General features: G+C 35.4%; 31 protein-coding genes, 1 tRNA gene and 1 pseudogene (1 of these 33 only partly in view). 16 read left to right on the top strand and 17 right to left on the bottom strand.

The annotated features are described in order from the left end of the window. Positions 1-333 precede the first annotated feature (333 nt). Both ACNQGN_RS13755 and ACNQGN_RS13750 read right to left on the bottom strand, forming a co-directional pair. The gene (locus ACNQGN_RS13755) at positions 334-1,188 is read right to left on the bottom strand and encodes a DNA/RNA non-specific endonuclease (RefSeq protein ID WP_417988398.1); all 855 of its coding nucleotides are present in this window, start codon (positions 1,186-1,188) and stop codon (positions 334-336) included. Between the two features lie 129 nt (positions 1,189-1,317). Then, positions 1,318-3,597 (bottom strand): carboxy terminal-processing peptidase, encoded by a 2,280-nt coding sequence (locus tag ACNQGN_RS13750; RefSeq protein ID WP_417988397.1) that lies wholly within the window; start codon positions 3,595-3,597, stop codon positions 1,318-1,320. A 210-nt stretch (positions 3,598-3,807) separates the two neighbouring features. Between ACNQGN_RS13750 and surE the strand changes: the two genes are divergently transcribed. The 4 genes from surE (at position 3,808) to ACNQGN_RS13730 (ending at position 6,647) form a co-directional block, all read left to right on the top strand. Next, the gene (gene surE, locus ACNQGN_RS13745) at positions 3,808-4,590 is read left to right on the top strand and encodes a 5'/3'-nucleotidase SurE (protein ID WP_417988396.1); all 783 of its coding nucleotides are present in this window, start codon (positions 3,808-3,810) and stop codon (positions 4,588-4,590) included. Then, positions 4,583-4,855, top strand: coding sequence for a hypothetical protein (locus ACNQGN_RS13740; RefSeq protein WP_417988395.1), 273 nt, complete (start codon positions 4,583-4,585; stop codon positions 4,853-4,855). Before surE ends, ACNQGN_RS13740 begins: the two co-directional genes overlap by 8 nt. A 103-nt stretch (positions 4,856-4,958) precedes the next feature. Continuing rightward, on the top strand, positions 4,959-6,071 hold the full coding sequence (lpxB, locus tag ACNQGN_RS13735) for a lipid-A-disaccharide synthase (RefSeq protein ID WP_417988394.1): 1,113 nt from the start codon (positions 4,959-4,961) through the stop codon (positions 6,069-6,071). A 39-nt stretch (positions 6,072-6,110) separates the two neighbouring features. Further along, positions 6,111-6,647 (top strand): C40 family peptidase, encoded by a 537-nt coding sequence (locus ACNQGN_RS13730; RefSeq protein WP_417988393.1) that lies wholly within the window; start codon positions 6,111-6,113, stop codon positions 6,645-6,647. A 359-nt stretch (positions 6,648-7,006) separates the two neighbouring features. On the opposite strand, the gene ACNQGN_RS13725 is transcribed toward ACNQGN_RS13730, so the two are convergent. The 4 genes from ACNQGN_RS13725 to ACNQGN_RS13710 form a co-directional block, all read right to left on the bottom strand. Continuing rightward, entirely contained in the window at positions 7,007-7,468 is a 462-nt protein-coding gene (locus ACNQGN_RS13725; protein ID WP_417988392.1) for a thioredoxin family protein, read from the bottom strand. 45 nt (positions 7,469-7,513) lie between these two features. Further along, positions 7,514-9,319 (bottom strand): peptide MFS transporter, encoded by a 1,806-nt coding sequence (locus ACNQGN_RS13720; RefSeq protein WP_417988391.1) that lies wholly within the window; start codon positions 9,317-9,319, stop codon positions 7,514-7,516. Between the two features lie 3 nt (positions 9,320-9,322). Then, entirely contained in the window at positions 9,323-10,858 is a 1,536-nt protein-coding gene (locus tag ACNQGN_RS13715) for a peptide MFS transporter (protein ID WP_417988390.1), read from the bottom strand. Between the two features lie 112 nt (positions 10,859-10,970). After that, complete coding sequence (locus ACNQGN_RS13710; RefSeq protein WP_417988389.1) at positions 10,971-13,172, bottom strand: S9 family peptidase; 2,202 nt, start codon at positions 13,170-13,172, stop codon at positions 10,971-10,973. Positions 13,173-13,351: 179 nt separating this feature from the next. Between ACNQGN_RS13710 and ACNQGN_RS13705 the strand changes: the two genes are divergently transcribed. Both ACNQGN_RS13705 and ACNQGN_RS13700 read left to right on the top strand, forming a co-directional pair. After that, positions 13,352-14,671 (top strand): hydroxymethylglutaryl-CoA reductase, degradative, encoded by a 1,320-nt coding sequence (locus tag ACNQGN_RS13705; RefSeq protein WP_417988388.1) that lies wholly within the window; start codon positions 13,352-13,354, stop codon positions 14,669-14,671. A gap of 90 nt (positions 14,672-14,761) precedes the next feature. Continuing rightward, complete coding sequence (locus ACNQGN_RS13700) at positions 14,762-15,679, top strand: GYDIA family GHMP kinase (RefSeq protein ID WP_417988387.1); 918 nt, start codon at positions 14,762-14,764, stop codon at positions 15,677-15,679. A 107-nt stretch (positions 15,680-15,786) separates the two neighbouring features. Here the strand turns inward: ACNQGN_RS13700 and ACNQGN_RS13695 are convergent, their stop codons facing one another. The 7 genes and pseudogenes from ACNQGN_RS13695 to ACNQGN_RS13665 all read right to left on the bottom strand — a co-directional run bounded on the left by ACNQGN_RS13695 (position 15,787) and on the right by ACNQGN_RS13665 (position 22,049). Further along, positions 15,787-16,878 carry a peptidylprolyl isomerase gene (locus ACNQGN_RS13695; protein ID WP_470303651.1) on the bottom strand — a complete coding sequence of 364 codons (1,092 nt, stop codon included), beginning with the start codon at positions 16,876-16,878 and terminating at the stop codon, positions 15,787-15,789. A 555-nt stretch (positions 16,879-17,433) separates the two neighbouring features. Then, a pseudogene (locus ACNQGN_RS13690) lies at positions 17,434-17,883 on the bottom strand (SurA N-terminal domain-containing protein); the annotation flags it as partial. 109 nt (positions 17,884-17,992) lie between these two features. Then, positions 17,993-19,252 carry a hemolysin family protein gene (locus ACNQGN_RS13685; RefSeq protein WP_417988386.1) on the bottom strand — a complete coding sequence of 420 codons (1,260 nt, stop codon included), beginning with the start codon at positions 19,250-19,252 and terminating at the stop codon, positions 17,993-17,995. A 3-nt stretch (positions 19,253-19,255) separates the two neighbouring features. After that, positions 19,256-19,450 carry a hypothetical protein gene (locus ACNQGN_RS13680; protein WP_417988385.1) on the bottom strand — a complete coding sequence of 65 codons (195 nt, stop codon included), beginning with the start codon at positions 19,448-19,450 and terminating at the stop codon, positions 19,256-19,258. An 18-nt stretch (positions 19,451-19,468) separates the two neighbouring features. Further along, positions 19,469-20,023, bottom strand: coding sequence for an LPS export ABC transporter periplasmic protein LptC (gene lptC / locus ACNQGN_RS13675; protein ID WP_417988384.1), 555 nt, complete (start codon positions 20,021-20,023; stop codon positions 19,469-19,471). A gap of 47 nt (positions 20,024-20,070) precedes the next feature. Continuing rightward, positions 20,071-21,321, bottom strand: a complete 1,251-nt coding sequence (locus tag ACNQGN_RS13670) for a BamG family beta-barrel-assembly machinery protein (protein ID WP_417988383.1) — start codon at positions 21,319-21,321, stop codon at positions 20,071-20,073. Further along, complete coding sequence (locus tag ACNQGN_RS13665; RefSeq protein WP_417988382.1) at positions 21,318-22,049, bottom strand: type III pantothenate kinase; 732 nt, start codon at positions 22,047-22,049, stop codon at positions 21,318-21,320. The genes ACNQGN_RS13670 and ACNQGN_RS13665 overlap by 4 nt, the downstream gene beginning before the upstream one ends. Before the next feature lie 98 nt (positions 22,050-22,147). Between ACNQGN_RS13665 and ACNQGN_RS13660 the strand changes: the two genes are divergently transcribed. The 8 genes from ACNQGN_RS13660 (at position 22,148) to ACNQGN_RS13625 (ending at position 31,220) form a co-directional block, all read left to right on the top strand. Beyond that, positions 22,148-22,220, top strand: a tRNA-Phe gene (locus ACNQGN_RS13660). A 283-nt stretch (positions 22,221-22,503) separates the two neighbouring features. Beyond that, the gene (locus ACNQGN_RS13655) at positions 22,504-22,923 is read left to right on the top strand and encodes a transposase (RefSeq protein ID WP_417988381.1); all 420 of its coding nucleotides are present in this window, start codon (positions 22,504-22,506) and stop codon (positions 22,921-22,923) included. Between the two features lie 225 nt (positions 22,924-23,148). After that, a complete protein-coding gene (locus ACNQGN_RS13650; protein ID WP_417988380.1) occupies positions 23,149-24,684 on the top strand; it encodes an MFS transporter in 1,536 nt (511 codons plus the stop codon). 10 nt (positions 24,685-24,694) lie between these two features. Further along, the gene (locus tag ACNQGN_RS13645; protein ID WP_417988379.1) at positions 24,695-24,919 is read left to right on the top strand and encodes a DUF6814 family protein; all 225 of its coding nucleotides are present in this window, start codon (positions 24,695-24,697) and stop codon (positions 24,917-24,919) included. Between the two features lie 256 nt (positions 24,920-25,175). Continuing rightward, positions 25,176-27,881: an ATP-binding protein gene (locus ACNQGN_RS13640; protein WP_417988378.1), complete on the top strand. Its 2,706-nt coding sequence runs from the start codon at positions 25,176-25,178 to the stop codon at positions 27,879-27,881. Between the two features lie 2 nt (positions 27,882-27,883). Next, the gene (locus ACNQGN_RS13635) at positions 27,884-28,246 is read left to right on the top strand and encodes a response regulator transcription factor (RefSeq protein WP_417988377.1); all 363 of its coding nucleotides are present in this window, start codon (positions 27,884-27,886) and stop codon (positions 28,244-28,246) included. A 149-nt stretch (positions 28,247-28,395) separates the two neighbouring features. Beyond that, a complete protein-coding gene (acs, locus tag ACNQGN_RS13630) occupies positions 28,396-30,303 on the top strand; it encodes an acetate--CoA ligase (RefSeq protein WP_417988376.1) in 1,908 nt (635 codons plus the stop codon). Between the two features lie 371 nt (positions 30,304-30,674). Beyond that, positions 30,675-31,220, top strand: a complete 546-nt coding sequence (locus ACNQGN_RS13625) for a hypothetical protein (protein ID WP_417988375.1) — start codon at positions 30,675-30,677, stop codon at positions 31,218-31,220. 85 nt (positions 31,221-31,305) lie between these two features. Here the strand turns inward: ACNQGN_RS13625 and ACNQGN_RS13620 are convergent, their stop codons facing one another. The 4 genes from ACNQGN_RS13620 to ACNQGN_RS13605 form a co-directional block, all read right to left on the bottom strand. Further along, the gene (locus ACNQGN_RS13620) at positions 31,306-34,164 is read right to left on the bottom strand and encodes an alpha-amylase family glycosyl hydrolase (RefSeq protein WP_417988374.1); all 2,859 of its coding nucleotides are present in this window, start codon (positions 34,162-34,164) and stop codon (positions 31,306-31,308) included. 76 nt (positions 34,165-34,240) lie between these two features. Beyond that, on the bottom strand, positions 34,241-35,353 hold the full coding sequence (locus ACNQGN_RS13615) for a SusE domain-containing protein (RefSeq protein WP_417988373.1): 1,113 nt from the start codon (positions 35,351-35,353) through the stop codon (positions 34,241-34,243). Between the two features lie 22 nt (positions 35,354-35,375). Beyond that, positions 35,376-36,974 carry a RagB/SusD family nutrient uptake outer membrane protein gene (locus ACNQGN_RS13610; protein WP_417988372.1) on the bottom strand — a complete coding sequence of 533 codons (1,599 nt, stop codon included), beginning with the start codon at positions 36,972-36,974 and terminating at the stop codon, positions 35,376-35,378. A gap of 17 nt (positions 36,975-36,991) precedes the next feature. Continuing rightward, the gene (locus tag ACNQGN_RS13605) at positions 36,992-39,931 is read right to left on the bottom strand and encodes a SusC/RagA family TonB-linked outer membrane protein (RefSeq protein ID WP_417988371.1); all 2,940 of its coding nucleotides are present in this window, start codon (positions 39,929-39,931) and stop codon (positions 36,992-36,994) included. A gap of 238 nt (positions 39,932-40,169) precedes the next feature. Between ACNQGN_RS13605 and ACNQGN_RS13600 the strand changes: the two genes are divergently transcribed. Both ACNQGN_RS13600 and ACNQGN_RS13595 read left to right on the top strand, forming a co-directional pair. Continuing rightward, entirely contained in the window at positions 40,170-41,198 is a 1,029-nt protein-coding gene (locus ACNQGN_RS13600) for a LacI family DNA-binding transcriptional regulator (protein ID WP_417988370.1), read from the top strand. A gap of 188 nt (positions 41,199-41,386) precedes the next feature. Then, positions 41,387-42,134, top strand: partial view of an MFS transporter gene (locus ACNQGN_RS13595; RefSeq protein ID WP_417988369.1) — the 5' portion only. It continues 614 nt past the right edge of the window; only the first 748 of its 1,362 coding nucleotides appear in the window; the start codon lies at positions 41,387-41,389; its stop codon lies off the right edge, out of view.

The following is a 42,134-nucleotide window of genomic DNA, read 5'->3' as shown; positions in this document are numbered from 1 at the left end:
ATACCTTTCTACGGTATTTTGGACACCATATCAAATGATAGGCTATATTGTATGTAGCACTTCTGCTTTTCCTCCATCGCTTTTCCATTAAACAAATATATAAAAAAAAGTATTTAATTGTCACTTGTATATCTAAAATGATCAGAAGTATTTGCATTTTCAATTCATCCCCCGTCTAAAGACCCAAGTGTATGGGGGCTTTCTTGAAAAGTTATCGTAATTCTGCTATTCATTTCCGATTTTCGCCTTGTTATCGTTTTTAATTATTTTGTCAAGAGCTTCCGGCGGTTGCGTTTACAAAATAAAAACTGAACTAATTTCCATAAGGGTAACCTAATTAAAACTCCAGCTTTTGTAATCGCTACTTTTTTCCAATTGGCTTTCTGTTTTGTCATTCAATTTAGGAAAGAAATCAATTCCCGTCATCTTTTCGATACGATCAACAGAAACTACAAAACTGTACAATGGCGCAGTACTTTCCGAATTAGGAACCAGAAAAGCAATCATTTTAAAATTCCCTCCTGTATTGTCCAATAAAACTTTATAAAAATATTCAGGAACAGAAACCTTCTCTTTCCCAATTGTTTTGAGTGAGGATTCTAAGACACCCCCTGTAACAACGTAAATCCCGTCATACTTCGCTGCCCAATACCGTACTTTTTGTTCTAGTCTATTCCAAACTCCACTATTAAAGTCATGTAATTGAGGCGAAATATTGGAAGTGAGAAAAGTATCATTATAAGCCGCAATAATAAACTCCATATCTCCCGCAGGACAAAGATGCCCCTTGTCATAGCCCGATTTTTTGTAATTCCTCCAATCAGCCGAGCCCGTCTTAACTTTAGGGTCCTCGATAAAAAAAGGACGCTTAAAACTATTGTTTTTCAAATAGACTTTCTTGAGTTCATAAGCAACCCACTCCGCCTGCTCATATTTTTCATTATACGACAACGTATAATACTCATGTGACACAATCTGATTCGTTGTGGAAGATGGCAAAAAATCAAATGACTGAAGTATCGCCGCAGCATTGTTTCCAGCCTTCCCAGAATATTGCGGACCTTCCTGTAAAGCATATTGATCGTTCTGCTTATCGGAAGTCTTTACTACTGCCGCGTCCTTTCTGCACGAAGAAAAAAGACACACACTAAGCACCATAATTACATTAAAAAAAAGGCGAATCTTCATTTTTTACTATCTGTTTAAAATTGTAATTATTCTTTTTATCGAAAATGCAATAACCAAAAACGCCCCAGAAATTCTATTTAAATTTCTGGGACGCTATAGCAATCATTATTTATTCTTTCACTACAAACCTTATGATTTAGCTAATTTTCCTTTTTTCAATTTAGCAGGAATACTATTTTTTACAACAGTTTTAGTCTGTAAATCATCCAATACATTTAATGCTTCTTCCACATAAATATCCTTTGCTAAAGCTTCATGCCATCTGTCTCTTTTTTCTTTTAAGGCAACATCTTTAGATGCCTCATCTATTTCATATGGCAATGAAGTAAATTGAAGCGCATTTTTATAGTCAGAAAGCGGTTTGTATTTCTTAGCTTTTTCCTCAATTTCATTTTGAGCTAATTTGAATTTTTCAATATTCAAACTATAGGTGTTATCCTCACTTCTGCTATCAATCCATTTCGCATTCTCTTCTATTAACCGAAATTGTGCGCTTTGTAAAATTCTCTTTTTACTGTTTGCAATAGCCTGATTAAAATTAGCATTTTTATTCCAAAGAGAATATTCAGCCGGATCAATCTTATCCCAAGGCATTGCATTGTCGACATCACGCTCACCCATTTTTAAATAAGCATACCTGTCCGGCATAACAATATCACTGCTAACCCCTTCGAGTTGCGTAGACCCACCATTAATTCTATAGAATTTCTGTGTAGTTGTTTTAATGGCTCCCAAATCTCCTACAGTGCTACTACGCACAAACTGATTCAAATCAATCACATTTTGCACTGTTCCTTTACCATAGGTTTGTTTGCTACCAATGATTATTCCTCTTTTATAATCTTGGATTGCCGCAGCCAATATCTCTGAAGCAGATGCAGAAAAACTGTTAACCATGATTACCAATGGACCATCCCATTCAATTTTTTTATCTCTGTCAAATAACACTTCCTTCTTTCTGCCGGCAGATTTAATTTGAACAATTGGTCCTTGCTCAATAAACAATCCTGCAATATCAACTACTGTTGACAATGAACCTCCACCATCGTCACGAACATCCAATACGATACCATTTACACCTGCATTTTTCAAACGTTCTACTTCCTTAGCAATATCTTTTCCAGCATCTCTACCATCTTGATTTTCAAAATCGATGTAGAATTTCGGCAAATAAATAACTCCATATTTCAGTCCGTTCTTATTAACGATGCTTGATTTTGCATAGGTTTCTTCAATTTCAACAATGTCTCTGATTATAGAAATAACCTTAATAGTTCCATCTACTTTTTTAACGGTAAGACGAACTTCAGTTCCTTTTGGCCCTTTAATTTTCTTAACAACATCGTCAAGACGCATCCCTACAACATCTACTGCTTCTGCACTACCCTGAGCAACCTTCATAATCAAATCTCCTGCTTCAAGTTGCTTACCTCTCCAGGCGGGACCTCCAGAAATAAGTTCTGAAATTTCAGTAAAATCATTTTTCTTTTGAAGACGAGCTCCAATTCCTTCCAATTTCCCGCTGATGCTTACATCAAAACGCTCTTTTTCTTCCGGTGCAAAATAATTAGTATGTGGATCAAAACGTGCTGTAATTGAATTGATATATACAGAAAACCAATCGTTTCTGTCTAAATCTTGCATAAAACCAAAATATTCATCTAACGATTTCAAGGCGCTCTCTCGGGTTTCTTTTTCCAATTCTTCGAAAGTTTTAGACTTACCATCATCTGCAGCCTTTTCGCTTTTAGCACTATCTGCAGTAATAGGATCAACGGTTAACTTCTCCCCATCTCTCAACGGAACCGAAGTATCTTTCGCCTCTTTTTCTACAATTCCTTTACTCTTATTATCTTGCATTTTTAAACGATCCGTAAGAGAGGATAGCGTAGACAATTTGATTTGTTTGCGCCATCTATCGTTAAGTTCCTTACTATCTTTAGAATAAGGTGCTTTTTCATAGTCCGTATTGAAACTCTCCTCCGCTTTATAGTCGAAAGGCTGACTCAAAACCGATTTATAAATCTTTTTACTCTCTTCCATTCTTTTCATCAAACGATCGTACGTAAGGTTGAAAAACGTCAAATCTTTGTTCAACAACTGATCGTCTAATTCCGTTTCAAATTTTGAAAATTCATCAACATCTGACTGCAGAAAAAAACGCTTAGATGGATCTAAAGCTTCAATATAATCTTTGTAAATTCCTTTTGAAAATGTGTCATCTATATTTGCAGGATTATAATGCCCTTTCTGAATTACAATTGTTAATAGCTCCAACAGTAATTTGTCTTTCTCGGGATCGGTTTCTTTTGTCGCATTCATCTTAAATGCAAAGAGTGTTGCCGAAAGACATACAACAACAAGAAGTATTTTATAATTTCTTTTCATAAACTCAATTATAGTATTCATCAATTTTTAATCTAAATTACGGTAAAAACTATGCCAACAATGACAAGGGCTGCATAATTTTTTGTTAAAGATATAAAATTGTTTTTTTTCTTTCCGGTTTAATATTCAAGTTAATAAATTTTATTTTCTTTGTTAAAAAAATGCGGTTTTCTGTAACTACATTTACCATTTTAAATCTTTTAATTAGAAATCCTTTCTTTAAATCATAAAATGACAAAACACTCCAAACCTTTGATATTAGTTACAAATGACGATGGTATTTCAGCGCCAGGAATTAGGGCACTAATAGCCGTTATGGCAGAAATAGGAGAAGTCGTTGTTGTTGCCCCCGATGCTCCTCAGAGTGCCACTGGCCACGGAATTACAATAAACGATACGTTGTATTTAAATAAAATTTCAAAAGAAAACGACGTCATTACAGAATACAGCTGTTCCGGAACTCCTGTGGATTGCGTAAAATTTGCTGTCAGCGAAATTTTAAAAAGAAAACCAGACCTGTGCGTATCGGGCGTCAATCATGGCTCTAATTCTTCCATAAATGTCATCTACTCCGGTACCATGAGTGCTGCTGTTGAAGCTGGCATAGAAGGAATTCAAGCTATCGGATTTTCTTTGTTAGATTACGATTGGAATGCCAATTTTGAAGAAATAAAATCATTTATTCGAAAAATAACAATAGAAGTACTCGAAAACAAACTGCCAGAAGGAGTCGTTTTAAACGTAAATTTTCCGAAATTAAAAGAAAAAGACATTCGGGGAATCAAAATTTGCCGCCAGGCCAAAGCAGTTTGGGTCGAAAAATTCGACAAGCGCAAAACACCCCAAGGAAGAGATTACTACTGGCTTACCGGAGAATTTGTGAACCAGGACAACGGTGAAGACACTGATGAATGGGCACTGAAAAATGGATATATATCTGTAGTTCCGGTGCAATTTGATTTGACGGCACATCATGCCACACAACAACTTAATACCTGGAATTGGAATGAATAAAATAGATTTGTTAACTGGATTTACAATAGGAATATTAGCTTCGATATTGGGTAGTTATCTTTTTATAACTTTTTTCACAGACTTCGATTTTATCAAAGGAATAAATGCCATGAAATCAGAAGATAAACTTGGCAAAATAATCACACTTGGATCCATTCTTGATCTGGTAGCTTTTGCTATTTTACTTAAGCTAAACAAGGAACTCATGGCTCGTGGCGTTGTCTTAGCGGTAATTGTCATGACCCTTGTTTCTCTATTTATTTAAAAAGCAAAGTTCATACCTTTGTTACGCTTAAAAAGCTGACGATACGCTTTCTGAATTTGGCACCACGTATAGAAAATCTTTAAAAAGAAATAAAAAGAAAAAAATGAAATACTACATTATAGCTGGAGAAGCTTCGGGCGATTTACATGGCTCGAATTTGATGAAAGCACTTTATAAAGAAGATCCTAATGCCGATATCCGGTTTTGGGGTGGTGATTTGATGCAAAATACAGGAGGAACATTAGTAAAACATTATCGCGAATTGGCTTTCATGGGATTTATTGAAGTCATTTTCAATTTAAAAACGATTTTGAATAACATCAAAATATGCAAAAAAGACATACTGAATTTTCAACCGGATGTTCTGATCTTTATAGATTACCCAGGTTTTAATTTAAGAATTGCAAAATGGGCAAAAGAACTCGGCATGAAAACCCATTACTATATTTCACCACAAATATGGGCATGGAAGGAGAGTCGAATTACGGAAATCAAACGAGATATAGATAAAATGTATGTCATTTTGCCCTTCGAGAAAAACTTCTATGAAGATAAACATCATTTTCCAGTTGAATTTGTAGGCCATCCATTAATTGACGCGATTCAAAACCAAAGACCAATTGACCCTGCTCTTTTTAGAAAAGAAAATAAATTAGACGAAAAACCCATTATTGCCGTTCTACCGGGTAGCAGGAAACAAGAAATCACTAAAATGCTTTCGGTGATGTTAAGTGTTGCCAATGATTTTCCAGACTATCAATTTGTTATTGCAGGTGCTCCTAGTCAAGAATATTCATTTTATGAGCGCTTTATAACTAATGAAAATATAAAATTCATATCTAATAAAACATACCATCTATTGCAAAATGCAGCGGCTGCATTAGTCACCTCGGGCACAGCAACATTGGAAACAGCACTTTTTAAAGTTCCAGAAGTCGTATGTTACAAAGGTAGCTGGGCTTCTTACCAAATTGCAAAACGAATTATTACGCTAAAGTACATATCGTTAGTAAATTTGATTATGGATCAGGAAGTGGTAACCGAATTAATTCAGGAGGACTGCACAACGGAGCAAATTCGAGAAGAATTGAAAAAAATACTAATACCCGCTCATCGCACACAACTTTTAGAGAAATACGACGTTCTAGAAGCAAAGCTTGGTGGAATTGGCGCCAGCGCAAAAACAGCAAAATTGATCGTAGCTGATTTAAAATAGTTATGATTACATTTTAAAATTCACAAAAAAACAAATCTTTTGAAACAACTACTTTACTTTTTATTGATTCTTACTTTTTTTACTGCCTGTAAAACAAGTTCCCCCATCATCACTTCTAAAAAAGTAATTGCAATAAAAGAAACACAAACTAGATCAGAAAAGAAGAAAACAGCATCCAAAACAAATCATCTCATAGAAAAATTAATTGATTCTGCATCTGAAAACATTGGGGTAAAATATAGAAGTGGTGGTACGACTAAGGCTGGTTTCGATTGCTCCGGACTACTGTATTCTGTTTTTAGTTCCTATGATATTCAAATTCCCCGTTCTTCCTATGAACAATCAAAATTGGGTTTAATAATTGATCGAGAGCGAGACAATATTAAAAAAGGAGATTTAATATTTTTTAAAACGAATCGAAAATCAAAAATCAACCACGTAGGAATGGTTATAGAAAGTTCTGATGAAGATGTGAAATTCATACACTCTTCTACTTCTAGAGGCGTAATAATCTCCTCCATAAATGAGCCGTACTATCAAAATTCTTTTGTGCAAATCAATAGAATTCTAAGATAAACCAACTATTTCCTGTTGTTTTTACTATACCGGCCCAGTGCCTTTTCTATCGCTTTAAGAATTGTTTATTGGATTGCTGTAGGCAACCGCGATATCTAAGCCAATCTAACACAAAACCAGATCCTTTTAGCACGCTTTTTTAAATCAAAGATAAAGGCATCAAAAAAGGAGTCCCGTCTGCTACACAATCTCCAAATAAGCAATTTAGCCCGTTTATTCCAAACCGTACAGACAAAAACAGTATCGCTGCCACCTCGAGCCAGACAGCAATCCAGAACTATTGAAAACCAACTGTAATTAAACAAAAAATCCCTTTTTACGCATCTGGTAAAAAGGGATTCTATACATTAAACTGACAATTACTTCTTTTTCAGAAATCCATCTGCCACAGCTAGCCAAGCAGTTGGACCACCAGCAACATAACCCGTACTTCCTAATCCTTCAAAATTCACTTTGCCGTCTTTAGTAGTACCATTGGCAAAATAAATTGTTGGAAAACCCTGAATGCCAAAAACCTGTTGCAATTCGCTATTTTGTTTTTTGATTTCAGGTGTTTGCGGTGTTCTTCTTGGATAATCCAATTCCACCAGAACTACGTTCTCTTTTGCCCATTTTGCAAACTCTGGTGTCTTCAGCACTTCTTTTTGCAATCTAATGCACCAGCCACACCAATCACTTCCTGTAAAAAACAGTAATAATGGTTTTTTGGTTTTATTAGAAATCTCCATTGCCTTATTGACATTGGTCTCCCAAACTAATTCTTGTGCCTCTACAGCGTATGAAGCCACAAACAGAAATACTGTTACGATTATCTTCTTCATCTTTTTATATTTTTGTATTTATTTCATCAAAAACAGTGCCCAAACCTATCGAACACCATGCATTAATTTCTTAATGACAGGAGTCATTAAAACAGAAAACAAAGCAACTACAATTGAAATTATTGTTAACATCCAAAAGAAATAACTCAATCCATGTTCGTTTGCGATCTTATCAATATTCTCACCAAACATTCCTGCTCCTTTCATCCCAATTGCAACTGCAAGATACCAAACTCCAAACATAAATGCAATCATTCTTGCAGGAACTAGTTTACTTACGTACGACAACCCAACTGGCGAAATACACAATTCTGCCATAGTATGGAAAAGGTACACTAAAATAAGCCAAATCATACTGACTGAAGCCGTTTTTGCACCCGCCTCGATACCACTGGCGCCGAAAGCAACACAAGCCATCCCCAAAGCCAACAATGCCATTCCAATACCATACTTTAAATTAGCTGATGGATTGTATTTACTTTCCCACCATTTTGAAAACAGAGGCGCAAGTGAAATAATGAACAATGAGTTTAAGGTAGAAAACCAGGTCGCAGGAACCTCTGTCAGTGCAGTTGTCACTTTGTCAATTTTAAGCGATTGCAATGTTGAATCTGACAAGGACAAATATCCGGCGGTGTAATAATCTTTAACTAACATCCAAATTGCGATTGTCCAGATAATTATAAAACTTACACTCAAAATAATATTCGCCACTGCATAATATTTGAACGTTTGTTTCGACAACAAATACAACACCCAACTGATAATTGCTAAAGGCAAAATAGTAATCAATGAATTAACAACTAAAAACACGACACTCCAATTACCAACTAAAATCCTATCTGTATAATCATTTGCAAAAATGGTCAAACTGTTTGGTGACTGTTCAAAAATTGCCCAAAAGAAAATAGTTAAAAAAGCAAAAAATGTCACTGCAATTAATTTTTCTTTAGTGATTTTTGAATATTGCGTAAATCTGTAAATTAATAAAATAATAAACAATAGCAAAGCCGTAACTATCGCAATCGTGTTTCCATTTTCACCCAGAAAAGAAAAAATATTGATTGCGCCTCCTGAAATTTTTGAAGCAGGATCATTTAAAATCCATAGCAATCCTAAAATTGATGACAAAGCAATAACGCCAAGTTGCCAAGGCGTAAATGGATTTCTCGTATCAGTATCTAAAGCCTCTGCCTTAGCTTTGCTTTCGGCACTCGGTTTTAAACCAATGTCTCCAAAGATATTTTGGGACAACCAAAATTGCAACATTCCAAAGAACATAAAAATTCCGGCCAAACCAAATCCATAACTCCATCCCACTTTTTCACCTAAATAACCGCAAAGTAAAATTCCAAAGAAAGCACCCGCATTCACACCCATATAAAACAAAGTATAAGCACCATCTTTCTTTTCAGGACGGTCTTTGTACATTTCGGATATGATAGAAGTCATGTTGGGTTTAAAAAATCCGTTCCCAAAAACCAACAACACCAGTCCTAAATAAATTGAAAATTCAGTCTCTACTGCCATCGAAGCATGCCCCAATGTCATTAATGATGCACCCAAAACAACAGCCCATCTAAAACCAATTACTTTATCGGCAAAATAGCCCCCCAACATTGTTGACAAATAAACAAGCCCTACATAAGATCCAAAAAGAGCAGACGCATTTTCACGTGTCCATTCCCATCCTCCATCTGTAAACGAAGCTGTTAAAAACAATATTAGCAATGAACGCATTCCGTAGAATGAGAAACGCTCCCACATCTCTGTAAAGAACAAGACAAATAATCCCGCTGGATGCCCTAGAACGGTGCTTTTAAAAAATTGATCTGTAGTATTCTGACTCATATATTAGTTATTTAATTCTTTATCAACTCCGTGCATTAATTTATTAATTGTTCCCGAAAGAACTAAAAGCAATACTCCAAAACCTAAGCCTGCATAAAACAAATATTCAAAAAGTTTTAAATAACTCTGTTTTGCCAAATTCAAATCAGGAGCTACCCCATTTGATGTATCTATAGAGGCTAAATTAGCCAGCAAAGAAGCAATAAACTCAGAACTTGCTGTTGCTAAAAACCATACTCCCATCATAAATCCGACGATTTTTACCGGAGATAATTTAGTAACCGCAGAAAGCCCAACAGGTGACAAACACAATTCCCCACAAGTATGAAGAAAATAAGTCAGCACTAACCAGATCACGCCAACTTTGCCCATCTCAGACACATTAATCCCTAAAACTAATGAGCCAAATCCCAATCCCACCAAAATTAGAGCAATCGAAAATTTAACTGCCGTATTCGGATTGTATTTCCCTAATTTCACCCATAACCACGCAAAAACAGGGGCTAAAAGAATAATAAATAATGCATTTAAACTTAAAAAATTACCAGCATCAATAGGACCTCTATCTAAAATTCTATCCGCAAAAAGATTTAAAGATGTATAAGCCTGTTCAAACAATGCCCAAAAAACTACTGTAAAAACAATCAGTATCGTTAATGCAATCAATCGTTCTCTGGCAATTCTATCGAGTTGTGTAATCGCATAATAAAGGATATACACAAAGGATATGGCTCCGGCTACAATCAGCAAATTCTGCACTACGCTATGGCTTTGAACCATTTGCCAAATTAATAATGTCGAGATCACACTTGCTGCGTAGATCAGCCATTCGTTCTTGATCCCAAGCGTCTGTTTTGCTAAAAATTCCGGCGCTTTAGATTCTCCCTTACCCATTAACAATTTCCTTCCGGATATAAAAGTCAGCAACCCAAAAAACATTCCAACTCCAGCCGCTGCAAATCCATAACTCCAACCATATCTTTCACCAAGCCAAACGCAAATTAAAGTTGCTAAAAAAGACCCTAAATTTATTCCCATATAAAATATGGTAAATCCGGAATCCCTTCTCTTATCCTCTTTTGAATACAACTCGCCCACCAATGAAGAAATATTGGCCTTTAAAAAACCAACCCCCAAAATAATAAACGCCAAGGAAAGGTAAAATACCTGAAGCGCAAATTCATCCCGGGTAATTACTCCCGTAACAGACTCAGTTGCGGCATTTCCTTCATAAGCCATTCCAAGATGACCGAGTACCAATAATATTCCTCCAAAAACAATTGCCTTTCTAAACCCTAAATATCTATCGGCAATAAAACCACCTATAACAGGAACCGCATACACTAAAGCAGCATAACTTCCAATTAATAAATTACCGGCACTATCAGAAAATAAGTGATACTTGGTTAGATAAAAAATCAAAAGTGCTTTCATTCCGTAGAATGAAAAACGTTCCCACATTTCTGTAAAAAATAAAATAAAAAGTGCTCTTGGATGTCCAAAAAATTCTTTTTTATGCGTTAAGGAGTCGTTTGCCATAAAGTGGTATTAATAAGTTTTCTTTGATAAAGTTAGTCTTTTTATTATAAAATTTAATTTTGTTTTTTTACACCCTAAATTCCATGGGCATTTTTATCAAAATCAATTAGTATTAAATTGTTTCCTTGTCTGAAGAGTTGCCTTTTCCTAAATTTTCTTTAATAAAATTCGTCATTTTAGTATACAATTGAATTCTGGTATTGCCTCCGGAAATTCCGTGTGCTTTATCCGGATAAATTTGAGAATCAAATTGCTTATTGGCCTGAATTAAAGCTTCCGTCATTTGCATTGTATTCTGCACATGCACATTGTCATCGCCTGAACCATGTATCAAAAGAAATTTTCCTTTTAGCTTATCCACGTGGTTTATTGGTGAATTCTCATCATAACCACTTGGATTTTCCTGAGGTGTCTGCATGTAACGTTCTGTGTAAATGCTATCATAAAATCTCCAGTTTGTCACAGGAGCTACCGCAATAGCCATTTTAAAAATATCATTTCCTTTCAAGATACAATTAGAAGCCATAAATCCTCCAAAACTCCATCCCCAAATTCCAATTCTTGATTTATCTACAAATGCATAATTTCCAATAACTTTTGCAGCATCAATTTGATCCTCCACTTCGTATTTCCCTAATTCTTTTTGAGTGCATTTTTTAAATTCAGCTCCTTTATAACCAGTGCCACGACCGTCAACACAAGCTACAATATATCCTTGTTGGCTCAGCATCATAAACCAATACTCATTATAACTACCCCATTGATTTACTACCTGTTGTGATCCTGGTCCGGAATATTGAATCATAAAAACAGGATATTTTTTTGAAGCATCAAAATCTTTTGGCTTCATGATCCAGGCATTCAGTTCATTCCCTTTTTCCGTTTTTAAAACAAAGAATTCTTTAGCCGGTAAATTGTAGGCTTTTAATTTTGCTGCTAATGCTTCGTTGTTTTCAATAACCTGTACCTGTTTTCCTGTTTTAGCCTCATTCAAAGTATAAGTCATAGGCTGCGTAGCGCTTGAAAATGTATTGATATAATATTGGAAATTAGGACTAAAAGTGGCTGCACTTACGCCTACATTTTTAGACAATCTCACTTTATTTTTGCCGTCAAGCCCAATTCTATAAACATCTCTATGAATCGACCCATTCTCTACTGACTGGTAAAAAACAGTATTGGTTTTCTCATCAAAACCATAGTAATTGGTCACTTCCCATTTACCCTTAGTCACTTGATTTTTTAGCTTTCCTGCTTTATTGTAAACATAAATATGGTTAAAACCGTCTTTCTCACTGGTCCAAATAAAACTGTTGTCTTTCAAAAAAGTCAAATTATCAGTCACATCAACGTAGGCTTTGTCTTTTTCATTCAGCACCACTTTTGTCGTCCCTGAATTTCCATCGATAAATAATAAGTCTAAATTATCCTGATGCCGATTCAGCACCTGTGCAGATAAAACATTGGCATCATTAGTCCATTTCATTCGGGCAATGTAAAAATCATTGTAGTTTCCCAAATCAACTTTTTTGGTTGCATCCGTACCGGCATCATAAATATGTAGCGAAACTAAAGAATTCTTTTCGCCTGCTTTCGGATATTTGAAGGTTTGAACTCCAGGGTATAATTTTTTTCCAAACATAGACATGGAAAATTCCGGAACCTGACTTTCATCAAAACGGATATAGGCCACTTTCTTGCTGTCGGCACTCCAGTCGAATGCTCTTACAAAAGCAAATTCTTCTTCGTAAACCCAATCCGTAATTCCATTTATAATATTATTTTTCTTCCCATCGGTAGTAATAGGAGTCGATTTATTTGAAGCTACATCATATACATAAAGATTGTTTTCTTTGGCATAGGCTATCTTTTTACCATCTGGAGAAAAGGTTGGCTCCTGAACCTGAAAATCAAACAATTTAGTTAATTGCTTCGTTCCAATATTGTACAAATAATAGTCTGCCGTAAAGGAATGACGAAAAATAGAATTGGTGTTACACGCTAATAAAATCATCTTTTCAGAAGCGTCAAATGTATAGCTATTGATCGCCGGCAATTCCTTATGCTCTTTTGTATCGATTAAAACCGCTGTTTTTTTCAATGTTGCAAAATCGTATAAATCAATTTGCGTACTACCGGATGCACGATCAAAATTCAAAACGGTGTATTGATTGGTCTTTTCCATGGACTGTAATTCATCCATTCCTTTGGCACTATAAGTACCATTAAAAATTTCATTAATTGTGATTTTTTGTTGACCAAAAACAGTAAAACACAAGAATAAAAGTAAGGCTGTAAATTTGTTTGAATTCATGATATTGATTTAATTATAAAAACCGTCAATTTTAGTGAAAAATTTACAATAATTTCACATTTGATGTGTTAAATGTTAAAAACAATATTATACACACCCTTTTATTGAGGATAATATGATAGTAAATAAAACTGGTAAAAGCGTATCTTTGCACCTATACATACTATAATCTATTGAGAATGAACAACGCTGTAGCCGGATTTTCCAAATTATCCAAAGAAGAAAAAATAAATTGGATTGCCCAAGAATACTTTTCAACTCCCTCTGAAGCAATAGCATTACTTAAAAATTATTGGAATTCAGACGAAAAAATACAGAAATTACACGATGAATTCATTGAAAACACGATAACCAATTTCTATATTCCTCTAGGAATCGCTCCAAATTTCCTAATCAATAACAAATACAGTGCCATTCCGATGGCAATTGAAGAAAGCTCCGTAGTTGCAGCTGCCTCAAAAACAGCAAAATTTTGGTCCACCAGAGGCGGATTTAAAGCAACCGTTATCAACACTGAAAAAATCGGACAGGTCCATTTTATTTTCAAAGGCGATGATGTTTCAAAACTGGAATTATTCTTCGTTCAAACTAAAGCAAAGTTTTTTTCTGAAACAGAATCCATTACAAAAAACATGCAAAAACGTGGCGGTGGAATTCTTGATATAGTCCTGAAAGACAAAACTAATTTACTGCCTAATTATTTTCAACTTCACGCTACTTTCGAAACTAAAGACAGCATGGGCGCCAATTTCATCAATTCGTGTCTGGAGCAATTTGCTAAAACATTAAAAGAAGAAGCGCTCGCTTACGAATTATTCTCGACTACCGAGAAAAACATTCAGATTGTAATGAGTATTTTATCGAATTACGTACCCAATTGCCTTGTAAGAGCTGAAGTATCCTGCCCGGTAGAAGAATTAAAAGAAAAACACATTCCAAATCCGCAAGAATTTGCAGATCGGTTCCTGCAGGCTGTCCAAATTGCCGAAGTGGAACCCTATCGTGCCGTTACACACAACAAAGGAATCATGAACGGAATTGACGCCGTTGTGCTGGCTACAGGTAATGATTTTCGTGCTGTAGAAGCTGGCATTCATGCTTATGCTGCTCGAAAAGGCCACTATTCCAGTCTATCCCATGCAAAAATAGAAAACGGTATTTTTACCTTTTGGCTAGAAATTCCATTGGCACTGGGAACCGTTGGAGGATTGACTTCTTTACATCCACTGGTAAAGCTATCGTTAGAAATGCTAGAAAATCCATCCGCTAAGGAATTAATGCAAGTGGTTGCCGTCGCAGGTTTAGCGCAAAATTTTGCGGCTTTGCGCTCTTTAACTACTACTGGAATACAGGAAGGACATATGAAAATGCATTTAAACAATATTATCAATCAGTTTGAAGCCAGTGCCGATGAACGGATCTCGATACATAAATATTTCAAAAAAAATACTATCTCACACAGTGCAGTTGTTGCTTTTATTGAAAATTTAAGAAAATAATTCTCAGGAGCTATGCCCGTTATGCATTGCAATCTTTTAGACAAACGACTTAGAAAAGATTTCCATTTTTATCGGGCTTAAAAAAAATACATGAAACAAACATTCTACAGTAACGGCAAACTCTTAATTACAGGAGAGTATCTGGTTTTAGATGGCGCGAAGGCTTTTGCATTACCAACAAAAATGGGACAAAACCTGATTATAGAAAAAGGAAGCAACAAAGAAATCAGTTGGAAAAGCTATGATGCCGATAAAAGTATTTGGTTTGAAGACACTATTTCATTTTCTGACATTTCAAATACACCAAATTTAGAAAACGAATCCGTTAAATCCACACTTATTGCTATTTTACACGAAGCTTTTCTATTAAATCCTAATTTTATCGCTCGTTTCGAAGGATACAGTATTACAACTGAACTTGGCTTTCCAAAAAGCTGGGGCCTCGGCACGTCTTCCACTTTGATAAACAATATTGCACAATGGTTAGAAATCGACGCTTTTACACTGCTTAAAAACAGTTTTGGAGGAAGTGGCTACGATATTGCCTGCGCTCAAAATGACACCCCCATTTTATATCATTTAGAACAAGGAAAACCTATTGTTGAAAAAGTAGTTTTTGATCCAAATTTTACCGAGGATATCTATTTTGTTTACCTCAACAAAAAACAAAGCAGTAAGAATGCAATCGCAGCTTACAACATCAGCAAAAAAAATAACCTGAATCGAACAATTGTTGTAAATGACAAAATAACGTTCGAAGTTATAAAAGCAACTACCCTTAAATCATTTGCATTAGCTATTGAAAGGCACGAAGCAGAAATGAGTATTATTCTGGAAATGCAAACTGTAAAAGAATATTTATTTCACGATTTCAATGGCGTAATAAAAAGTCTTGGTGCTTGGGGTGGTGATTTTGTAATGGCAATTACTCCCGAAAACCCAACCGCCTATTTTGCTTCAAAAGGCTATGGAACGATTATTCCGTATAGCGAGATGATACGCTCTTAATCCTGTTCAAGCTTTCAAACAAAAACGATATTAAAATTAAAATCCCGATACATTTAGAACGTATCGGGATTTTTTATTTTTGAAATTAATTACTTCTAAGCTGCTTATTAGTAATTGAATTGTTTTCTGTTATCTTCAATTTTAGCATTCCCTTTTAATGCAGGAACAACTCTGTTTGCGTCTGAATCGCTTTGTGCTTTTAACTTAGCTACATATTCCTGATGACTTTTCAAAGCTGGTGCTTTTACAGTGCTTAGGTTTTTCACAACATACACACCCGTATTTCCTTCAATTGGAGCTGACACTTTATTCGCTGCCAATGCAAATGCATTTCCAACTACTTTAGGCTCCTGACCAGCGCCAACTAACATTGGATTTTCCATTGTAACAGCAACCGCTTGTTGTACTGTTGTCCCAGCAGCTTTTGCAATTGCTTCTAATGAAGTCCCTGTCATTTTAGCTTTTATCAATTCCGCTTTTTTCTTGTTTTTAAGAATTGGCTCTACATAAGGTCTGGCCAAAGTGATTGATACTAATCCGGACTTATCAATAGTCTTAACTTTTGCAATTACATGTCCTATATTAGCGAGTTCAAATCTTTTTACTGCCCCTACTTTAGTATCATCTTCAAATGCCCATCTCACAATTGTTCTTTGGTTTCCTAAAGGCCCAAAAGTTTCATCCATCGCTTTTACAGAAACTGGAGCAGCTATTGCAAGTTTCAGGTCTTTTGCCACTTTTGCAAAATCTTTATCAGCAGCGTCCATTTCGAATTTGGTTGCCTGTGTAAAAATTCTGTCTGAAGTAACTTCTGAAGCTTCAATTTTCTGAGCTACAGTAGCCAGACGAATCCCGTCCTGTTTATCTGTAACTTTGATAATATGAAATCCGAAAGGCGTCTCTACCAATCCAACTGTACCTATTCCATTGCTAAAAACGAAATCATTAAAAGGCTTTACCATTGCGTTTGGTCCAAAATAACCTAAATCACCACCTTGTTGTGCTGATGAGTCATCGGAACTTGTGAAAGCCAACATTAAGAAACTCTCTGGATTTGCATTAACCTGAGCCAATACCTCTTCTGCTTTTGCTTTAGCTTGTTCTTTTGTTCTTCTTTCTTTTTGATTAGGAACTTGTGTTCCTTCATAACTAATCAATATGTGACTTGCTTTAGCATTCACACCCGGTTTCATACCCATAGATTTAGAAACACAATAGTATTGTCCAAATTTGTAAGGTCCATAAACCTGACCAGGAGCAAGATTAAACAATTTATCTGCGTCTACAGCTGGTAAATCTTTTTTAGCAATATACGTTGAATCATAAGGAACATCCGAATTTGAATTTACAAATTCTATTGTATTTGTAGTTGTTCTAAACCCCGGCAAAGTATCATTTTTACCCGTTGCCTGATTGTAAACCACACTTCCGTTTAATAATCCGTTAATTTTAGCTTTAACTTCATTTTCATCCTCAGTTGAAGCTTTATCCTCAATTAAAACATATTCTATCTCACGAGATTCTTCTGCTTTGTATTTTTTTTCATTTTTTTTCATGAAATCTACAATCTCAGCATCCGTAATTTTCACATCGCTGTCTTTAATAGTAGAATATAATCCTGCCACATAAGCAAAATTCACTTTGTTCGCTTCCATTTCATATTTAAACTTCCCTTCGCTTTCAGTTGTATACACCCCTGATTTGATTAAAGTATTATAAATTTGAAATTTAGCATTCAACTCAGCATCTTTCTCTCTGTCTTTCAAGTATTGCGCCTGAGCTGGATTTGATTTGAAATATTCTTTGAATTTTGCAATGTCAAACATACCTGCTGCATTCAAAAACAATGGGTTTTTACCTATGTTTTGATCCGCTTTTAAAACTTCCAAAATGTGTTTTTCACCTACTCTTAATCCCAGTTTATCAAATTCAGATGTCAGCAAAGCGATCGAAACTTCTTGTTCCCAAACTCTGTTAGCCGCAGCCGTTGAAGTAATTCCTTCACCGCTTTTCTCTACATTACTCACTTTGACTCTAAAATCTTCAAATGAGATATCTTTTCCATCAATGCTTCCTACGTCTTTGGTATTTTGACCAAGGCCACCTTTACCGATAAGATCTTGTATTATAAATGCAAATAATGCGATAGCAATAGCTGCTATTAATAAGGCGGAACGTTGTCTAATTTTTGCTAAAACTGCCATTTTTATTGTTGTTAATTTTTATATTCAGTTTGCGAAAATACAATTATCTAATTAATAATTATAGTAGTAGCGTTTTATTTTACAAGAAATTTCAATTTTCTAAAAAAAATCAGTCTCCTAGGGACATTTTGACTAATTCTATTTTCTTGTTTGTGGCTTCTTCTATAATAAAATGAAAGTTACCTATAGTGATTACGTCCCCTTTTTGAGGAATGTCTTTGGTATAATCAACAATAAAACCTCCAAGTGTGCCATAAGAGTCACTTTCAGGAATATCGAGCTTATAGGTTTGGTTTAAATACTCCACATCCAGTCGAGTGGAAAAAATATAGCTGTCGTCACCAAGTTCATTTTCGATTAGTTCTTCTTCTGAATCATGCTCATCCTCTATTTCTCCAAAAAGCTCTTCTACTATATCCTCTATTGTAATAATCCCAGAAGTCCCTCCGTATTCATCCAGAACAACTGCAACGCTTTTCCGCTTTTTGGTAAGCAAATTCATTGCATCTTTAATGTAAATTGTTTCCGGAACAAATTCCACAGAAATCACAATTTCCTTGATGCTACTTGGTTTCTTAAACAAATCAAATGAGTGTACATACCCGACAATATCATCTAGTGAATTTTGATATACCACAATTTTAGAATAACCTGTTTCGATAAATAATTTATTGAGATCTTCTATTGCATCATATAAATCAATAGCTGCGATTTCAGTTCTTGGACTCATTACATCTCTAGCCTTTACACCTGAAAATTCCAAAGCGTTTTGAAACATTAATATCTCAGAATCCACTTCTTCATTATCTTCAACCGTACTCATCTGTTCTGTGATATAATTCCCAAGTTCTACTTTACTAAAATAAAGCTGCACCTGGTCACCTTCTGTTTTAAAGAATTTTTTCAGTACAAAATCCGAAACCCAGATAAAAAAAGTGGAGACAAAATAAAACAACATGTAAAAAACATATGCAGGAATAGCAAAAACCCTTATTAAAGTATTGGCATAGATTTGAAAGAATACTTTAGGCAGAAACTCCGCTGTAATCAAAACTATCAGCGTAGCAATAACTACCTGAATAATTAAACTCAGCCAAGTTGAAAAATGATATCCTAAGACATCAAGCCAATGCATCAATAGTTCGCCAATAAAAAACCCATAAATAACTAATGCTATATTGTTTCCAATAAGCATAGCAGCGATAAATTTAGAGGGCTTTTCAGTAAGTTTTGTAAGTATTCTAGAAATGAAATTATCCTGTTTTTTTTCTATTTCAAGATAAATTTTATTAGAGGAAATAAAAGCAATCTCCATTCCTGAAAAAAAGGCACATAGTATTAGACACAATATGATAATACTAATTTCCATGTGCTAGGATTTTTTATTTCGGTCTTCGAATTTTTTTGCAAATTTCAATCTGAAGAAAAACATAAAAATTGCCAATCCTGCTATTATAAAACTCAACCAGGGTATTTCCTGAGTTGCATTTAATTTTGCTACGCCATCATAAATGAAGTAAGCTCCAAAAATAAGATAAATGTAAGGTGTGTATTTTAAGTAACTCATACTATAGTTTTATAAAAATTAGTCGTCTGTTAGAATTTCGCCAGTTATCCTTTGTGAATTAATCACCTTGAAATCTTTACTGAAATCGATTCCCTGTCCGTTTGATTCTCCTTTGAGATCCGTAAATTTAAACTTTTTTTCAGTAAAAAACCATTCGTTTTTCTGATCGTAATACAATTGCTCTGTTTCCAGTGTCTGGCCGTTTTCCGACCTAATTTTTACCTTTCCCTGCAAATCAATAATATGCGTCTTTTTGTATGAAACCGCATAGCTGGAAGTTATAAATGTTTTCTTTGCTTTGTTATCATACATAGTAACATTAATTCCTTTTGGAAATTCAGTAAATGGAAAATCCACACTAGCATAATCTAACATCTTTGGACTCACTAAAATAACTTTAATCAGTCCTGAGTCCGTATATTTTAAATTCACTTTATCAGCATCTCCACTGGGAACAAACTCCGAAAAGTTTATTTTTTGCACTTCTTTAAAATTACTTTCGCACCCAAAAAACAGAGTCACAGCAAAAGCTGTGACTACTGGGAAAATTATATGTGTTTTTAGTAAGGGCATATACTGTACTTAAAAAGTAATAAAATTATAACTACTCTTTTTGAGTTTTAGTTGAATTTTCGTTTTTCAAACCATTTATCATTAAGAGAAAAACTTACACTAAAATTAGCATAGTTCTCCTGAATAAGATTTGCATTTGTAGTTCCTTTTTTCCCTAATTCGAAGCCCAAATTCACATTGGAGAAAGTACCTGTGATTGGAAGACCTACACCAAGTGTTACCCCCATATCATTTATGGATTCAGAATTAATCATCAATCCTGTTTTTTCATATTTAATACCCCCTCTGTATACAACTCGCTTCGCATAATTTGAAAAAGAATTATAATTAGGAATATAATATCCACCTAAACTAACACTGCCGTATCTTCCGTAACCTACGTTACTGGCTTGATTATAAGTGTTTTCCTGACCTGAATTTTTTTGATAAGAAATTTTCCCTCCAACAAGCCATTTTTTAGCTTCCCCAATTCCGGCACCAAACGATATTCTACTTGGTAATTTTATGTCCTTTTCTGTTTTTTGCTCTGGAAGTGCATCTACTTCAACTACATCAAATCCTGAATTATAAACGACAGTAGCTATGTTTCTGCTATTCGCAGAAGTAAGATTTCCTTCTAAAGTATAATTTAAACTAGAGTACAAGGATAATTTTTTACTTATTTTTCTTTGATACATTGCCCCAATATTAAAATTCACACCAGATAAATCTGCCGAATTCAATTCACGGGTACCTATCGGAACATTGGTAATAAATTCTAAACTTTTTGTTTCAATTTTACCAAAATTATAATGCGCATCTGCACCTATGCTAAAATTAGGAGCTATTTTATAACCAACTCCAAAAAAAACTTTATTCAGGCCACCCGTACCCGCTAAACGCTTACTTGTTTCACCTTCCTGATCTGCCAAAGACTCAATTTTATATCCTACAGAAGAATAAGGAATCAATCCAAACCCCACTCCAAATTTCCCTAAAGGCAAACCAACTGCTAAATAATCTAAAGTTGTTCTACGAGTATTTGCTGACCCACTATTACTTTTCAAGTTTTTTGTACCATATGTGCCACCCAAAGAAAAAGTAGTTAATTTTAGATTTGCAAAACTGGCCGGATTTTCTAAATTAATATGAATACTGTCCTGTTCCACTGCTACTCCTGCCATTGAACGATTCTCAAGCGTCCCTTTGAATCTTATATCACCAATTCCATAAAAAGAGTATGGAGATGAAGTTCCTTCCTGTGCAAAGGATACAAGTGACAAAAGCAAACATGCGCTTACTATAAATTTTTTAATCATTTTTGATTTTTATATTGAAATGTTTGACTCAAACTCTCTAAGAGAAAATTTGAATTGGCAAATATGGTATTTTTTAATCGTTTAGCCAAAAAATCTGTGTCTCCACCCGTTAAAATTATTATAAAATTTGAATACCGTGCCCTATATTCATCGATGAAACTGTCAATCTCATAGACTAATCCATTAACCACACCGGAATGGATTGATTCAGAAGTAGATTTTCCAATTAAATCTTTCGGATTTTCCAAAGTCAACAAAGGCAGTTTTGCGGTATAATTATGCAATGACTCATAACGCAATCGCAGTCCTGGCGCTATAGCTCCGCCAAGATAATTATTGTTTTCATCTATAAAATCAAAGGTGACACAAGTTCCCGCATCAATAACCAATCGGTTCTTATTGGGAAACTGAAGCGTTGCTCCAGCGGCAAGAACCATTCTGTCGATTCCTAAAGTTTTAGGGGTGGAATAACAATTCATAAAAGGAAAAGGATCTTCATGGGATATAAAATGAACTTTTACATCATTTTCAAAGTCCAAAAACGACTGTTTTTCGACATCTCCAACAGACGAAACGACCAAATCAGCAATTTTTTTAAATTTTTTTAAAATATTTTGAATGTTTTTTTGCACTTCATTTTTAACAAACACAAAATTTTCCACGAGTATACTATCCTCAAAGACAGCGGCTTTAATTCTGGTATTCCCGACATCAACAGCTAGAATCATATTTTATTTTTTGATGTTGCGAAGATACGAATTGATTTTTTTTAAAATTTGTTTTGGATAAACTAAAAATCATCCTATATTTGCACCCGCAATAGCGAGGTACCTTAGCTCAGATGGTAGAGCAATGGACTGAAAATCCATGTGTCCCTGGTTCGATCCCTGGAGGTACCACAAAACCCGAATAGAAATATTCGGGTTTTTTGTTTTTTATACATTTCTCAAATCCACCCCTTTTGGATTAATGCGTATTTCCGATGTACTCCGTCAATAAATCCTCTTTTATCCGACGAAGCTAGTATAGGACACCAGCCACGTTTTTACAAACTGTCTTGGTTTTTCCAACACTTCCCTATTCTCCAACAAAAACGGAGGATTCACTATGTTTTTTAGTTTTATTACCAAATTCAAATAATAAAAGTTGCTAATTTACTATATTTATGCAAAATTTATATACATGGAACTTTTAACCTGTCCGAAATGCCAAGGAAATCAAATTACTAAAAGTGGCATAATCAATAACAAACAAAGGTATCTATGCAAAAAATGCAACTACTTTTTCACCGTAAATAAAATGGGAAAAAAAATAGATGATTACTACGTTACCAAAGCCCTGCAATTACACCTTGAAGGGTTGAGCTACCGAGAGATAGAACGCATTATCGGAGTTTCGCATGTTACTGTCAGTAACTGGGTAAAGTCATTTAATATCAAAAAACCTTCTCATGCAAATTACCACCCTACCTATAAGATCTTTAATCATTTAGAGCTCGTAGAATATGTAAAAAATAAAGAATTACTTTCGGGCGCCGGCATGATAATAACGGAACTCGGAGATAAGTTCATGCTCATAAAATGGGAACGCTTTAAGAACTAACTATACTACTTTACAAAAAAATATATCTTAATTTTTTATATAACTAAAAAATTAGAATTTGGCGGTATTGAAATTAACCATTTTTTACCTGGCAATTACAGCCAATGCCTTTTTCAGCAATTAATTTAGACTATCTAACTTTAAAACAATCGACAAACAACACTGTACAGACAGTTGTGTCACAAGCAAATTATCTGGACGCACCACTATAAACACAAATAAAATATGAGTAGCAAATCAACAAAAGGAATTTGGAAAGTGATTTCCGCATCTTCAATGGGCACAATGATTGAATGGTACGATTTCTACATTTTTGGAAGTTTAGCCGTTGTCATTTCAACAAAATTTTTCCCGTCTGATAACCCAACCGCAGCCTTTCTGTCAACATTAGCAACATTTGCAGCCGGATTTGTAGTTCGTCCCTTTGGAGCACTTTTCTTTGGAAGATTAGGTGATTTAATTGGCCGTAAATATACGTTCATGGTTACTCTATTATTAATGGGTGGCGCAACGTTTCTGATAGGTTGCATCCCGAGTTATGAAACTATAGGGTTTATGGCGCCTTTATTAGTATTAATTCTTCGTTTGCTTCAAGGCCTTGCTCTTGGTGGTGAATATGGCGGAGCCGCGACTTATGTGGCCGAGCATGCACCAGTTGGACAGCGAGGCTACTGGACTTCCTGGATACAAACCACAGCTACTGTCGGACTATTCATTTCCTTAATGGTTATTTTAGCAACTAGAAATATTCTTACTCCCGAACAATTTGATCAGTGGGGATGGAGAGTTCCGTTTTGGGTTTCTATCATTATGGTATTTGTTTCTTATTTGATCAGAAAAAACATGGAAGAATCTCCTGTTTTTGCTAAAGCAAAAAGCGAAGGAAAAACAAGTACCAATCCATTAAAAGAGAGTTTTGGAAATCGTTACAACTTGAAATTTGTTTTATTGGCTTTATTTGGAGCTACCATGGGACAAGGTGTTGTTTGGTACACGGGCCAATTTTATGCGATGAGCTTTTTGAAAACTGTAATGTCTATTGACTCTTCTCAAGTGGACACCTTATTAGGAATTGCATTAATACTCGGGACACCATTTTTCATTGTCTTTGGCTGGTTAAGTGATAAAGTAGGACGAAAGTATATTATGATGGGCGGAATGTTATGTGCTATTTTACTTTACAGACCTATTTATAAAAGCATGTACGAAACTACTTCCGTAAAAAACAAAACTGAAATTGTAGCAAAAACTACCGTACTGGCTGAATTGAAGGATAATAATAAACAAATCATGGATTCAATCTATACTACAAATAAAGAGTATACGGATGGAACCACTTTGCTGGAAGTAAAAACCGTATCTTTAGAAAACGGGAAAGCAATGATTGTTGATGGAAAAGAAAAAGCAGAAATTAAAACAACAATTAAAATCAACTCCGGCGACCAATGGTCTTTAATCTTTTTAGTATTCATACAGGTTCTATTTGTCACAATGGTGTATGGTCCGATTGCGGCTTTCCTTGTCGAGATGTTTCCTGTAAAAATCAGATACACTTCCATGTCACTGCCGTACCATGTAGGAAACGGAATTTTTGGAGGATTGCTTCCTGCAATATCAACCTATTTCGTAACCAACGCAAAAGATGCCGGCCAGTCCGAATTTTATCTGGAAGGACTTTGGTATCCTATAGTTATAGCTTCAGTCTCCTTTGTAGTCGGGATGATTTACATAAAAAACAAAGACAAGAACACTCACATTTAAAAACACAGCCATGAATCAGATAAAAAGAGTTTTAGGTTTAGTCTGGATAGCACTAGCAGTTGCTGCGGCCTATTTTTGCATCTTCACTTTTGGATTACCAAAATTTATGTCAGGCAAACAAGAGGATTTAGTATTCGGAATTATCATCCTTTTTATACTTACCCCCTTAATAGTTTTAGGTCTAGGGACTTTTGGCTATTTTTCCTTAATGGGCGACTATGACGAAAAAAAATAATATTTTGAATCCGTTTTTACACTATACAATCGCTACATTCATCTGTAGCGATTGTATACCTTTAGTACAATGAAAAAGAGACATGAACAAAAGTTGGTTATTCTTTCAATGCTAATGATATTAGCGTTGAACATTCCGCTTTTGCTGTTATTTGATAGTTCAAAACCCCTCTTCGGATTCCCAATTATATACATCTATATTTTTTCGGCATGGTTAGTTTCAATCGCAATCAGCTACCTGATCATTAAACGATATTATGAATAGCATTGGTCTTTTATTAATATTGGTGCTTTATTTGTCGATTCTTTTTTACATCGCTTATTGGGCAGAAAAAAGGAGTCATTCAAAATGGACCAATAATCCCTATATCTATTCCTTTTCATTAGCAGTTTATTGTACCGCTTGGACCTATTACGGCAGTATAGGTCTTGCGGCAAATTCCGGCTTAAGCTATATCCCTATTTATTTAGGTCCAGTCATTATCATCCCTACATGGATGATTATCCTCAAAAGAATTATTCGAATTTCGAGAGTAAATAAAATATCCAGTATTGCCGATTTCATTTCTTTACGATATGGGAACAGTAGATTTCTGGGCGCATTAGTTACCCTGATTTGTATTTTTGGGATTGTACCTTATATTTCTTTACAGCTAAAATCGATTTCAGACACCTTTCATATTGTTAGCAAAACACAATCGAGCAACAATATTTTCACAGATACTACCACTTATGTTTGCATTGCTCTGGCTTTATTTGCTTCGTATTATGGCACAAAATACGTCGATGCTTCAGAGAAAAGACGCGGTCTTATAACCGCTGTAGCAATGGAATCTATCTTGAAGTTAGTTTTCTTTTTAATCGTTGGTATTTATGTAACCTATTTTGTTTTCGATGGATTTGATGACATATACCAAAAGGCCTCTGTCCTTGAAAATTTTGAAGAGAAAAACTCCATAGATGGCCTTACTAATGGAATTAACTGGTTCTTTCTTTGTGTCTTATCAATGTTTGCCATTTTTCTATTGCCAAGACAATTTCATACAGCCATTGTTGAAAACAACAAAGAAACCCATATTCGCACAGCAATTTGGCTTTTTCCATTGTACTTATTCCTTTTCAACATTTTTGTGTTTCCGATTGCCTGGGGAGGAAATATCCTTTTTGAAGGAAAAGGGCTTAATTCAGACACGTACTCCTTATTGATCCCTCAGTTTTTCAACAATAATTTATTGACCGTTTTAGTGTTTCTTGGCGGATTTTCAGCAGCCATTTCGATGATTATCGTCTCGTCAATAGCACTCGCCACCATGCTGAGCAATAACTTATTGATTCCGTACGGCTTCATTGGTTCACTAGAAAACTCTTCACCAAAAAAGAACAGTAAACGAATTGTAAACAGCCGAAAAATAGGAATTTTTTCGCTTATTATTTTGGCCTATGCCCTATACCGAATTTTCATTCTGGACTATTCTTTAGTTTCAATAGGCTTGGTTTCTTTTGTAATTATAGCCCAACTGGCTCCCTCCTTTTTCGGTGCTTTATTCTGGAAAAGAGGTTCTAAAAATGGTGCGGCAACAGGAATTATTATTGGGTTTCTAATTTGCTTCTATACACTTTTGATCCCCTATGCCATTGGGATTACAAAATCAACAAGTCTATTCATTCAGGAAGGGCCGTGGGGAATTGAATTGCTAAAGCCTTTTCAACTTTTTGGTTTGGATTATTTAGAACCTATTCCGCATGCTGTTTTCTGGAGTTTATTGCTCAATGTAATGAGTTATGCTGCCATTTCTGTGAGTTTCAAAGGCAATTATAGAGAACGCAATTATGCCGAAATGTTCGTAGACATTGACAAATACATCACTAATCATGAAAATGCATTTGTATGGAAAGGAACTGCGTACGTCTCAGACATTCAAAAAGTTTTACAGCGCTTTCTTGGAGAAGAAAGAACAAAACGAGCGCTGACCATTTTTAATTTAAAATACGGCATCGATAAAAACATCACAACGGCCGATGCACGGTTTGTAAAATTTGCTGAAAATTTACTGACAGGACATATTGGTACGGCTTCCGCCAAAATTTTAATATCAAGCGTAATCAAGGAGGACAAAATCAGTTTGCCCGAAGTGCTTCGAATCTTGGAAGAATCCAAAGAAAATATCATCATCAATAAAAAACTGACAGATACTTCCAATGAATTAAAAAAAATATCCGAACAACTGAAAAATGCCAATCAGAAATTGGTCCATAAAGACATTCAAAAAGATGAATTTCTGGACACCGTTACGCATGAATTGAGAACCCCAATTACGGCAATTCGTGCTGCCAGTGAAATTCTTCACGACGATGATGATATTCCGGAAGAGTTACGGAAACAGTTCCTGCAAAACATCATCTCCGAGTCGGATCGTTTGAATCGTCTGATAGATAAAATTCTGGATTTAGAGAAATTTGAAACTGGAAAACAAAAGATCTATCTTTCAAAAAACACTATTTCAAAAACAATAACAAAAACCCTCGATTCTGTCCAACAGTTGCTAAAGAACCAAAAAATAAGTGTCGAATTTAATGACGCATCCAAAGAAATAAAAGCCTTTTATGATGAAGAACGAATCATCCAGGTGGTTCATAATTTATTGTCAAATGCTATAAAATTCTGTCCTGATACAAATGGAAAAATAACTATTTCTATTATAGAAAATAAAGAGGTCGTAACGGTCAGCATTCACAATAATGGTAAAGGAATTAAAGATGAAGATTTCGAAGCCATTTTTGATAAATTTTATCAATCTAGAAATCAGAATGTAAAAAAACCAATTGGAAGCGGCCTTGGACTTGCCATTTGCAAGCAGATACTAGAACATCATAAAGGGCAAATTTGGGCTGAAAATACCGAAGCAAACGGCGCCACTTTTGTTTTCACATTACCCAATTACAATACAACTGAAAATCGTTAAAAATGAAAAAAATTTTAATTGTAGATGACGAACCAAATATTGTTATGTCGCTGGAATACACATTCAAAAAGAACAATTTCGAAGTTTTTATAGCTCGTGACGGACAAGAAGCATTAGACATTTTAGAAACACAAATTCCTGACGTAATGATTCTGGATGTAATGATGCCAATGGTTGACGGTTTTGCCACATTGGAACAAATAAAAAAAGATGACCGCTTACAACATTGCAAAGTCATTTTCCTTTCAGCAAAAAACAAAGAAAAGGACATTAAAAAAGGACTTTCATTAGGCGCAAATTTATATGTAGTAAAGCCCTTCTCCTTAAAAAAATTAGTAGAACAAGTACAGGATCTGATTCAATAATTAGCATTCCTACTATTTCAAAGGACTAATCATTCGTAGGGTGGTTGTGCCATTGCACTACAATTATCAAGGAGCAAGAAGCAGTAAAACTAGTATTCCAAAAATCGGCATTTATAATAAAAAACAAAAACAACTAAATTATCTAAAATATGAGTCGCTATAAAATTAACAATTTAGAAGAATACTTTAAAGAATATAAAAAATCAGTCCGTGAGCCAAGAAAATTCTGGGACAAAATTGCTGCTGAAAATTTCACTTGGTACCAACAATGGGAAAAAGTAGTTGATTTTAATATGGCCGAAGCTGAAATAAAATGGTTTACCGGAGCTAAAGTAAACATTATTAAAAACTGTATAGACAGGCATCTTATCAAAAAAGGGGACAAAACAGCTATCATCTTTGAACCGAACGATCCCAACGAAGAAGCATTACATATTTCGTATAATGAATTGCACCAACGTGTTTGTAAAATGGCAAATGTGTTACGGGACCAAGGTGTAAAAAAAGGAGATCGCGTTTGTATTTATTTGCCGATGATTCCTGAATTAGCCATATCGACTTTGGCTTGTGCCAGAATTGGAGCCATCCATTCTGTCGTTTTTGCAGGATTTTCTGCTTCAGCTGTAGCTACCAGAATTAATGATAGCGATTGCAAACTGGTCATCACTTCAGATGGAGGTTATCGCGGTAATAAAACTATTGATTTAAAAGGAATCATTGATGAATCGTTAGCTGATTGCCCCGGTGTTTCAAAAGTTTTGGTTGTAAAAAGAATCAATACTCCCATAAACATGACAGCAGGCCGTGACCAATGGCTACAACCTCTTTTAGACCAGGCTTCAGATAATAATGTTGCTGAAATAATGGATGCTGAAGACCCATTGTTCATTCTCTATACTTCTGGCTCCACCGGAAAACCCAAAGGAATGGTACATACCACGGCAGGTTACATGGTTTATACCGCCTATACTTTCAAGAACGTCTTTAATTATGAAGAGAACGATGTTTTTTGGTGTACTGCTGATATTGGCTGGATTACCGGACATTCCTATATTCTTTATGGTCCTCTTTTGAATGGTGCGACAACAGTTATTTTTGAAGGTGTCCCCTCCTATCCTGACTTTAGTCGCTTTTGGGAAACGATCGAAAAACACAAAGTAACCCAATTTTATACTGCACCAACGGCCATTCGTGCTTTGGCAAAAGAGAGCTTGGATTACGTCCGAAAGTTTCCTCTAAAATCGCTCAAAGTTATTGGCTCTGTAGGAGAACCGATTAATGAAGAAGCGTGGCACTGGTACAATGACCATGTTGGAGATAAAAGATGTCCAGTGGTAGACACTTGGTGGCAAACCGAAACAGGTGGAATTATGATTTCGCCAATCGCATTTGTCACTCCAACCAAACCAACCTATGCCTCCTTACCATTACCTGGAATTCAGCCTGTTCTTATGGACGAAAAACGCAATGAAATTGAAGGCAATCAAGTTACAGGAAGTTTATGTATTAAATTTCCCTGGCCTGGAATTGCCAGAACCATTTGGGGGAATCATCAACGGTACAAAGACACATACTTTTCTACCTTTCCAGGTAAATATTTCACTGGCGATGGTGCTTTGCGTGACGAAGTGGGATACTACAGAATTACAGGTCGTGTAGACGATGTCGTTATTGTTTCTGGACACAATCTAGGAACTGCGCCTATAGAAGATGCGATTAATGAACATCCGGCGGTTGCCGAATCAGCCATCGTAGGCTTCCCTCATGATATTAAAGGAAATGCCTTATATGGTTTTGTTATTCTAAAAGAAACGGGAGAATATCGCGACAGAGAAAATCTAACCAATGAAATTAATCAACAAATCTCTAATCATATTGGACCGATTGCAAAACTGGATAAAATTCAATTTGTTTCTGGTCTGCCAAAAACGCGTTCCGGAAAAATCATGCGCAGAATTCTTCGTAAAATAGCCGAGGGAGATTATTCGGATTTTGGGGACATCTCAACATTGTTGAACCCTGAAATTGTAGAAGAAATCAAAAACGGCAAAATTTAAATTGTAGTTTTTAATTGCAGTTAAAAACTGTCACAAGAAAAATAGTTCTTTTAATGTAAATGGCTGTCTAATCCATAGACTGCCATTTTTATTTTGAGCCCTACATCTGAATGCATATTCTTAATAAAAAAGACACTTATTCGCTCTGTACTTTTAACATAAATTATGGATACTATTAACTCCAGCCGCTAGCTAAAAAATCTAATTTTACCATACCTGACTGATAATCAATACCCCCCAAAGACAAAACGGTTATTTCCCATAAGTTTTAAACTATCACTATAAAATAGCTTAAAATTAAAATAGGAAGAAATTAAATCCTCTATTTTATTTTGAGGATATGCTTATCTATTAATTTAACAACAAATCTCATGAAAAAAATTATTTTGACTTTGTTATTTTCAAGTTTTGTCACCGCATCTTATTCTCAGTATCACAATAAGAAAGTCAGTGGCCCAAATGCAGGTAGTTTTGAATCGGAAGAAGCGCCAAAAGTAGTAACAAAAAAAACAGAAAAGAATTTTTCCGCATACATCACTGACGAAAATCCCGATAATAAAGTCAGAGATCTTCAACGAAAATTCTTTGATTACGACCTAGGAAAACAGCACCAAGGAGAAAAGTCCCATTCCATACAAATGGAAATGAAAAATGGATTATTGTCAGCTACCTATAATGACGATGGTAAATTAACCGGTATTATTGAAAACTATAAAAATGTTAAACTTCCGAATGTCGTAGTCCATACCATTCTCCAAAAATTCCCGAAATGGGAAATTGTTAATGATACGTTTCTGTACGTACAGGAAGATGGGCATGTTGTAAAAAAACAATACCATATCAAAATTAAAAAAGAGAATGAGGTTCGTAAATTAACAGTTCATGCAAACGGTGAACTTTTGGAAGAAGCCGAATAAATAATAATGGAATGCTTCTGTTTTAAGAATACAAAAAAAGGCTGTCTTTTTTACGGATAGCCTTTAGTGAATATAATAATAATTCTTATTCTTTAAGTAACTTCATCACTCTCGCTGTATTGTTTTCATCGAATGCCTTTACTATGTAAAGCCCTTTACTCAAATCACTAATCATAAATTGATGATCTGAGGATTGATTTACATCAAAACTTTTAACCAATTGTCCTGTGATGGAAAAAATTTGAACCTTGGAAGTAGTTTCATTTAAAGTGAAATAATTGGACGCTGGATTTGGATACAACAAAATCGTTGGTGATTTTTCGTAATCTGCTATTGCCAATGACGCTGTTTTGTTTCCATAAATTTTAAACTGGCCCGGTTGCAAAGTAATTGGCATTGACGTACTAATCACATTAATAGAAGTATTATCCATCAAGTCATACCAGGTTCCGGTATACGGAAATCCTGAGGAAACATTTTGTGGTATCACATTGAAATTAGCGACAATCAATACATCTTTAAGTTGGCTTGCTGCTAATGCACTATTAGTAATTTTGATGTTCGGAAATAATGAGCTTGTATTAGCGATTGTTGCAGTTCCTGAAAATACAGGTTCTACTATTTTCATCGTGATCATTTTAGCCCAATCATTGTAGATCTTACTTCTGCTTGCATCTCCAAGCCAATTAGTAGTCCATTGCGGTTGTGGTTTTGTATCTAATTTGCAATCTCCTGTCGTTGCATCTGACGGAGCGTTTACAGTACCGTTATTACACGTAAAAATAGACGACTCCCATCCTAATTCTCCAAATTGCCAAATCATTTTTGGTCCGGGAACCAATAAAGAAACAGCGCCCAAAGCAGACATTCGTGAAAGTGCAACGGGAAGCGTTTTTACATTATGGTCAGCTGTTGTGCTATTACCAGATTGCAAATTATTGTACATCAAACGTTCTTCATCATGACTCTCTGCATAGCCCATTAATCGATGTGCATTGAATCCTCTGCTTGAAGTATTCATTCTTGAAATATTACCAGCAAAACCTTTAGTCAGGTTATTGTATTCACCAGACATTATTCCCCACATCATAACCCCTTTACTTGGCGTCTCATCAAGTCTGTAATTTGCCCATTGCTGCTCTTCATCATTTCCGCCTAAATGTTCAAAAATAGTATAATGGTTCGGATCCAGACTCCAGGAGTAGTCTGCATATTTTCGTAAAACATCCACTCTGTCCTGTTGTTTGCTTCCTGTGCAATTTTCTTGACCACCGGCAACATTTGCGGGACAATTTTGAGTAAAACCTTTGGTTAAATCCCAACGTAATCCGTCAATTTTATATTCTTCAACCCATTGTTTAACGACACGTTGCACATAGTTCTGTGTTCGGGGCTGTTGATGATTAAAATCCTCTCCTACACTATAACTATGCATGGCAGTTGCATTAAAATACGGATTTTCAACTGAAGGAGAACCCCAACCATCACCATCTGGATCATTCATCCACATACGAAGCATCGGGTTTCTTCCAAATGCATGATTCAGCGCTACATCAAGAATAACCGCAATTCCATTCTGATGGCATAAATCCACGAACTCTTTTAACTTCTCCGATGGCCCATAGAATTTATCCAAAGCCATATGGAAAGAAGTATTGTATCCCCAACTTTCATTGCCTTCAAATTCCATCACCGGCATTAACTCAATCGCATTTATTTTCAAATTTTTAAAATAATCGATTTTATTAATCAGGTCCTGATAGCTTCTGTTAGTATCAAAATCCCGAACAAGCAATTCATAAACTACTAATTTTTCTTTAGCAGGTTTTACAAAATTTGTTGTGGCACTGCTCCAGGCAAATGCTGTTTTTCCGGTTTGCAATACCGTCACTTCTCGTTCCTGACCAGCAGGATATACCGGAAGATTTGGATAGGTCGAAGCTGGAATAGAAGGATCATCAAAAGGAGACAAAACCAAGGTAGAGTATGGATCTGCCGTCTTTACCATAGCAGGTGTATTCGCAATAGGTGTTGCATCAACCACCCAATATTGGTAGGTGTAATTTGTTCCCGAAATTAAGCCTGTCAATTCCAGCCAAAACATACCTGATACAGGATCTTTCTTCATCGCATAGGAAGAGGAAGGCTGCCAGTCATTAAAACTTCCCGCAACATATACAAAATCTTTTAACGGAGCGTCAAGCACCAAAGTTGCTTTTGTTGGGTCGGCAATATTGTAATTGATTCCGTCAATTAAACCGGTTGGCATAGCTGCAGCTACTGTCCCGGGATTTACGATTACGCTGAATTTTTTGATAATGGAAGTACTTCCTTGTGTTACTTCCAGCTCATAATTTTTATTATTCGTTATATTCGTATCGGCATAACTGTAACTGGAAGCACTTGGATTTGTATGTATAGCTGTGCCGTTTGCTTTTAAATTATAACTGGCATTGCCGCCCGTATTGCTCGCTGCAACATTAAAACTCGCTCCGGAATTAATAATGGTAGCGCTGTTTTGGACTGGTGCTGTCAAACTTACCTGAAAACTTCCAACATTAAAAAAAGTATCCGCTGTCTGCGCATTTCCGGCATCATTTCTCAATACCACACAAATTTCTGTAATAGAGCTCGAAAGTGGAACCCCAAAATAAGCATACAAATCCGGAGTAAGATCTAATTTATAAGTAGTTCCTGAAACTAATGTCAATGCGGGTTGTGTTGCATTGTTTCCCCAACTCCCTTTAACATTTTGCCATCTTGTACCATTAACCGTTAAACCAATATGCGCATATATCGTACCTGTATATGCCGCTAACGCTGTCCCGGTTTTGTTAAAAGTGAGTGTAACGGCTCCGTTGGCAACTGCAGGTGATGGTGTAGTTGTAAACTGTGCAAAACTAATAGATGATATTAGCAAAAATAAAAAAGTAATTTTTTTCATCTCATTTATTTATTAAATTTAAGTTTATAAAAAAAGGGCTATCACGTGGACAGCCCTTTTATATACTATAAATAAATTATTCTTGATTAGGAATCATTAAATAGCTGCCATCTAAATCATTGAAATAGATTTTATATTTCGATTTTGCTACAGGCAAATTACCTCCGCTTGCTCCGTTGTCTGTAAATCCAGAGAAAGCAGTGCTACCACCCCAGTTTACATCCCACGCATTATTTGCTCTAAATTTAGCTTCACCATCATTTAAAGGCAATAAATCCATTGACCAAACATGTGAATTAAATGTAGATTGTGTTAATGCTGTTGAAGCGTCCCATCCTAACGGTGTGCTGCTTCCAATAATACCAACTGTTGTAAACGTTGCAGCAGCAGAAGCATTATAAGCTTCTAAAGTATACTTTAACGTTTCAGTGTTCATCGTGAATGTATAGTACCCTTCAGTTGCAATTGCAAAGTTTGCCGGATCTGGATCTGCTTCAGTAGGTCTCGCCACAATAGCTCCATTATCGCCTTTTCCAAACATTGGCGCCCATTGTCCAGGAGTAGAAATCAATTTGAATTCACCAGCTTTAAAGAATCCTGTAAATTTATATAAATTAGGATTTGTTCCACTTCTGAATAAAGGCTGGTTTTTATTATTATTGTTCCACCCTGAAGCAGTCGCATCACCTACAAAATACCAATCTGTAAACTCATAAGGAATTAATCCCGTATAAGCATTAACCAAAATAGTTAATGGAGTTTCAGAAGTCATTATTTCAACACCTGTTAAACTTGACATTACTTTTACATCATACGAACCGATTTCATCAGGTATACCACCTAATTCAATTACCGCTTGATTTAAAGTTTTCACAGTAACTTCGATCTGAGTTGCACCGGAAGTCCCTCCCAATTCAACTGCATTTGTAAAATCACCACCTTTAACATCCATCAAAAGTTTATATCCAATCTCAACATCACCGTCATAAGTTGCTTTAGTCCAAACAAAACGTTCTGCAACCTTATCAGCATTTTCTTCAAGTAATACGTATGATTTATCGTTTTCAGGCGCAACTAATTCAGGAGTATCAACTCCTTGAATTATCGGTCTATCTTCTACATCTTCTACGCTACAAGACAAGGCTAGTATCGCAAATAAAGCAATTACTGATTTAGTTATATTTTTCATTTTCTATTTATTTTTAATATTATTAATATCCAGGGTTTTGTTGTAATTTATTGTTTGACGATAATGCACCAGCAGGAATAGGGAATAAATCTCTAAAAGCTTGAGTTGGTGCTCCGCCAGCTACATTTCCTTTCCAAGGCCATAAATAACTACCACCTGAAAATTTACCAAAACGAATTAAATCGGTTCTTCTGTGTCCTTCCCAGTGCAGCTCTTTTGCTCTCTCGTCAAGAATCAAGTTTGCACCTGCTGCATCAGCAGTAAGAGAAGATATCGTTGCTGCATTTGCTCTGGTTCTCAAAGCATTCACATAGGTTCTAGCGGCTACAAGATCTCCAACTTTACCCACTACAGCACATTCTGCATACATTAAATAAGCATCCGCTAAACGAAAAATTGGAAAATCTGAATCAGAGAAGTCTCCTGATTTATCTGAACCCTGAACTCCGTTTACATCTACATTTCTGAATTTTTGAATGGCATAACCATCAGTGAATGTACCAATATCAGCAATTTCCTTAGTCTGACCATCTGTGTAAAATTGCCCTCTTGCATCCGTTGTATTTGCACTAAACTTATCTACAAATGCCGATGTTGTTCTGATTCCGGCCCAACCTCCATTGATTCCAAATTCAGCCGCTTTCATAGTCCCACCAACTGGCGCATGCGTCAGGAAAGTAGTCCCACCATAGGTTTGAGTATGAAGACCATCAAAAGCAATAGCAAAAATGAATTCGTTTTGTGCTCCGTTTTTATCATTATCCGCAAAAAACAATTGATTGTAATTCGTATGCAAAGAATAACTGGAACCAATTACTTTCGTAATTAATGGCAACGCTGCTGCATAGTTATCCGTTCCAATATACACTTTCGAATTCATGTATAATTTAGCCTGTAACATCCAGGCTGCAGCTTGGTCTGCACGATAGGCCTCATTAGATTTCGGCGCTTTTAGTTCTGGTGTAATTGCTGTTAATTCCTCATCAACAAATTTGTACAGTTCTGCTCTTGTAGCATAGTCCGGATAATAAAAAGTACTTGGAGAATCTTCCGTTACCAATGAACCGCCACCAAACATATCAATTAAATGCCAGTAGGTTAATGCTCTTATGAAACGTGCTTCTGCTCTATAAGTTTTAATTTCAGCTATCAAAGCGGCATCAAGACCTCTACTCGCTAATTTCTCCTCTGTAGTTTGTCTTAAAAACTCATTGCAATTTACAATCTGAAAAGAGAAACGCGCAAATGTAGCCGTAATAAAACGGTCCAAAGAAGTCCATGTTTGTGAATGGAGGTCTTTTATTGTTCCATCATTCCACGCAATAACTGCTTCATCAGTAGTTAATTCCTGCATTAACCAAAATCCTCTGATATACTGACTTTCTCCTTCATCAATTCCGGATATATCAGGAGAACCTGCAGCAGTTTGGCCTGAGGTAGCAAATCCTGCATATAATTTGGCTAAATTTTGCTTGTACGATTCTGGAGTACTAAAAAATTCATCTCCCGGAACCGCAACTGAGCTTTCTGGGACTTGGCTTAAATCATCTGTACACGATGGGAATAACATCACCAACAGTAACAAAGAAATACCCAATAATTTTATTTGTGTCTTTTTCATTTTTCTTGTTATTTGTATTAGAAATTAACGTTTAAACCTAACGTGAAAGTAATTGGTCGTGGGTATAAATTCCTATCTATACCTCCAGAAATTTCTGGATCTAACCCCTCATATTTAGTAATTATCAAAACATTCTGAGCCGACAATGTCAATTTAACTAATGAAGAAGCATTCTCTTTTTGGTTAAAAGTATAGCCGACACTTACGTTGTCCAATCTGACAAATGAAGCATCCTGGATGTAGTAATCCGATTCAAAACGTTTTGTATCATTTGATCTGAAACCTGTTTCCAAAACATTTTCGACACCGTTTGCCAAATCTGTATTTCTGATCAAAATATTATTGAAAGAACCTTTACTAGAATCTACGTTGTTGTAATTGTAATTACCCCAAGATCCTCTCCAGTTCATTCCCATATCAAAGTTTTTGTAAGTTATGCTTGTATTAAACCCGTAAAAAACATCAGCTGCTGGTTTATGAAAACGATACTTATCCTGTTGTGTAATAAGTCCGTCTTTATTTCTGTCGATATACACACCATCTAATGGTTTTCCATTTACACCATACGCTTGCTCATATACATAAAAAGAACTTGGCGCATATCCCACTTGATGATTTTGAATCGTATTACCAGTAGCTCCTTCATACCCTCCTGTATTAATACCTGGCGTATTAGGTTGCGTAGTGGTCAACTTAGTAATTTTAGAATCTTGGAACGTTACGTTTCCGCCTATTCTCCATTCAAAATCTTCAGTACGAACAGGGATAACTTCCGCTGCAATTTCAATCCCTTCGTTTTCGATTGTTCCTACGTTATAATTATCAAAATTTGAAAATCCGAAGAAAGAAGGGTTTTGCGTGTACAATAATAAATCTTCAGTAGTCCTTTTGTACAAATCAACACTACCGTTGATTCTATTGTTCGCAAATCCAAAATCCAAACCTGCATTAATAGTAGTGGTTTGTTCCCACTTCAAATTACTGTTGTAAGGCTGTGGCCTGTAAGTAGTGTAAAAATCACTTCCGAACTGGTACTGAGCAGCAGTATTAGAGGCTAAATACAAAGGAATAGAAGGGTAACTTATTCCTATATCCTGTTGTCCCGTAATACCCCATCCTCCACGAAGTTTTAGTGTAGAAATACCTGCTGAATCTTTCAAAAAGTTTTCTTCATTTAATTTCCAGGCTAGTGCAACTGCAGGGAAATTTGCCCAACGATTGGATTCTGTGAATCTTGACGTACCATCACGTCTGTAAGACAAAGTCAACAAATACTTATCCGCAATACTGATATTTGTTCTCGCAAAGAAAGATTGCAGGTTGATACGTGCTGGAAAATTTGGATCAACAGTAGTATTCTTACTCTGAAAATTAAAATTTGAAGAATAAAGTGATTCTCTAAAATCCTGATACGAATACCCTCCGGTAACATCAAAAACAGTATTAATAGATTCTACTTTTTTATTGTAATTTAAAAACAAATCCATCAGTTTATTAAAACGTGATTGTGTTTTTAAATTGCTGTTATTAAAACCAGAACCAGAAAGACCATTAAGAAAATCAGCTTCTGTATTACCAAAAGACCTCCCTTTTAATTGATCGTACCCTAAGTTAGCAACTGCTTTCAATTCCGGTAAAAAATGCATTTTATACTCTGTCTGGATATTCCCAATACTTCTGTATGCAGTTCCAAATCTATTTTGTTGTTCAATTAAAGACAATGGATTTCTTCCTGCCAATTGATTTATTTCAGTTGGAGATGTATACCATTGGAAAAAAGTACCATCCTCATTTCTTACAACCTGAGTTGGATCAAAACGAATAGCTGCCCCTATAGCATCACGATTACTATAATTACTTTTTATAAGAGAGGTGTTATTATTCAACTCAATTTTTAAATGATTATCCAGGAAGTTTCCTGTTACACCCACAGACATGGTAGTACGTGCCATATTATCTCTTTTCAGGATACCATTCAAATTCGCATATCCCAAAGAAGCTCTGTAAACCACATTGTCAGTTCCACCACTTAAAGCGATATTATGATCTGTACCAATAGCTGTTCTGTATATTTCATTTTGCCAATCAGTATCAGCAGCACCAACCAAAGCCTGTTGAGCAGCATTTCCATTAGTAGAAACAAAATCTCTAAACTGAGTAGAGGTCAATGCATCTACTTTATTAGTGATTTCAGAAACTTGAAGATTTCCATTATAATTCACTTGTAAATCGCCTGCTTTCCCCTTTTTGGTAGTAATAATTATTACCCCATTCGAAGCACGAGAACCATAAATAGCCGTTGCTGACGCATCTTTTAATACTGAAATAGATTCAATATTATTTTGGTTGATTGTTGACAATGGGTTTCTACTTCCCTCAACACCGCCTGCAGCTACCGGAACACCATCAATAACATATAAAGGATCATTATTAGCAGACAATGACGATCCGCTTCTGATTCTAATAGTAGCACCTTCCCCCGGAGAACCTCCTTCATTAATAATTTGCAAACCAGCTACTTTACCCTGAATCATTTGATCCGCAGAAGTTACCGGTCCTTTATTAAAATCTTTTGACGTTAACACAGTCACTGCACCGGTCGCATCTTTCTTCTTAACAGTTCCGTAACCCACTTGGATTACTACTTCTTTTAATTGATTTGAATCTTCTTCTAAAGAAACATTTAATGATTTTTGAGCAATATAATCTACAACAGCATTCACATATCCAATATAAGAAAAAACGATTTTATCGCCCTTCTTAACATTAGATAACTGATATTTACCATCAAAATCTGTTGAAGCACCATTATTGGCACCTTGTACATTCACATTTACTCCTGGAATTGGTTGTCCTGAAACTTTGTCAAGAACAACCCCATTTATTGTATTCTGGGCCAGAATACTAAAAGGCAGCAGTAGTAAAAAAAATAACAACTTTTTATAAATTGTTTTCATACTTTTTGTTTAAATTAATTTGAATTTTGGATGCTCTTTTAAGCTTTAATTTTACTTCGAATTTTCAAATTTAAGTAAATATTAACACCACCGACACCCGCCATTTTTAATTGATTTACGAAAACGTGATAGTGTTGAAAACTTTCTATTTTATTGAAGTTTTTAAGGTTAAAATTGTCATTAATAAAAATAAAACATATCTTTATTAACAAAATAATTTTTTTCAAAACCTACATTTATGAAAAGAAAGGTCACCCTTAAACAAATTGCAAAAGAGCTTGACGTATCGATTTCTACCGTTTCAAAATCGCTAAGAAACAGCTTGGAAATTGGAGAAGAAACCAGACTAAAAGTACAAGCATTTGCCAAATTCTATAATTACAAACCCAATAATATTGCCCTAAGCTTAAAGAATCGAAAAACAAAAACTATTGGAATTATTATACCGGAAATTGTCCATCATTTCTTTTCGACTGTTATTAACGGAATAGAACAGGTGGCCAATGAAAATGGATATAGCGTCATCATTTGCTTGTCTGATGACTCCTTTGACAAAGAAGTCCTTAACATGGAAATGCTGGCCAATGGAAGCATTGACGGCTTTATTATGTCACTTTCAAAAGAAACCCAATTCAAGGGCGATTTCCATCATATTTCGGAAGTTATCGATCAGGGAATGCCCGTAGTAATGTTCGACAGAGTAACTAACGAAGTACTCTGTGACAAAGTAATTATAGATGATAAATTAGCGGCTTATGAAGCTGTTCAAAGCTTGATTAACAAAGGAAAGAAGAAAATTGCCCTTGTTACAACCGTTGATTATGTAAGCGTAGGAAAACTAAGAACTGACGGATACACCAAAGCATTACTAGACAATGACATCCCTTTTAATGAAAATTTAATCATCAAAATAGAAGATGTAGACACCTGCGAAATTACGATTGGCAAATTGCTCGAAGACAAAGCCATTGATGCGGTTTTTGCTGTAAATGAACTTTTTGCAGTAACCATAATTAAAACCGCTAATAAAATAGGATTAAACGTTCCGAATGACTTGGCTGTTATCGCTTTTACAGACGGGATTATTTCTAAATACTCCACACCGACTATTACAACTGTAAGTCAAAGCGGCATAAAAATGGGGAATAAAGCAGCAAAAATGCTCATCGACAGATTAGAAGCAGAAAATGATGATGATGATGAAGCAGAAAATTATAAAACCGAAGTAATAGAAACACATTTAATAGAAAGAGAATCTACCAATTAGTATTTTCATGTAATTTATTCATTACTACAACCTTGTAGTTGAAAATGTTTCTCATAATTTGATTCTAAAAAGTAAAAGATTAAAATAAATTTTTATATTTACCCCCTCAAAGCTTTTACTTTTACTTCGAAAATAAGACAAGTTTTGATAAGCATAGCGCTTATCGTATTAATTTTTAAATTACGATAATGGAAAAGCGTAGATTAAGTTTCTGGGAAATTTGGAACATGAGTTTTGGATTCCTGGGAATACAGATGGGGTTTGCCCTTCAAAATGCTAATGCCAGCAGAATTCTTCAAATTTTTGGTGCCGATGTACACGAATTATCCTGGTTTTGGATAATTGCCCCTTTAATGGGACTTATTGTACAACCTATCATAGGACATTACAGCGACAAAACTTGGGGTAAATTCGGCAGAAGAAAACCTTTCTTTTTAGTCGGTGCTTTATTAGCCTCAATTGGTTTAATATTAATGCCACAAGCCGAAATTTTTATTGCTTTTCTACCTGCCTTATGGGTGGGAGCAGGAATGTTAATGATAATGGATGCTTCTTTCAATATTGCTATGGAACCTTTCAGAGCATTAGTAGGAGATAACCTAAGAACCGATCAAAGGACTTTAGGTTTTAGTGTGCAAACTGCCTTAATCGGTTTTGGCGCCGTAATTGGATCTTGGCTGCCCTATGTCCTGACCAATTGGTTCGGAGTTTCTAATAGAAATGAAGATGGCGGCGTTCCTATGCATTTGATTTTATCTTTTGTCATTGGTGCAATCATTCTTGTAGCGTCCATTCTTGTTTCCATTTTTACCACTAAAGAATATTCTCCAGAAGAATTAGCCCAATTTGAAGATGAAATGGCACATCAAGAGACGAGAGTTCCTGATTCCAATGAAAAAGAATCGAGTTTATTAGACATTTTTGACGATTTTAAAA

Origin of the sequence: Flavobacterium rhamnosi (assembly GCF_048286515.1) — a bacterium.
In the GTDB taxonomy this organism is placed as follows: Bacteria; Bacteroidota; Bacteroidia; order Flavobacteriales; family Flavobacteriaceae; genus Flavobacterium.
The sequence above is the reverse complement of the archived record's forward strand: the minus strand, read 5'-3'. Positions and strand labels throughout refer to the sequence as shown.

Bases quoted from the DNA above. Each gene is read 5' to 3' on its own strand.
- ACNQGN_RS13755 (WP_417988398.1), bottom strand. From the start codon at position 1,188: ATGAAGATTCGCCTTTTTTTTAATGTAATTATGGTGCTTAGTGTGTGT.
- ACNQGN_RS13750 (WP_417988397.1), bottom strand. From the start codon at position 3,597: ATGAATACTATAATTGAGTTTATGAAAAGAAATTATAAAATACTTCTT.
- surE (WP_417988396.1), top strand. From the start codon at position 3,808: ATGACAAAACACTCCAAACCTTTGATATTAGTTACAAATGACGATGGT.
- ACNQGN_RS13740 (WP_417988395.1), top strand. From the start codon at position 4,583: ATGAATAAAATAGATTTGTTAACTGGATTTACAATAGGAATATTAGCT.
- lpxB (WP_417988394.1), top strand. From the start codon at position 4,959: ATGAAATACTACATTATAGCTGGAGAAGCTTCGGGCGATTTACATGGC.
- ACNQGN_RS13725 (WP_417988392.1), bottom strand. From the start codon at position 7,468: ATGAAGAAGATAATCGTAACAGTATTTCTGTTTGTGGCTTCATACGCT.
- ACNQGN_RS13720 (WP_417988391.1), bottom strand. From the start codon at position 9,319: ATGAGTCAGAATACTACAGATCAATTTTTTAAAAGCACCGTTCTAGGG.
- ACNQGN_RS13715 (WP_417988390.1), bottom strand. From the start codon at position 10,858: ATGGCAAACGACTCCTTAACGCATAAAAAAGAATTTTTTGGACATCCA.
- ACNQGN_RS13710 (WP_417988389.1), bottom strand. From the start codon at position 13,172: ATGAATTCAAACAAATTTACAGCCTTACTTTTATTCTTGTGTTTTACT.
- ACNQGN_RS13705 (WP_417988388.1), top strand. From the start codon at position 13,352: ATGAACAACGCTGTAGCCGGATTTTCCAAATTATCCAAAGAAGAAAAA.
- ACNQGN_RS13700 (WP_417988387.1), top strand. From the start codon at position 14,762: ATGAAACAAACATTCTACAGTAACGGCAAACTCTTAATTACAGGAGAG.
- ACNQGN_RS13695 (WP_470303651.1), bottom strand. From the start codon at position 16,878: ATGGGTATGAAACCGGGTGTGAATGCTAAAGCAAGTCACATATTGATT.
- ACNQGN_RS13685 (WP_417988386.1), bottom strand. From the start codon at position 19,252: ATGGAAATTAGTATTATCATATTGTGTCTAATACTATGTGCCTTTTTT.
- ACNQGN_RS13680 (WP_417988385.1), bottom strand. From the start codon at position 19,450: ATGAGTTACTTAAAATACACACCTTACATTTATCTTATTTTTGGAGCT.
- lptC (WP_417988384.1), bottom strand. From the start codon at position 20,023: ATGCCCTTACTAAAAACACATATAATTTTCCCAGTAGTCACAGCTTTT.
- ACNQGN_RS13670 (WP_417988383.1), bottom strand. From the start codon at position 21,321: ATGATTAAAAAATTTATAGTAAGCGCATGTTTGCTTTTGTCACTTGTA.
- ACNQGN_RS13665 (WP_417988382.1), bottom strand. From the start codon at position 22,049: ATGATTCTAGCTGTTGATGTCGGGAATACCAGAATTAAAGCCGCTGTC.
- ACNQGN_RS13655 (WP_417988381.1), top strand. From the start codon at position 22,504: ATGGAACTTTTAACCTGTCCGAAATGCCAAGGAAATCAAATTACTAAA.
- ACNQGN_RS13650 (WP_417988380.1), top strand. From the start codon at position 23,149: ATGAGTAGCAAATCAACAAAAGGAATTTGGAAAGTGATTTCCGCATCT.
- ACNQGN_RS13645 (WP_417988379.1), top strand. From the start codon at position 24,695: ATGAATCAGATAAAAAGAGTTTTAGGTTTAGTCTGGATAGCACTAGCA.
- ACNQGN_RS13640 (WP_417988378.1), top strand. From the start codon at position 25,176: ATGAATAGCATTGGTCTTTTATTAATATTGGTGCTTTATTTGTCGATT.
- ACNQGN_RS13635 (WP_417988377.1), top strand. From the start codon at position 27,884: ATGAAAAAAATTTTAATTGTAGATGACGAACCAAATATTGTTATGTCG.
- acs (WP_417988376.1), top strand. From the start codon at position 28,396: ATGAGTCGCTATAAAATTAACAATTTAGAAGAATACTTTAAAGAATAT.
- ACNQGN_RS13625 (WP_417988375.1), top strand. From the start codon at position 30,675: ATGAAAAAAATTATTTTGACTTTGTTATTTTCAAGTTTTGTCACCGCA.
- ACNQGN_RS13620 (WP_417988374.1), bottom strand. From the start codon at position 34,164: ATGAAAAAAATTACTTTTTTATTTTTGCTAATATCATCTATTAGTTTT.
- ACNQGN_RS13615 (WP_417988373.1), bottom strand. From the start codon at position 35,353: ATGAAAAATATAACTAAATCAGTAATTGCTTTATTTGCGATACTAGCC.
- ACNQGN_RS13610 (WP_417988372.1), bottom strand. From the start codon at position 36,974: ATGAAAAAGACACAAATAAAATTATTGGGTATTTCTTTGTTACTGTTG.
- ACNQGN_RS13605 (WP_417988371.1), bottom strand. From the start codon at position 39,931: ATGAAAACAATTTATAAAAAGTTGTTATTTTTTTTACTACTGCTGCCT.
- ACNQGN_RS13600 (WP_417988370.1), top strand. From the start codon at position 40,170: ATGAAAAGAAAGGTCACCCTTAAACAAATTGCAAAAGAGCTTGACGTA.